This is a genomic window from Methylobacterium sp. GC_Met_3 (assembly GCF_026540775.1).
Lineage (GTDB): Bacteria > Pseudomonadota > Alphaproteobacteria > Rhizobiales > Beijerinckiaceae > Methylobacterium.
Genome location: NZ_JALNUL010000001.1, coordinates 499,364 through 554,736 on the forward strand (window position 1 = coordinate 499,364; position 55,373 = coordinate 554,736).

General features: G+C 69.0%; 54 protein-coding genes and 1 riboswitch (1 of these 55 cut by a window edge). Of the genes, 24 read left to right on the forward strand and 30 right to left on the reverse strand.

Features of this window, described 5'->3' with window-relative positions:
* From OXS27_RS02470 to OXS27_RS02490, 5 genes are all read right to left on the reverse strand, one after another.
* On the reverse strand, positions 1–615 hold the 5' portion of the coding sequence (locus OXS27_RS02470) for a helix-turn-helix transcriptional regulator (RefSeq protein WP_267354034.1). The gene continues 123 nt to the left of window position 1, outside the view; 615 of the gene's 738 nt are visible here — the first part of the coding sequence; it begins with the start codon at positions 613–615; its stop codon lies off the left edge, out of view.
* Positions 616–700: 85 nt separating this feature from the next.
* The gene (locus tag OXS27_RS02475) at positions 701–1,471 is read right to left on the reverse strand and encodes an anti-sigma factor (RefSeq protein ID WP_267354036.1); all 771 of its coding nucleotides are present in this window, start codon (positions 1,469–1,471) and stop codon (positions 701–703) included.
* The gene (locus tag OXS27_RS02480) at positions 1,468–2,010 is read right to left on the reverse strand and encodes a sigma-70 family RNA polymerase sigma factor (RefSeq protein ID WP_243916703.1); all 543 of its coding nucleotides are present in this window, start codon (positions 2,008–2,010) and stop codon (positions 1,468–1,470) included. Before OXS27_RS02480 ends, OXS27_RS02475 begins: the two co-directional genes overlap by 4 nt.
* A 207-nt stretch (positions 2,011–2,217) precedes the next feature.
* Positions 2,218–3,024, reverse strand: coding sequence for a hypothetical protein (locus OXS27_RS02485; RefSeq protein ID WP_267354038.1), 807 nt, complete (start codon positions 3,022–3,024; stop codon positions 2,218–2,220).
* 13 nt (positions 3,025–3,037) lie between these two features.
* Positions 3,038–3,244: a hypothetical protein gene (locus OXS27_RS02490; RefSeq protein WP_243916701.1), complete on the reverse strand. Its 207-nt coding sequence runs from the start codon at positions 3,242–3,244 to the stop codon at positions 3,038–3,040.
* Between the two features lie 430 nt (positions 3,245–3,674).
* On the opposite strand from OXS27_RS02490, the gene OXS27_RS02495 reads away from it, so the two are divergent.
* Both OXS27_RS02495 and gshB read left to right on the forward strand, forming a co-directional pair.
* Entirely contained in the window at positions 3,675–3,962 is a 288-nt protein-coding gene (locus OXS27_RS02495; RefSeq protein ID WP_243916700.1) for a hypothetical protein, read from the forward strand.
* A 46-nt stretch (positions 3,963–4,008) separates the two neighbouring features.
* Positions 4,009–4,965 (forward strand): glutathione synthase, encoded by a 957-nt coding sequence (gshB, locus tag OXS27_RS02500; protein ID WP_267354040.1) that lies wholly within the window; start codon positions 4,009–4,011, stop codon positions 4,963–4,965.
* 191 nt (positions 4,966–5,156) lie between these two features.
* Here gshB and OXS27_RS02505 read toward each other — a convergent pair whose 3' ends face one another.
* Positions 5,157–6,692: a sodium:proton antiporter gene (locus OXS27_RS02505; protein ID WP_267354041.1), complete on the reverse strand. Its 1,536-nt coding sequence runs from the start codon at positions 6,690–6,692 to the stop codon at positions 5,157–5,159.
* Between the two features lie 57 nt (positions 6,693–6,749).
* Complete coding sequence (locus OXS27_RS02510; protein WP_267354043.1) at positions 6,750–8,201, reverse strand: carbohydrate porin; 1,452 nt, start codon at positions 8,199–8,201, stop codon at positions 6,750–6,752.
* 120 nt (positions 8,202–8,321) lie between these two features.
* Here OXS27_RS02510 and OXS27_RS02515 point away from each other — a divergent pair, with 120 nt between their 5' ends.
* The gene (locus OXS27_RS02515) at positions 8,322–9,920 is read left to right on the forward strand and encodes a gamma-glutamyltransferase family protein (protein ID WP_267354045.1); all 1,599 of its coding nucleotides are present in this window, start codon (positions 8,322–8,324) and stop codon (positions 9,918–9,920) included.
* Positions 9,921–10,122: 202 nt separating this feature from the next.
* Here OXS27_RS02515 and OXS27_RS02520 read toward each other — a convergent pair whose 3' ends face one another.
* The 3 genes from OXS27_RS02520 to OXS27_RS02530 form a co-directional block, all read right to left on the reverse strand.
* Positions 10,123–10,968: a methyltransferase domain-containing protein gene (locus OXS27_RS02520; RefSeq protein ID WP_267354047.1), complete on the reverse strand. Its 846-nt coding sequence runs from the start codon at positions 10,966–10,968 to the stop codon at positions 10,123–10,125.
* A 14-nt stretch (positions 10,969–10,982) separates the two neighbouring features.
* Positions 10,983–11,492 (reverse strand): OsmC family protein, encoded by a 510-nt coding sequence (locus tag OXS27_RS02525; RefSeq protein ID WP_243916694.1) that lies wholly within the window; start codon positions 11,490–11,492, stop codon positions 10,983–10,985.
* Between the two features lie 119 nt (positions 11,493–11,611).
* Entirely contained in the window at positions 11,612–12,730 is a 1,119-nt protein-coding gene (locus OXS27_RS02530; protein ID WP_267354049.1) for an 8-amino-7-oxononanoate synthase, read from the reverse strand.
* Between the two features lie 86 nt (positions 12,731–12,816).
* On the opposite strand from OXS27_RS02530, the gene OXS27_RS02535 reads away from it, so the two are divergent.
* The 4 genes from OXS27_RS02535 to OXS27_RS02550 all read left to right on the forward strand — a co-directional run bounded on the left by OXS27_RS02535 (position 12,817) and on the right by OXS27_RS02550 (position 17,847).
* Positions 12,817–14,064: an adenosylmethionine--8-amino-7-oxononanoate transaminase gene (locus OXS27_RS02535; RefSeq protein ID WP_267354051.1), complete on the forward strand. Its 1,248-nt coding sequence runs from the start codon at positions 12,817–12,819 to the stop codon at positions 14,062–14,064.
* Positions 14,065–14,213: 149 nt separating this feature from the next.
* Positions 14,214–14,603: a response regulator gene (locus tag OXS27_RS02540; protein WP_243916691.1), complete on the forward strand. Its 390-nt coding sequence runs from the start codon at positions 14,214–14,216 to the stop codon at positions 14,601–14,603.
* A gap of 82 nt (positions 14,604–14,685) precedes the next feature.
* Complete coding sequence (locus OXS27_RS02545) at positions 14,686–15,333, forward strand: MarR family transcriptional regulator (protein ID WP_243916690.1); 648 nt, start codon at positions 14,686–14,688, stop codon at positions 15,331–15,333.
* A gap of 369 nt (positions 15,334–15,702) precedes the next feature.
* On the forward strand, positions 15,703–17,847 hold the full coding sequence (locus tag OXS27_RS02550) for a TonB-dependent receptor (RefSeq protein WP_267354053.1): 2,145 nt from the start codon (positions 15,703–15,705) through the stop codon (positions 17,845–17,847).
* A 111-nt stretch (positions 17,848–17,958) separates the two neighbouring features.
* Here the strand turns inward: OXS27_RS02550 and OXS27_RS02555 are convergent, their stop codons facing one another.
* Together OXS27_RS02555 and OXS27_RS02560 are read right to left on the reverse strand one after the other, a co-directional pair.
* On the reverse strand, positions 17,959–18,462 hold the full coding sequence (locus tag OXS27_RS02555) for a DUF302 domain-containing protein (RefSeq protein WP_267354055.1): 504 nt from the start codon (positions 18,460–18,462) through the stop codon (positions 17,959–17,961).
* 83 nt (positions 18,463–18,545) lie between these two features.
* Positions 18,546–19,463, reverse strand: coding sequence for an alpha/beta hydrolase (locus OXS27_RS02560; protein WP_267354056.1), 918 nt, complete (start codon positions 19,461–19,463; stop codon positions 18,546–18,548).
* A gap of 132 nt (positions 19,464–19,595) precedes the next feature.
* Here OXS27_RS02560 and OXS27_RS02565 point away from each other — a divergent pair, with 132 nt between their 5' ends.
* Entirely contained in the window at positions 19,596–20,582 is a 987-nt protein-coding gene (locus OXS27_RS02565; RefSeq protein ID WP_267354057.1) for a GlxA family transcriptional regulator, read from the forward strand.
* Between the two features lie 69 nt (positions 20,583–20,651).
* Here the strand turns inward: OXS27_RS02565 and OXS27_RS02570 are convergent, their stop codons facing one another.
* Together OXS27_RS02570 and OXS27_RS02575 are read right to left on the reverse strand one after the other, a co-directional pair.
* Entirely contained in the window at positions 20,652–22,112 is a 1,461-nt protein-coding gene (locus OXS27_RS02570) for a PepSY domain-containing protein (RefSeq protein WP_267354058.1), read from the reverse strand.
* A complete protein-coding gene (locus OXS27_RS02575) occupies positions 22,106–24,292 on the reverse strand; it encodes a TonB-dependent receptor (protein ID WP_267354060.1) in 2,187 nt (728 codons plus the stop codon). The genes OXS27_RS02570 and OXS27_RS02575 overlap by 7 nt, the downstream gene beginning before the upstream one ends.
* Positions 24,293–24,432: 140 nt before the next feature.
* On the opposite strand from OXS27_RS02575, the gene OXS27_RS02580 reads away from it, so the two are divergent.
* The 4 genes from OXS27_RS02580 to OXS27_RS02595 all read left to right on the forward strand — a co-directional run bounded on the left by OXS27_RS02580 (position 24,433) and on the right by OXS27_RS02595 (position 28,117).
* Entirely contained in the window at positions 24,433–24,573 is a 141-nt protein-coding gene (locus OXS27_RS02580; protein ID WP_243916683.1) for a hypothetical protein, read from the forward strand.
* Positions 24,567–24,764, reverse strand: a riboswitch (cobalamin riboswitch). Its footprint overlaps the gene before it by 7 nt.
* A 534-nt stretch (positions 24,765–25,298) precedes the next feature.
* The gene (locus tag OXS27_RS02585; RefSeq protein WP_243916682.1) at positions 25,299–25,637 is read left to right on the forward strand and encodes a HigA family addiction module antitoxin; all 339 of its coding nucleotides are present in this window, start codon (positions 25,299–25,301) and stop codon (positions 25,635–25,637) included.
* Between the two features lie 543 nt (positions 25,638–26,180).
* Entirely contained in the window at positions 26,181–26,555 is a 375-nt protein-coding gene (locus tag OXS27_RS02590) for a HigA family addiction module antitoxin (protein ID WP_267354064.1), read from the forward strand.
* 170 nt (positions 26,556–26,725) lie between these two features.
* Positions 26,726–28,117 carry an RluA family pseudouridine synthase gene (locus tag OXS27_RS02595; protein WP_267354066.1) on the forward strand — a complete coding sequence of 464 codons (1,392 nt, stop codon included), beginning with the start codon at positions 26,726–26,728 and terminating at the stop codon, positions 28,115–28,117.
* On the opposite strand, the gene OXS27_RS02600 is transcribed toward OXS27_RS02595, so the two are convergent.
* Positions 28,084–28,722, reverse strand: coding sequence for an alpha/beta fold hydrolase (locus OXS27_RS02600; RefSeq protein ID WP_267354068.1), 639 nt, complete (start codon positions 28,720–28,722; stop codon positions 28,084–28,086). The two genes, OXS27_RS02595 and OXS27_RS02600, sit on opposite strands and share 34 nt — an antisense overlap.
* Positions 28,723–29,011: 289 nt before the next feature.
* A complete protein-coding gene (locus OXS27_RS02605; RefSeq protein ID WP_267354070.1) occupies positions 29,012–29,644 on the reverse strand; it encodes an NADPH-dependent F420 reductase in 633 nt (210 codons plus the stop codon).
* 125 nt (positions 29,645–29,769) lie between these two features.
* Here OXS27_RS02605 and OXS27_RS02610 point away from each other — a divergent pair, with 125 nt between their 5' ends.
* Positions 29,770–30,654 carry a LysR family transcriptional regulator gene (locus tag OXS27_RS02610; RefSeq protein WP_346732987.1) on the forward strand — a complete coding sequence of 295 codons (885 nt, stop codon included), beginning with the start codon at positions 29,770–29,772 and terminating at the stop codon, positions 30,652–30,654.
* Between the two features lie 412 nt (positions 30,655–31,066).
* On the opposite strand, the gene OXS27_RS02615 is transcribed toward OXS27_RS02610, so the two are convergent.
* Positions 31,067–31,537 (reverse strand): regulator, encoded by a 471-nt coding sequence (locus OXS27_RS02615; RefSeq protein ID WP_267354073.1) that lies wholly within the window; start codon positions 31,535–31,537, stop codon positions 31,067–31,069.
* A 493-nt stretch (positions 31,538–32,030) separates the two neighbouring features.
* Between OXS27_RS02615 and OXS27_RS02620 the strand changes: the two genes are divergently transcribed.
* On the forward strand, positions 32,031–33,023 hold the full coding sequence (locus tag OXS27_RS02620; RefSeq protein WP_267354075.1) for a mechanosensitive ion channel domain-containing protein: 993 nt from the start codon (positions 32,031–32,033) through the stop codon (positions 33,021–33,023).
* Between the two features lie 2 nt (positions 33,024–33,025).
* Positions 33,026–33,640, forward strand: a complete 615-nt coding sequence (locus OXS27_RS02625) for a hypothetical protein (RefSeq protein WP_267354077.1) — start codon at positions 33,026–33,028, stop codon at positions 33,638–33,640.
* Between the two features lie 123 nt (positions 33,641–33,763).
* Here the strand turns inward: OXS27_RS02625 and OXS27_RS02630 are convergent, their stop codons facing one another.
* A complete protein-coding gene (locus OXS27_RS02630) occupies positions 33,764–34,987 on the reverse strand; it encodes an MFS transporter (RefSeq protein WP_267354079.1) in 1,224 nt (407 codons plus the stop codon).
* Between the two features lie 172 nt (positions 34,988–35,159).
* Between OXS27_RS02630 and OXS27_RS02635 the strand changes: the two genes are divergently transcribed.
* From OXS27_RS02635 to OXS27_RS02655, 5 genes are all read left to right on the forward strand, one after another.
* Entirely contained in the window at positions 35,160–35,951 is a 792-nt protein-coding gene (locus OXS27_RS02635) for a helix-turn-helix transcriptional regulator (protein WP_267354081.1), read from the forward strand.
* A gap of 122 nt (positions 35,952–36,073) precedes the next feature.
* Positions 36,074–36,238 carry a hypothetical protein gene (locus tag OXS27_RS02640; protein WP_267354083.1) on the forward strand — a complete coding sequence of 55 codons (165 nt, stop codon included), beginning with the start codon at positions 36,074–36,076 and terminating at the stop codon, positions 36,236–36,238.
* 160 nt (positions 36,239–36,398) lie between these two features.
* Positions 36,399–37,268, forward strand: a complete 870-nt coding sequence (locus tag OXS27_RS02645) for an AraC family transcriptional regulator (RefSeq protein WP_267354085.1) — start codon at positions 36,399–36,401, stop codon at positions 37,266–37,268.
* A gap of 118 nt (positions 37,269–37,386) precedes the next feature.
* On the forward strand, positions 37,387–39,441 hold the full coding sequence (locus OXS27_RS02650) for an autotransporter domain-containing protein (RefSeq protein ID WP_267354086.1): 2,055 nt from the start codon (positions 37,387–37,389) through the stop codon (positions 39,439–39,441).
* A gap of 235 nt (positions 39,442–39,676) precedes the next feature.
* Positions 39,677–40,627: an SGNH/GDSL hydrolase family protein gene (locus OXS27_RS02655; RefSeq protein ID WP_267354088.1), complete on the forward strand. Its 951-nt coding sequence runs from the start codon at positions 39,677–39,679 to the stop codon at positions 40,625–40,627.
* 94 nt (positions 40,628–40,721) lie between these two features.
* On the opposite strand, the gene OXS27_RS02660 is transcribed toward OXS27_RS02655, so the two are convergent.
* The 11 genes from OXS27_RS02660 to OXS27_RS02710 all read right to left on the reverse strand — a co-directional run bounded on the left by OXS27_RS02660 (position 40,722) and on the right by OXS27_RS02710 (position 51,345).
* The gene (locus tag OXS27_RS02660) at positions 40,722–41,552 is read right to left on the reverse strand and encodes an SDR family oxidoreductase (protein WP_267354090.1); all 831 of its coding nucleotides are present in this window, start codon (positions 41,550–41,552) and stop codon (positions 40,722–40,724) included.
* Positions 41,553–41,595: 43 nt separating this feature from the next.
* The gene (locus OXS27_RS02665; protein ID WP_267354092.1) at positions 41,596–42,297 is read right to left on the reverse strand and encodes an NADPH-dependent F420 reductase; all 702 of its coding nucleotides are present in this window, start codon (positions 42,295–42,297) and stop codon (positions 41,596–41,598) included.
* Between the two features lie 56 nt (positions 42,298–42,353).
* Positions 42,354–43,073, reverse strand: coding sequence for a RibD family protein (locus OXS27_RS02670; RefSeq protein WP_267354094.1), 720 nt, complete (start codon positions 43,071–43,073; stop codon positions 42,354–42,356).
* 119 nt (positions 43,074–43,192) lie between these two features.
* The gene (gene paoC, locus OXS27_RS02675; RefSeq protein ID WP_267354096.1) at positions 43,193–45,412 is read right to left on the reverse strand and encodes an aldehyde oxidoreductase molybdenum-binding subunit PaoC; all 2,220 of its coding nucleotides are present in this window, start codon (positions 45,410–45,412) and stop codon (positions 43,193–43,195) included.
* Positions 45,413–45,415: 3 nt separating this feature from the next.
* The gene (locus tag OXS27_RS02680) at positions 45,416–46,366 is read right to left on the reverse strand and encodes a xanthine dehydrogenase family protein subunit M (RefSeq protein WP_267354098.1); all 951 of its coding nucleotides are present in this window, start codon (positions 46,364–46,366) and stop codon (positions 45,416–45,418) included.
* Positions 46,363–46,974 (reverse strand): aldehyde dehydrogenase iron-sulfur subunit PaoA, encoded by a 612-nt coding sequence (gene paoA, locus OXS27_RS02685; protein ID WP_267354100.1) that lies wholly within the window; start codon positions 46,972–46,974, stop codon positions 46,363–46,365. Before paoA ends, OXS27_RS02680 begins: the two co-directional genes overlap by 4 nt.
* A 206-nt stretch (positions 46,975–47,180) precedes the next feature.
* Entirely contained in the window at positions 47,181–48,485 is a 1,305-nt protein-coding gene (locus OXS27_RS02690) for a multidrug effflux MFS transporter (protein ID WP_267354102.1), read from the reverse strand.
* A gap of 59 nt (positions 48,486–48,544) precedes the next feature.
* The gene (locus tag OXS27_RS02695) at positions 48,545–49,528 is read right to left on the reverse strand and encodes an aldo/keto reductase (protein WP_267354104.1); all 984 of its coding nucleotides are present in this window, start codon (positions 49,526–49,528) and stop codon (positions 48,545–48,547) included.
* A 38-nt stretch (positions 49,529–49,566) separates the two neighbouring features.
* Positions 49,567–49,962 (reverse strand): cupin domain-containing protein, encoded by a 396-nt coding sequence (locus OXS27_RS02700; RefSeq protein WP_267354106.1) that lies wholly within the window; start codon positions 49,960–49,962, stop codon positions 49,567–49,569.
* Positions 49,963–50,120: 158 nt separating this feature from the next.
* A complete protein-coding gene (locus tag OXS27_RS02705) occupies positions 50,121–50,249 on the reverse strand; it encodes a hypothetical protein (RefSeq protein ID WP_267354108.1) in 129 nt (42 codons plus the stop codon).
* Between the two features lie 103 nt (positions 50,250–50,352).
* On the reverse strand, positions 50,353–51,345 hold the full coding sequence (locus OXS27_RS02710) for an aldo/keto reductase (RefSeq protein WP_267354110.1): 993 nt from the start codon (positions 51,343–51,345) through the stop codon (positions 50,353–50,355).
* A 157-nt stretch (positions 51,346–51,502) separates the two neighbouring features.
* Between OXS27_RS02710 and OXS27_RS02715 the strand changes: the two genes are divergently transcribed.
* A complete protein-coding gene (locus tag OXS27_RS02715) occupies positions 51,503–52,396 on the forward strand; it encodes a LysR family transcriptional regulator (protein ID WP_267354112.1) in 894 nt (297 codons plus the stop codon).
* Between the two features lie 194 nt (positions 52,397–52,590).
* Here OXS27_RS02715 and OXS27_RS02720 read toward each other — a convergent pair whose 3' ends face one another.
* Positions 52,591–52,782: a hypothetical protein gene (locus OXS27_RS02720; protein ID WP_267354113.1), complete on the reverse strand. Its 192-nt coding sequence runs from the start codon at positions 52,780–52,782 to the stop codon at positions 52,591–52,593.
* A 275-nt stretch (positions 52,783–53,057) separates the two neighbouring features.
* On the opposite strand from OXS27_RS02720, the gene OXS27_RS02725 reads away from it, so the two are divergent.
* From OXS27_RS02725 to OXS27_RS02735, 3 genes are all read left to right on the forward strand, one after another.
* The gene (locus OXS27_RS02725; protein ID WP_267354115.1) at positions 53,058–53,615 is read left to right on the forward strand and encodes a metallophosphoesterase; all 558 of its coding nucleotides are present in this window, start codon (positions 53,058–53,060) and stop codon (positions 53,613–53,615) included.
* 180 nt (positions 53,616–53,795) lie between these two features.
* Positions 53,796–54,404, forward strand: a complete 609-nt coding sequence (locus OXS27_RS02730; protein WP_267354117.1) for a hypothetical protein — start codon at positions 53,796–53,798, stop codon at positions 54,402–54,404.
* Positions 54,401–55,321, forward strand: coding sequence for a Kiwa anti-phage protein KwaB-like domain-containing protein (locus tag OXS27_RS02735; protein ID WP_267354119.1), 921 nt, complete (start codon positions 54,401–54,403; stop codon positions 55,319–55,321). Before OXS27_RS02730 ends, OXS27_RS02735 begins: the two co-directional genes overlap by 4 nt.
* Positions 55,322–55,373: the final 52 nt, after the last annotated feature.

Here is a 55,373-nt window from a genome sequence, read left to right on the forward strand (position 1 = left end):
CGTGTTCGGTTTAATGCCCCGGCGCACCGCGCTCGCGGCCAGGTCGTGCCCGGCCAGGACATCGGCAGCCAGAGCTGCCTCGGCGGGCGTCAAGCCGAACTGGCTCTGCAGGACAGACGTGTCCGGCGGCCGAACCGATGCCGGATCGGTGAAGCGCAGGAGCACGGTCGACGTGGCGATCGAGCCGACCGGCGCGGGGATCGCGCACGCGGCGACGAGGAGCACGCCGTGCTCGCTCACGAGGCGGGCCGATCTCCCGCCGTCGGCAGCACACCCCGCGATGACGCTGCGAAGGGTGACGCCTGCGCTGGGTGACGGGCCGCGCAGATGGCCGCCTTCGAGACGCAGAAGCCCGGCGCGGACCAGGGCGTGCCCGGCGCGATTCAGGAAATGGACCCGCGCGGACGGGTCGGTCACCGCCACCCCCTGTTCGAAATTGTTGACCAGGATGCCGAGCGCCATGTCCACGAGTGTCGGGCCGGCGCAGGCGTGTTCGGCTTTGGCGACGCCCCGACTGCGAAACGCCGCGCCGTTGCCCGGTTCGTGCACTGTATCGGACCCGCCCGCCCAACTTCTGTCCGTCCCCTGCGGGAAGCGATCTGCGATGGCGATCACGCGCGGCCCCTCGATGTCTGCATAGAACGACATCATCGGAAACCCGGCGAGCCGCGGACTTATTCCCAGGCGCGCGCAGGATCGCTCATCCCTGCCGCGTGGTCCGCGACTGGAACAGGTCGATAAAGCTGCGCAGGGCGCGTGCGTTGAGATCGGACACCACCCAGTAGGTCAGGTCGCCGGCGTTCCACCTCAGGATCGTGGACCCGTCCCGGCGCTCCTCACCCTCCGGCGGGCCGGCGGTGGCCGGGACGACGGTGACGCTGATGACGTGGCGGTCGTGGCGATAGACGAGGGTCGGGACGGGTTTGCCTGCGACGATGTCGATCCGCCCGCCGATGAGCGGAAAACCCTGGTCCGCCAGATCGGGTGCATCCGGCGCGAGGAGTGTGCGCCCGTTGAACCAGGGTTTGACGACGTGCCCATCGGAGGAGGCGATGTCGAACGGCTGCGGCGCGGCGAGCCCTCTCAGGTGGCTGGCGAGCACGGCCTCGCTCGTCGTCGGCGCGGCTCCCTGTTGGTCGCGGTAGACGGCGCCCCCGCCGATCGCCGCGCCGACGGCGATGCCGAACACCAGCGTCGCGGCAAGCGCGCGCCAGGACCCGGACCCGTTGCGGCCAGGGGCGGCGTCGACGAAGCCGATTGTCTGCACCACGCGTCCACGCAGCGATTCCGGCGCTGGCGCGCCCGGCAGCGTTCCGCGCAGGCTGGCCGAGAGGTCACGGAGCCGGTCGGCCGTCGCCCGCAATTCAGGCTCCGCCGCGAGCCGGCGCTCCATGGCGAGCACCTCGCCGGGCGACAGCTCGCCGTCGCAATAGGCGCTGAGGAGGAGGAGCGTCTCGTCGTCGCCGGTCATCGTTGGTCTCGCGGGAACTGTTCGAGCAGCCTCTGCCGGGCGCGTCCGAGGCGGGACATCACGGTTCCGACCGGCACCCCCGTCACCTCGGCGATCTCCCGGTAGCCGAGGCCGTGGTACTCGCGCAGCACCAGCGCCTCTCGGAAAGGGACCGGCAGCGTTGCGATCGCCCGGGTGAGATGCCGCGCGTCGTCGTGCGCGATGAGGGCCGCCTCGGGCGTCTCCGGGGCCTGAATCGAGGGGCCGCCCGCGTCCAGCTCGGCGCGGGCGACCGGATCCAGGTCGTCGGCAAAGATCACCGTGCGGGGGCGGTGCCGCTGCAGCCAGGAATATCCGGTGTTGCGGACGATGGTCAGGAACCACGCGCGCGCGTTGCCCTCGGCGAAGGTCTCGATCGCCCGGTAGGCCCGGAGACACGCCTCCTGCATCACGTCCTCGGCGTCTGTCGCGTCGCCGGTCAGCCAGCGCGCGAGCCGGTAGCCTTCGTCGAGCCGCGGGAGGATGAGCTGGCTGAAGCGTGCACGGGCGAGCGGCGTCATCCGGCACGCCCCGAAGCACCCGCCCCGACGATGTCCTGCGCTGCCATGGATGCGTTGCCCTGCCGTCGTGCGCCCTGATCCCCGGACTCGGCAAGCCGATCGTCTATTCCCGTAACCGGGGTCGAGCGCTGCAAGGTCGTGCGCTGCCGCGGATCCGGATGTCCGTCGTCGTTGGCCGTCCCCGACCGTGCCGGCTCCGGCCGGCCCTCAATACTTGACGACGAGTGGCGCGGCCTGCGCCACCGGCAGCGGCACGGCCTCGAGCCCGCATCGTGCGGCGGCATCCGCCGGCAGGAGCGGGTCCAGGAGGTTGCGTCTGGCCGCCAGCATCATGATGGACCGTTCGGCCGGGACCGATTCGGGCGCCGGGGCCGCGGCGAACAGGTGTTCCAGGGCGAAGCGGTAGCGGGCCAGCCGCAGGCCGGCCTCGATCCGCACCCAGGCGATCACGCAGCGATTCTCGGCGACGCGCCGGGCCGCGTCCTGCACGTCGGCGACCTCGAGGGTCTTGGCGAAGGGCAGGCTGCGCAGGCGCGCGGCATCCGCGTCGATCACCCGGGCGGCCAGCGCCGTGAAGAGCGGAATCAGCCGGGCATCCGCAGTCGCGTCGTCGCCGAGCTGCCGATAGCGGGAGACCGGCGAGCGCGAGGGCTCGGCGGTCAGGGCGTCGTAGTAGGCGCCGATCTCGTCGTACCGCCAGGTCGGCGGCATCGCGTGGGCGCTGGCGAGGCCCAGGAGCAGATCCTGGAAGGCCGCGAAGGTGCTGGCGGGCTGCACGAACCGCCATGCGCGATCACGCAGGGCCTGCTCGTCGTCGGTCAGCCCCGAATCGAGCAGGAGCCGCCCGCGGTCGTGGGTGCTGAAGCTGCCGGTGGTATCGATCAGCCCGTTCCAGACGCCCGTTCGCGGCCGGCCGAAATCACCGCTCTGCGTGCAGGCGGCGAGCAGCGCCAGCGCCACGCAGGCGGGCAAGAGGCGGGTTGGCGCGGGCACGTCGCGGCGCGGCTCTGGCATCCCCCGGATACCGTCAGGACGCGAGGCGCTCGTAGCGCACGCCGAGGAACAGCAGGATCTCGCCCCGGGGCTCACCCGAGCGCGGGATCCGGCGGGCCCGTCGTGCCTCGGGCCCGGGGAAGGGAATCACGAGGGTGTGCGCGGCCGGGGTGGGTTCGCTTATCGCGCCGAACCGGATGCTCGGGCGGTCGGCGGTCTCCAGCGGTTTGAAAGGCGTCATGGTCTCCGGCTCCTGTCGGCGGTCCGAGCGTCCGGCCCGGGCCCTCTGAGGGCGTCGGCAAGGGCTACGACGGCAATCCATCACGGGGTGGTTAACGGACTCTTTCCGCCGGATTGACCGGTAACGAAATCCTTAGACCGGTTGGCCCGCGACTTGCGATGGGTCATCTGCCCATGGCGGGCGTTTCCTCCCTTCGACTTGCGGCCCTGCCCGAACCCGGGTGGGGCCCTTTCTTATGTGCGCCTTCGCGGAGGCGCCGACCCGGCGCTGCGGCCGTGAGGCCACACTCCGGCGGGCCGGCGCCGCGTGGCACTCCGTCGAACCGCGGGCGCTTGCCTAGCGCCCGGCGCGACCGATATGCCGGATGCGGGTGGAGGGGGGACCGCCGCGTCGGTTCTCCGCCCGATCGAGATTTTGAGGACACCGCTGAATGCGACTGGTTCCGGAACGATCCCTGCGCGCCGTCCGCCGCCGTGGGCTGTCTGCGCTGGCACTGCTCGTGCTCGCCGCCGGCCCCGCCTACGCCCAGCGCGAGGACCAGGGTCTGCAGCTCGGCTGTGCCAACGACTATTTCCGACTCTGCGCCGGCGTCGACCCGAACAGCCCGGACGCGGAGAAGTGCATGACGCGCAACCGCAAGCGCCTGTCGCCCGAGTGCCGGGCGGCGATCGGCGATTACGACAAGCGCACGGGCGGCAAGTCGCTGTCCGACGAGTGAGACGAACGGCGATCATGATGCGCGGCGTTGGCAAGGGACGTTTCGGATGGGCCTGACCGTCGCCGTCCAGATGGACCCGATCCAGAATATCCGGATCGCGGGGGACACGACCTTCGCCCTGCTGCTGGAAGCCCAGCGGCGGGGGCATTCCCTGCTGTACTACACGCCGGACCGGCTCTCGATGCAGGGCCGCCGGGTGACGGCTCGGGTCGAGCGGCTGACCGTGCAGGATGTCGAGGGTGCGCATTTCACCCTGACGCCGCCGGAGCGGATCGACCTCGCCGAGGCGGACGTGGTGCTGATGCGCCAGGACCCGCCGTTCGACATGGCCTACATCACGGCCACCCACATGCTGGAGCGGATCCACCCGGAGACGCTCGTTGTGAACAACCCCTTCGAGGTGCGCAACGCCCCGGAGAAGCTGTTCGTCCTCGACTTCCCCGAGCTGATGCCGCCGACCCTGATCAGCCGCGACAAGGCGGAGATCGAGGCCTTTCGGCTGGAGCACGGCACGGTGGCGATGAAGCCGCTGCACGGCCACGGCGGCGCGGCGGTGTTCAAGGTGACCGAGAAGGACCCGAACTTCGGCTCGATGTTCGACCTGTTCGCCACGACCTTCCGGGAGGCCTGGGTGGTCCAGCGCTATCTCGACCGGGTCACCGAGGGCGACAAGCGCATCATCCTTGTGGACGGCGTCGCCATGGGCGCGGTGAACCGGGTGCCGGCGGCGAACGACATCCGCTCCAACATGGTCCGGGGCGGCGCGGCCTCGGCCTCCGAGCTGACCGAGCGCGAGCGTGAGATCTGCGCCACGATCGGCCCGGAACTGGCGCGGCGGGGTCTGATCCTCGTGGGGATCGACGTGATCGACGGCCATCTGACCGAGATCAACGTCACCTCCCCCACCGGCATCCGGGCGATCCAGCGGCTCGGCGGGCCCGATCTGTCGGTCGTGGTCTGGGACGCGATCGAGGCAAGGATCGCCGTGCGTAAGGTCGTGTGACCGATGCGCTCTCCTCCCCCCTCGCGGGGAGGAGTTGGAGGTGGGGGTGGTTGAGGATCGAGCGATCCGGTGTCTTCTGCACCACCCCCGGCCCCTCCCCGCAAGGGGAGGGAACGGCGCTTTGTACTTAAAGCGTCGGTGTCGGACCTAAGGGGTATGCGTCCCGTAACCTTTGCAAAGGAGGGATTCGTTCAGGTCTCCGCCTTCGGCGTGGCGCTAAGCTCAGCCCAGTCGAACTCCTCCTCCAGCAGGTAATAGGCGTCGTCACCGATCCGGCCGCGGTGGCGCAGGGTCATGACCGCGTCACGGGCCGCCTCGACGGCCCGGCGCCGGGCGGCATCGGCCGGCAGGCTTTCCGGGGCGCGGCCCTCCTCGTGCTCCTCGGCCTCCGCGAGCGCCGCGCGGAATTCGGCGCGCGGGGCGTCGGTGCTCGGCTCGTCCTCGGCCTCCGCGAGCGAGTCGAGGGCCGCCTTGTACGCAGCGGCGCGGGCACGGCCCGTCTCGCGCCCCACGGGGTCGTCGTCCTCCAGTTTCAGGTGCGCCAGCAGCGGGCGCAGGGTCAGGCCCTGCACGACCAGTGTGCCCAGCACGGTGACGAAGGCCGCGACCACCACGAGATCCCGGCGCGGGAAATCGGCGGGCAGCGCCAGGGCAGCCGCCACCGTCACGATGCCCCGCATCCCCGCCCACGAAAGCGCCAGCCCCGGGCCGAGCCGAGCCTGCGCCCCCGCCTGCCGCAGGCCGAAGCCGCGCAGGCCGGTGGTCGGCATCACCCAGGCGAGCCGGGTCACCACGACGGTCGCGAAGGTCGCGGCGGCGAGGATCAGCGCCTGCTGCGCATCCGCGCCGGATAACCGCTCCTGGATCGGGCCGATCTGGATGCCGATCAGCACGAAGGCCAGGACGTTGAGCACGAACACCGCCGTGTCCCAGACCGCGTAGGAGATCACCCGGGCCCGGGGCGCCGTGATCCCCGGCGCCCGGCGGGCGACCGTGACCGCGAAGGTCACGATCGTCAGCACCCCCGACAGTTCCAGCCGCTCGGCCGCCAGCCAGATCCCGAAGGCGGTGACGAACTGCATCACGATGGCGCTCGCCGGATCGGTGACCCGCCGGGTCAGGGCGACGAACAGCAGGCCGAGACCGGGCCCGACGATGAGGCTCGCCACGACGCCGAGCAGAAAAGCCGGCGCCACCTCGGCCGGGTGGAAACTGCCCGCGGTCGCGGCGGCGACCGCGAGCCGGTAGATCAGCAACGAGGCGGCGTCGTTGAGCAGGCTCTCGCCGCGCAGGATCGTGGCGAGCCGATGGGGCATCGGCGCGTGCTTGAGCACCGCCAGAGCCGCCACCGCGTCCGGGGGCGCCACCACCGCGCCAAGCACGATGCAGGCGGCGATCGGCATGTCGGGCACGATCAGGTGCGCCACGATCGCCACGGCGAGCGTCGTCACCACCACGGCGCCGACCGCCAGCCCGAGGATCGGGCGCCAGTTCACCTTCATGTCCCGCACGGAGGCGTCGAAGCCCGCATCCAGCAGGACGGGGGCCAGGAACAGCGCGAGGGCGAGTTCGGGATCGAGCCGCAGGTTCGGCACGCCGGGCACGAAGGCGAGGCCGATGCCCCCCAGAGCCAGGAAGGCCGGATACGGGGCTCCGAGGCGACGTGCCAGACCAGCCAGGAGGACGGCGCCGAACAGAACGCCGACAACCCATTCGAAGATCAACATGATTCGAAAAGAGGCGGGGCGCCGGGACCGTTCCCGGCGGCGCCGTCGCAGGGCTGGTCAGTACTGCACGGTGGCGCGCAGCCCGAGTACCGCCGCGTTGCGCAGCCGGCGGCCGTCCGGACCGGCGATGCCCGCGCCCGGGCGGATGATGTACTGCGCGTCCGGCTGCACCGTGAAGCCCGGTACGACCACGGCCTGATAGGTCGCCTCCAGCACCCTCTCGGCCCGGCGCCGGGGAATCGGCAGGCCGGTGTAGACAATCGTGTCCCGGTCGGCGCGCTGGGCCTCGTCGCTGATCCGAGCATAGGCGAAGCCGATGCCGAGCGTGTCGTCGTCGCGGCCCTCGAACAGGCCCTTATAGGCGAGGCCGGTATCCACGTAGGCGTCGATCAGGCTGGACCGGGTCGGCGACCACGCGGCGCGCAGGAAGAAGCCGAGACCCTCGTCGTCCTTGCCCGATTCCCGGTACAGGGTCTGATCGTAGATCGCGTAGAGCCCGGCATTGCCGCGCACCGGCCGGCCGATGCCGGTGGCGTTCGGGTCGGCCAGCGGCACGCCGGTGATGTCGAAGCGCAGGCTGTCGAACCGGCCGAAATGCTGCCAGCCGCCGAGGGTGATGTCGCCGGGCAGGCCCTTGGATCCGGGCGCGATATTGTAGGCGTAGGTCGCCTCCGCGATGAACAGGGCCGGGTCATGCAAGCGGAAATTCGTGCCGGTCCGGTCGAGGCGCTGCGCCTCCGGGTCCTGGCCCGGCCGGTTCGCCCCGGCCGGATCGCCGTCGTAAAGCCCGACCTGCAGGGAGAAGCCGTTGCCCGGCACGTACTTGGCCCGGATCGCCGGGGCCGCCAGCGGGTAGGCCGGGCCGCCGCTCGGCAGGTCGAGCCCGGTGATCGCCGGCCAGCCGAAGGTGGAATTCACGAACAGGGTCGCGGTCTGGCTGACGAAGAACTCGGTATCGGCGGCCTGTTGGCCGATGCGGATGCCGAGCTGGCCGTCCATCAGGCTCTGGTCGAACCAGAGCACGTAGAGCCGCGACGCGGGCAGCGCCTCGATGACGCTCGTGGTCAGCAGGTTGCCGACATAGTAGCGCGACAGGCCGGTGCCGTGGATGAAGTAGGCGTTGGCGTGGACCGTGGCCCCCTGCCAGCCCGCCAGCCGGTCGAGGTCGAGGTTGAGCCGCAGGTTCAGGCGGTCCTCGACGATCGCGCCCTGGTGGAGCCCTCCGATCGGGTTGCCGAGGACGTCGACGATATAGGTCAGGCTGTATTCGATGCCGCGTTCCTTCAGCACCGGTCGGATCCCGAGGGGATCGCCGAGCGGGCCGAGATAGGGCTCGACCGAGCGGACGAAGCCCCCCGACGCCTGGCTGGTGGTCTCCGGCTGCGAGACCGAGATGCGCGGATCGCCGCCGGCGCCCTCGAAGACGCGCGGCACCTGCTGCTGCGCCGCGGCTGGCGTGGCGGCAAGGCCGAGGCCGATGGCGAGACGAGGCAAACGTTTCCGGGACATCGGCCGCTTCTGCGGGACAGGATCGGCGCAGCATAGCATGGCGAAGATCTTGTACCCGCCGCCCTTTGCAGGATCCGCGCGCTCGCCTAACCCTGCGGCCCGGACACCACAGGACCCGCGATGCCCGAGACCCCCGTCTTCACCGCCGCCGCCGTCGCAGCGCCCCATCATCTCGCCGCGCAGGCCGGCCAGACCGTGCTGGCCCAGGGCGGCAATGCGATCGAGGCGATGGTGGCGATGGCCGCCTCCATCGCGGTGGTCTACCCGCACATGAACGGGATCGGCGGCGATGGTTTCTGGCTGGTGCGCGAGCGCGGCGGCCGGGTGCGCGGCATCGAGGCCTGCGGTCCGGCCGGGCGTCTCGCCACGATCCAGCGCTACCGCGAGAAGGAGTTCGACGCGATTCCCGCGCGCGGCCCCGACGCCATGGTGACGGTGGCCGGCGCCGTCGGCGGCTGGCGCCTCGCCCTGGAATTGGCGCGGGCGCTCGGCGGCCGCCTGCCCCTGGAGACGCTGCTGGCGGATGCGATCAAGCAGGCGCGGGAGGGTGTGCCGGTCTCGCCCTCGGAAGCGCGCTACGTGCCCCAGGAACTCGACACGCTCCACGACGCCCCGAATTTTTCCAAGACATTCCAGAAGGATGGCAAGCCCTACCCGGCCGGCGAGACCCGCGCCCTGCCCCGGCTCGCCGCCACGCTGGAGCAGCTCGCCCATGCGGGGCTCGGCGACTTCTACCGCGGCGATATCGGCCGCGAGATCGCCGCCGACCTGGAGCGCCTGGGTGCGCCGGTGACCCGGGCGGATCTCGAAGCCTTTGCGGCGGTGGAGCGGGTGCCCCTGTCGATCCGCCGCCGCGACGCGACGCTCTACAACTTCCCGCCGCCGACCCAGGGGCTCGCGGCGCTGCTGATCCTGGGGATCTTCGACCGGCTGAACATCGCTGAGGCCGAGACCACCGCGCATTACCATGGGCTGATCGAGGCGACGAAGCGCGCCTTCGCGATCCGCGACCGGGTGGTCACCGACTTCCACCACCTCCAGCACGACCCCGCCGCCTTCCTGACGCCCGAGCGCCTCGCCCGGGAAGCCGCGCAGGTGGACATGCGCCGCGCCGCCCAAGTGCCCCTGCCCGATCCCGGCCATGGCGACACGGTCTGGATGGGGGCGATCGACGGGGACGGGCTCGCGGTCTCCTACATCCAGTCGGTCTACTGGGAATACGGCTCCGGCACGGTGCTGCCGGCGACCGGGATCTGCTGGCAGAACCGCGGCATGTCGTTCTCCCTCGACCCGCAGGCCGTGAACCCGCTGGAGCCGGGCCGGCGCCCGTTCCACACCCTGATCCCGGCGCTGGCCGCCTTCGACGATGGAAGGGTGATGAGCTACGGCAGCATGGGCGGCGACGGGCAGCCGCAATTCCAGGCCCAGATCTTCAGCCGCTACGCCGATTACGGGTTCTCGGTGTCCGACGCCGTCGATGCCCCGCGCCTCCTCTACGGGCGGACCTGGGGCGCGCCCTCGCTCAGCGTCAAGGTGGAGGACCGGTTCGATCCGGCCTGCATCAGGGCGCTCGGCCGCCTCGGCCACGAGATCGAGGAACTGGGCGGGCCCTACATCGACTCGCTGGGCCATGCGGGGATGCTGGTGCGCCACCCCCGCAACGGGCGGATCGAGGCCACGCACGATCCGCGCTCGGATGGCGGGGCGCTGGGCCTCTGAGGAAGGGACAGGAGCCGCTTCGGGGCGAGTCCTGTGCTGGCTCCCGGATCAGGTTCCGCCTCGCTGTACCCGTCCGGGGAAGGGGCGGTTCAAGGTGAACCGCTGCCTTTTCCGGGGCGCATGCAGCGCCAGCGGAATGCGTCCCGGGACCGAGCTCACGAATGGTCGCGAAGCGGCTCGAAACCGAAGCGGACGTCGGCCCTCAACCCGCCTGAACCAGCCAGCACGCCGCGCGCAGCCGTACCGCGCCGCCCGACGCGTGCCGGATCAGGGCCTCCGTCACCGCCGCCTCGGCCCGCGCCCGGAGATCCGGTTCGGCCTCGCGGACGAGGTGCGAGGTCGGGCCGAGGTTCAGCGCCACATGGGCCGCCGCCGCGGCGGCCTCCGCGTCGGTGTCGCCCCGGCCGAGGATGACGTCCCGGTCGAGCGCTGCGCAGGAAACGGTCCCGAACCCGGCGTTCCGCAGCAAGGCCCCGAGCCCGTCCGCATCCGCGAAGCGAAACGGACCCGGCGTATCGGGCGCCGGCGGTGGGGGCACTTCCGGCAGGAGCGGCAGCACGGCCTCGCGCGGCACCTGCACCCACAGGTTCTCGGAAAGCGTGCGCCAGCACAGGAAGGTCAGCTGCCCGGCAGGCCGCAGCATCCGGCGGATATTGGCGAAGGCGCGCAGCGAATCCGGGAAGAACATCACGCCGAACCGGGACAGGGCGGCGTCGAACGTGCCGAGATCCGCCTGCTCCACGTCGGCCTCGACGAAGGAGACCGGGGCTTCGCCGCCGACCCGGGCCCGGGCGACCGCGAGGAGCGGCGCCGAGATATCCGCCCCCGTGACGCGGCCGGCGGCCCCGACACGGCGCGCGGCCTCGACCGTCGTCGCCCCCGAGCCGCAGCCGATATCGAGCGCCGTGGCGCCGGGATTCAGCCCCGCCCGCTCGAACAGCGCCTCGGTCAACGGTTCGAACATCGCATCGAGCACCGCCTGATTGCGCGCCCAGCGGGTGCCGACCTCGCCGTTCCAGTACTCGACCTGGGTGATGCCGCCCGCCATCGTGCGATCCTCCTTCAGGCCGTGGTGACGGCCACCGACAGCGCAGGCTTGTGGTTGAGCGTCTGGAACACCACGCAGTAGCGCTCGGTGAGCTTCAGGAGCTGCGCGAGTTTCTCTTCCGACGCATCCGTATCGAGCTGGAAGAACAGCCGGATGTTGCGGAAGCCGACCGGCGCCTCCTTGTCGACGCCGAGCGTGCCGCGGAAATCGAGATCGCCCTCGGCGCTGACCGTGCCGGCCCGCAGCGGGATCTCCAGGGCGGTGGCCACCGCCTTCAGGGTCACGCCCGCGCAGGCGACCAGCGCCTCCAGCAGCATGTCGCCCGAGCACAATTCCATGCCCGAGCCGCCGGTCGCCGGATGCAGGCCGGCCTCTGCGATCGCCCGGCCGGTCTCCACCTTGCAGGCAATCTTCGTGTCGTCGAGCGTGCCCTTGGCCTTCAGGGTGACCACCGCCGCATCCGGGGCCGCGCGGTACTTGTCCTTGATCGGAGCCTGGAGGGCTCGCAGCGCGGTGGCGTCCATGGCGTCGTCCTCTCGATGATCCCGTCCCGATCTCGGGCGGCCGGATCGGGTTCTTGATGCGTGAAACGCGTCGGATCAGCGGTATAGGTGCAGGCTCGGCGAACGGAAAGCGCGCCGCTTCAGCCGATCAGGGTCGCCAAAGCCTCCGCGAGGCCATCGACCTGCGCCGCGTCATGCGCCGCCGAGAAGGCGACCCGCAGCCGCGCCGTCCCGTCCGGCACGGTCGGCGGGCGGATCGCCACCACGAGATAGCCCAGCGCCTCCAGGGCCGCCGAGATGTCGAGGGCGCGTTGCGCCTCGCCGATCAGCACCGGCACCACGGCACTCTCGGCCTCGGGCAGGCCGAGCCGGGCGGTGAAGCTCCGGGCGAGATCGAGGGGCCGGGCGCGCCGCTCCGGCTCGTCTTCCAGGATCGCCAGCGCTTCCAAAGCGGCGGCGGCCGAGGCCGGCGGCAGGCCGGTCGTATAGACGAAGCTGCGGGCCCGGCTCACCATCAGGTCGATCACCGGCCGCGAGGCGCAGAGATAGCCGCCATAGGAGCCCAGCGCCTTCGACAGGGTGCCCATCTCCAGCGGCGCCCGCGGCCCGTCCTCCACGACGCCGATCCCGTGGGCATCGTCCACCAGCGTCCAGGCATCGTGGTCCTGCGCGACGGCCAGGATGTCGGCCAGCGGGGCTCGGTCGCCGTCCATGCTGAACACCCGCTCGGTCAGCACCAGCGCGCGGCCGTGCCCGGCGCGGTTCGCCGCCAGGATTGCCGCGAGGTCGGCGGAATCGTTGTGGCGGAAGGTAAGCACCCGCGCGCCGGACAGCCGCGCCCCGGCCCACATGCAGGCATGGGAGAGTTCGTCCAGCACGATCAGGTCGTCGCGTCCCGCCAACGCTGGCGTGATGCCGAGATTGGCGAGATAGCCGCTGCCGAAGATGAGCGCGGCCTCTGTGCCCTTGTGGCGTGCGAGCCGCTCCTCCAGCGCTCCAAGATAAGGATGGTCGCCGGTCACGAGGCGGGAGCCGCCCGCCCCCGCGCCGTAGCGTGCCGCCGCGTCCTGTGCGGCCGCGATCACGCGGGGATGATGCGAGAGGCCGAGATAATCGTTGCAGGAGAACGAGACCAGCGCCCTGCCCCGCCGGGTCGCCGCCGCGCCGGTTCCGCGCTCGGTCGGCACGAGGCGGCGGCGCAAGCTGCCGGCCTCAAGGGCGTCGAGTTTGGTGCGGGCGAAGGCGTCGAGGCTGTCCATTCGGCGGGATGGGGCCGCGGGCGGAGCGGATGTCAAGGCGGACGCGCGCCCTTGACCCGATGCACGGGGCTGACCATGCCCGACGCATGTCCTCCGACGAACCTTCGCGACATCTCTGGCGCCCCTACACCCAGATGCGCGGCGCTGCCCCGCCCCTAGAGGCGGTGACGACCCACGGCAGCCGCATCGTCCTCGCCGACGGGCGCGAACTCGTGGACGGCATCGCCTCCTGGTGGACGGCGGTTCACGGCTACAACCACCCGCACATAGCCCGGGCCGTGGCCGACCAGCTCGCACGGATGCCCCACGTGATGTTCGGCGGCCTCACCCATGCCCCGGCCGAGCGGCTGGCGGCTCGGCTCGCCGCCCTGCTGCCGGGCGACCTCGACCATGTCTTCCTGAGCGATTCGGGCTCGGTCGCCGTCGAGGTCGCGCTCAAGATGGCCGCGCAGATGTGGCTCAACCGCGGGGTGAACGGCCGCACGAAGGTGCTCGGCTTCCGCGGCGGCTACCACGGCGACACGATGGGGGCGATGTCGGTCTGCGATTCCGAGGAGGGCATGCATCGCCGCTTCGGCGCCTACCTGCCGACGCAGGTTTTTTGTGATTTGCCACGCACCCAAGCCGAGACCGAGGCGCTCGACCGCATGCTCGCGGCCCACCGGGAAACCCTGGCGGCGGTGATCGTCGAGCCGTTGGTCCAGGGGGCGGGCGGCATGCGCATGCACCCGCCCGAGGTGTTGGCGACCGTCGCCGCCCTCGCCCGCCGCCACGGCCTGCCGCTGATCGCCGACGAGATCTTCACCGGCTTCGGGCGCACCGGCACCCTGTTCGCCTGCGCGCAGGCCGGGATCGTGCCCGATATCCTGTGCCTGTCGAAGGCGCTGACCGGCGGCACGATGGCGCTCGCCGCCACCATCGCCCGCACGGAGGTGTTCGAGGCGTTCTGGTCCGAGGATCCCGCTTCCGCGCTGATGCATGGCCCGACCTTCATGGCCAATCCGCTCGCCTGCGCGGCCGCCAATGCCAGCCTCGACCTGTTCGAGACGGAGCCGCGCCTCGCCCAGGCCAATGCCATCGCGGCGCGGCTCGCGGACGGGCTCGAGCCCCTGCGGCGCGCCCCCGGCGTGGCCGATGTCCGGGTGCTCGGCGCGATCGGAGCGGTCCAGTTCGCCAAGGCCCCCGATCTCGCCGGCCTCAAGGCGCGGCTGCTCGACCTGGGCGTCTGGGTCCGGCCGTTCGGCGACATCGTCTACCTGACGCCGGCGCTGACGATCGGAGCGGCGGATCTCGATCGCCTGATCGAGGCGATCACCGCGGTCGTGACCGAGTAGGCATCCGTGACAGTCTGAGCACAGGAACCGGCCGCCTGTCAGCGGCGACCGCGTCAAGCTGCAACCCGGAACCGTTTCTGGTGTTGGACCTCAGGCTGATGACGCGTGCGGCGGCCCTCGCAGTCGCACGTTGCCGGAGGGAGTACACAGTGGCGAGTGAGCAGACGGGTTCGGGTGGCGATCGGCCGGTGATCCTCCTCGTCGAGGACGAGGCGCTGACGATCATGGACCTCGGCGACGTGCTGGAGGAAGGCGGCTTCGAGACCGTTCAATGTGCGTCCGCCGAGCGGGCGCTCAGCATACTTCAGGCGCGCCCGGACATCTGTGGGCTCGTCACCGACGTCCAGCTCTCGGGCAAGACGGACGGATTCGACCTCGCCAGCTCGGTCGCGGAGGCGCGGCCGACACTGCCGATTCTGATAGTCTCCGGTCGGGCGGCCCCCGACCCGGCCCGCATGCCCAGGCATGCCGACTTCATCGCGCGGCCCTGCACCGGCCAGGATATCCTCGATCGCCTGCAACGCCTCATGCACTGCTGAGCGATCGTCAGTGTGAACTCGTCATCTCAGCGTCACCGGCCAGCGCCACAGGGTCCTGGGCGGCCGGTGACGGAGATGGATCGTGCAGACTCTGGATCTTCCGGCGGCCGCCGGCACAGACGCGGGCGCTCCGGTGGGCGACAAGCAGAAACGTGATCGACACGACAGCGAGACGGCGGCTCGAGAGCTGTCGTCCAAGGAGCTGTCATCCAAGAAGATGCGGCCGCCCGGCGTGCGGAGCGTCGGTTGGGCGCTCGTGCAGGCAGCGCGCCTGCATCGCGCCCGCACGGGCGACCGTCTGGCCAAGCTGGGCCTGTTCGCCGGGCAGGAGCAGGTGGTGCAGGCGCTCGCCGGCGCCGGGACCATGACGATGGGCGATCTCGCCGCCCTCCTTCGGGTCCGGCCGCCCACGGCGTCGAAGACCGTGACCCGGCTCGCGGCCCTCGGGATCGTCGAGCGCCGTGCCGAATCGGGTGATGGGCGCGTTGTGCGGGTCCAGCTGACCCCGGCGGGTCTCGCCAAGGCCGAGGCCATCGAGCAGATTCAGGAGGAGGTCGAGGCCGAGTTGCTCGACCATCTCGACAAGACCGACCGTCGTCGGCTCCGCAAGCTCCTGCGCAAGGCCGCGCGCGGCCTCGCCGAGGCGGCGGGCGCCGCCGGCGAATCCACCGACGTCGATGCCGAGATCGAGGCCGAGGTGGACGACGAGGTCGAGGGTTTACCGACCTGACTTGCCCGACACGAGCCGCGCCTTCCATATCCCGGCTTCGATCGATGGGCGGCGTGGCTCCCCCGAAACGATGGAACGCGCTGGCTTTTCAGGCGGTCTCCGCCAGATCTCGTGCCTTGTAGGAATGTCCCAAAGCCGAGTTGGCAGGCGATAAAGACTTGCGGCCCGATGCCGACCCGTAGCGCGGCTCATCCGCTTATCGCTGCCGTCCCATCGCGCTGGTGAAATCCATGGTGCCGGCACTTCGGGCTGTCACGATGTTGCAATGATGTAACGTTGCCGGACTGCGTGTCGGATGCCGATGATCTTTCAATTGCCTTCCCGCCATCAAGCTCCAAGATGCAATGATATAACAATCCGCGAGTCTCGATGTCTGCCCTGCGTCGTCCGAGCCTGCCCGTCGGCAGCATCCTGTCGTGCCTCCTCGGCGCGAATGTGTTGAGCGTTGCAGCGGCGCAGGCCCAGCAGGCCGTCGCCCTCGACGAGATCAGCGTCACCAGCCCGAGCCCGATCCAGGCGCCGCGGGCGGCGGTCGCGGCGGATGCCGTGGTGCCGATGGGCGTCCTGCCGGTGGCGACCAACACGTTCTCACCGGTGACCGTGATCACGCAGGACCAGATCGCCCGCGACCAGCCCCGGACGCTGGGCGACGCCCTGTTCGACCGGCCCGGCATCTCCGGCACGAGCTACGCGCCGGGCGCGGCGTCCCGGCCGATCATCCGCGGCCTCGACAACGCCCGGGTGCGGATCCAGGAGAACGGCATCGTCAACGGCGGCGTGTCGGATCTCGGCGAGGACCACGCGGTGCCGGTCAACCCGCTGGTCGCCGACCGGATCGAGGTGATCCGCGGCCCCGCGACCCTGCGCTACGGCTCGGGGGCCATCGGTGGCGTGGTTTCGGCCGACAACAACCGGGTGCCGACCTTCATTCCGGCCAACGGCATCCAGGGTCAGGTGACCAGCGGATTCTCCAGCGTGGATAACGGCCGGCTCGGTGCCGCCACTCTCGATGCCGGCGGCGACGGCATCGCGGTCCACGCCGACGGCTTCAAGACCGCCAACGACAGCTACGCGATCCCGGGCGGGATCCAGCGCAACTCCTATAACGAATCGCAGGGCGGCGCGGTCGGCATCTCGGCGATCGGCGACCGCGGTTTCGTCGGCATCTCGTTCAGCCACTACGACGCGGTCTACGCGATCCCGGGCGGCGTCGCCGAGCAGGACCGCACCCGTCTGACCCCCAATCAGGACCGGGTCCTGTCCCGGGGCGAGTATCGTCCGCTCGACGGCCCGTTCGAGGTGATCCGCTACTGGGCGGGCTACTCGGTTTACCGCCACAACGAGGTCGGGATCGGCGACGACGGGATCGAGGGCGTCCAGGCGATCTTCAAGAACCGTGAGGCGGAAGGACGGCTTGAGCTGCAGCACGTCCCGGTCTTCACGGAACTCGGAAAACTCACCGGCGCGCTGGGCTTCCAGTCGGACCGGCGGGTGATCAACACGCAGCTCGAGTCGTTCCTGCCCAAGACCGAGTCCCGCGCCAACGCGGTCTACCTGTTCGAGGAGCTGGAACTGCGCCCCGGCACGCGGCTGCAGGCGGCCGGGCGCTACGAGGTCGATCGGCTGTCGAGTACGGCGGCCCAATTCCCCGCCGACTACGTGCCGGTGGATGGCCAGGAGCCGTTCCAGTACGCCCGGACCCGGCGCTTCGCCCCGAAGAGCGCCAGCATCGGCGCCCTGCAGGACCTGCCCTACGGCTTCGTGGCGAGCCTGACCGGCTCCTACGTCGAGCGCGGCCCGACCGGCTACGAATTGTTCTCGCAGGGGCCGCACGACGCCACCGCGACCTTCGAGATCGGCAACCCGGACCTCAGGAAGGAGCGCGCCCGCACGGTCGAGGCCAGCATCCGGCGGGCCGAGGGACCGTTCCGTCTCGACGCCACCGGCTACTTCACGCGCTATACCGGCTTCATCTACCGCAACTATACCGGCCTGACCTGCGACGACGATTTCGCGTCCTGCGGCGTCGGGACCGACAACCGGCAGATCGTCTACCAGCAACAGAACGCCACCTTCTACGGCGCCGAGATCATCGGCCAATACGACCTCGTGCCGGTGGGGAACGGCTTTGCCGGCGTCGAGGCGCAGTTCGACTTCGTCCGCGCCCAGTTCGACAACGGCACCAACGTGCCGCGCATCCCGCCCTACCGGGTCGGCGGCGGCGTCTACCTGCGGGCCGATGGTTGGTTCGCGCGGGTGAACCTGCTCCACGCCTTCAGCCACGACGCGACCGCATTGTTCGAGACGCCGACCCCCGGCTACGACGATCTGCGCGCCGAGCTGAGCTACACCAAGGCCGTCGATCCGGCGGTCTACGGAGCGAGCGCGATCACCCTCGGGGTGCAGGGCCGGAACCTGCTGAACGACGACATCCGCAACTCGACCTCGTTCAAGAAGGACGAGATCCTGCTGCCGGGACGGAACGTGCGGCTGTTCCTGACCGCGCGGTTCTGACCGGCTTGGACAGGCCCGGCCGTGCGGTCGCTCGACAGGGGTGACGCCGCGCCCGTCCGCCGTGGCGCGATCCGGCCCGCCGGGCGAACGTCGCGGGAGGGCCGGTTCGGCTCAACCCGCGGCGTCCGCGAGAACGGTCCGGAGCTGAGCGTCGAGCTCCTGAGCGACGCTGTCGACCTCGTGCTTGCCGAACTGCCCGAAAGTGGTGGCCGGGCGGTCGTACTCGAACGCGACGCCCCCTTCGGCATCCTCGCGCAGGAGCACCCGGATCGGCGCGTAGAGGGCGGCCGAGAGGACGTGCCGGGTCATCCGCGCGGCCGTCAGCGGATTGCCGATGTCGTACTGGATGGCCTTACGGGTCAGGCCGGCGGTGAGGAGCAGGCCGCCGTGGTCCCGGGCCCCGAAAATCGACAGGGGCGCCTGCCGTTCGAGGAGATCGCGTGCCGCGTCCACCTGCCCGTCCTGCAGAAGCTTGGCGTAGGCGTGGTCGAGGGGCGGCACCGAGGCCTCCAGGGCAGCCCGCACCGCCTCGAAGGACTTGGGCGAGCGGAGCGTGACGTGCTCGACCGCGATCTGGACCGAAGTGATCTGGGGCGCGGTGATCTGCTCGCTCATGGGGGCGGCTCCTGGGTTGGGTTTGGCTGGGATGCAGGTCACGGCCGGTCGTCGCGTGTTCGGATGCGGACGACGGCGCGTCGTCAGCGGATCGCCCTGGCCTGCGTCGTCGCCGTTGCCGCCAGGATGATGTCGGCCCAGGCCTGGGGGCGTTCCAGGGCGCTGAAGTGTCCCGTCCGCTCCAGGGTGATGACGTCCGCCGCGGGAACGGCGCCCTCGACGCCGGCACGGTCGCGGAGCGTCGACCAGTCCTTGTCCCCCCAGACGAGCGTGACCGGCGCGGTGATCGCACGATAGCGGGCGCGGGCGGCGACGAAGCTCGGAAGCGCCTTGAGCAGCGTCCGTGCGGCCTTGCTGTAGCCGGCGCGACCGCCGACCCGCGCGTATTCGTCCAGCAGGTCGGAGGGCAGGCTGCGCGGATCGTGGAAGCCGCCGTTCATGATGCCGCCGGTGATGGTCCGGTTCTCCAGCGCCGCGAAGATGGGGCCGACGACCGGCGCCCGCACGCTCTTGATGATGATCGAGGCCAGAAGGTTCGATCGCTCCAGCCCGGGCAGATAGTCGTAGGTGTTGAAGGCGAAGACCCGCTCGACTGCGTCACCGAGCTCCGCGGCGAGCGACAGCGACAGCGTCGCTCCGATGGACTCGCCCGCGAGGATCGGACGCTCGATGCCGAGCATGGCGATGAAGTCCTTGAGGGCTGCCCGGAGCGTGGGCTCGTCCTTCGGAGCGCCCGGCTTCAAGTCCGACCAGCCGAAGCCCGGCAGGTCGAGGGCGTAGACCGTGAAATGCGGCGACAGCAGCGGAATCACGCGCTGGAACAGGTCGAGTTGAGTGCGCACCGTGTGGGTCAGGACGAGGTTCGGGCCTTTGCCCACCCGGACGTACCGGATTCGGGTCCCATCGCGCAGGGTCGCGGCAGCGATCTCACCGCACTTGAGCCAGCGGCGGGTGTAATTCTGAGCTTCCAGGCCGAGGGCAAGGGCGACGTGCGCGGTCATGGCGGTCCGGATCCTTCGGCAGGTCTGCGCGGGGTGATGCCCACGCGTGCTGCGATGAAACCTAGACGCCCGCTGGCATGTCCCATATGCCGAAGATCCACCTTTTTCAGACATTCCGCTGAGGGGTCTTCCATGCCGTCCATCGGCGTTGTGGTGTTTCCCGGATTCCAGGTCATGAACCTGGCCCCCCTGTCGGCGTTCGAGTTCGCCAACCTGGAACTCGGTCGCGATTTCTACGACGTGACGTTCCTGTCCGAGGGGGGCGGGCCGATCAGGACCTCCATGGGGATGGTCATCGAGACCGAGCCCTTCGCGGGCCGGCGCTTCGATACGGTCCTCGTCGTGGGCGCGATCAAGGTCGACCCGGCGGCCCCCGGCCTGATCGCGCGGTTGCGCGAGACGGCCTCCACCGCGCGCCGGATTGCCGCGACCTGTACGGGCGCGTTCCTCCTCGCCGAAGCGGGCCTGCTCGAAGGCCGGAAGGCAGCGACCCATTGGGCCCATGCCCGCGAGCTGCAACGGCTCTACCCGTCGATCAGGGTCGATGACGACCGCATCTTCGTCTCGGACGGCAACGTCTGGACCTCGGCGGGCATGACGGCGGGGATCGACCTCACGCTGGCCTTGGTCGAGGACGACCTCGGGCCCGAGATCTCGAAGGGGATCGCCCGAAAGCTCGTCGTCTATCACCGCAGGACGGGCGGCCAATCGCAGTTCTCCGCCCTGCTTGAGCTTCAGCCACGGTCCGATCGGGTCCAGAAGGTCCTGGCCTACGCGCGGAGCAAGCTCGGGAATGCGCTCTCGGTCGAGGAGCTGGCGGAGGCGGCCCATCTGAGCCCGCGCCAGTTCAGCCGCATCTTCCGGGAGGAAACCGGCCAATCACCCGCGAAGGCCGTCGAGAACCTTCGCCTGGAGGCCGCCCGGACGATGCTGGAGGACGGTCGGCATTCGCTGGACACGGTGGCCCAGGAGACGGGCTTTGCCGACCGGGAACGGATGCGGCGGGCCTTCCTGCGGGCGTTCGGCCAGCCGCCCCAGGTCATCAAACGCCAAGCCCGCCATCTCCCAGCACCGCGAGCGCTCTCCGTCGAAGTGGCGGCCACCGGTTCGGCGCAGTAAAGCGCGTCACGAAACGGGTTGAGAGCCGCGCGTCATGGCAACCGCCCCGCGAAGCGTGTGGGATCATCCTCACGCCGAGCGGGTCCGGCGCAGCCTGCGCCAGCCTGCCACGATCCCCGTCACCGCGATCCCCGCGGCCAGCAAGTTCAGCACCCACTGGGCCGCGTCGTGCAGGGGCCGGTCGCCGGTGAGCCCCGGCAGGTCGAGCCGGTGCGCGGCGTTGAACAGCCAGCGGTTGATCCGGCCCGAGCGGTCCAGGCGCTGGAGGATCGTGCCGTCCCGGGGATCGACGTGGAGCCATGTGGCGGCCGGATCGCCGAAGCGCAGGCGCAACACCGGAAGCGGCCGCGGATCGGTCCCGTGGGGATACCAGTAGGCGTCGTAGGCCGTCAGCGAGCGGATCGACCGGAGGGGGCCGTCCGCAAATTCGCCCGCTGCGGCCAACGCGATGGTGCGCACGTCCAGCACGGTCGCGCCGTCCGCCCCGACCGTTCGGGGTCCGTCCGGCGCCTCGGCGACGATCCACCAGCGTCCGCCGATCGCCGCGAAGCGCAGGGCGCGGGTGTTTGGCACGGCGCAATCGCGCAGGCGTTGCGGGTCGAGCGCGAGGGCCGGCGGGGATCCGGCATAGGCGGTTCGCAACGCAGCGGGCGGACTGGTCGACGCGAACCAGCGGTTCGGGTTCATCGAGATCCAGCCGCTGACGATGAACACGCTCAGTCCGAAACCGCCCGCGAGGCCGAGCAGATGATGCCAGCGCGCGAGCCCGCGATAGGGCGTCACGGCCCCGCCCGCGTAGCGGCGCCGGAGGCGCAGGCGCCAGATCCCGATCGCGCCTCCGCTCAGCGCGCCGAGGGCCGCGAAGCCGGAGAGCCACAACAGCACCGTCCGCCACAGCTCCGCGCGGGCGCGCAGCGGCGTGAGGTAGATCCAGTGCGTCACCGCGCCGACCAAGTTCCAGCCCCGTTCGAACCGGGTCGTATCGAGGGCGACTGCGCCGGTTCTTTGCGAAAGGTAGAGTTCGGTCCCCGCCGGGTCGCCGAGGGCGACTTTCAGGAAGGGGCGGAGCGGATCGTACCGGGCCGTGACCGTCCACTGGTCGCGATCGACCAACTCGACCCGCGCGTCCGGAGCCCCCTCGGCCGCGAGATGCCGCGCATCTTCGGGCGTCAGCGGGCCGAGCCGTGCACCGGTCCGCGCCGAGACCGTTGCGCGGGCGCTATCCTGACCTTCGATCCGGTAGACCGGCTCGGTGCCCTGCATCTCCAGGGTGACGGCAGCGGGTACGCCGCCGAGGCCACTGACGCGGAGCGCCTCGTCCGGTGAGACCGTGACTCGATCCCAGGCGATTGGAGTCAGCCGCCGCAGGCGCTCGGCCTCGGTGAGCATCGGGAACGGCACGTAGAGCATCACCAGCCCGGAACCGATCCACAGGGCGAAGAACAGCCCCGCGGCGATGCCGGCCCAGCGGTGGAACAGCAGCAGCCAGCGGCGGCCCGCCTTACCGAGCCGCCGCGACAGCCTCACCACGTCACCGTGTAGGCGACCTCGACCGAGCGCGGGCGCCCGAGCAGCCAATTGGTCCCGACCCCGTTCACGGCGTTGCCCGAGATCGCGTAGACCTTGTCGAACAGGTTGTAGACCCGCAGCGACAGGCGCGACGCCTCCGTGACCTGATGGTCGAGCACGAGGTTGACGAGGTTGTAGGCCGGCCGCCGCGCCGTGTTGCCGAAATCGCTGTAGACCTGGCCGACGTTCTGAAGCCAGACCCGTGCGGTCCAGTCGCGTGCGACATCCCAGGTCAGCCAGAGATTGGCGACGCGCTCGGGCACGTCGATCGGCTGGTTCCCGGCATACGAGACGGTGGCGCCGCCCACTGACTGGTCGAACCGGTCGTATTGCGCGTGCAGGAGCGCGAGGTTGCCGTCGAGCCGCCAGCCTGGGGCGAAGAGCCAGCCGAGCGCCAGCTCGAACCCTTGCGAGGACTGGCTTCCGACCTGCGTGGACAGCGTCGGCTGCCCCGGGATCGCCGAGATCAGGTTGTCCTTGACGATCCGGTAGCCGGCGATCGTCCATTCCAGGGCGCCGCCGAAGGCGAGACCCTTGGCGCCGATCTCGACCTGATCGCCCGTGGCGAGCTTGAAGCCGGCCAGCGACTGGTTCAGCGTGATCAGGCTGTTCACCGGATCGGTCGCCACGCTGTACTGGGCGTAGAGCGCGCTGTCCGGCGTCGGATTGTAGACGAGGCCGAACCGGTAGCCGAGGGCCCGGTAGGTCTTCTCGAAGCGCGAACCGGTCTGCAGATCCTCCCTGTTCAGCGTCGGCACGTCGAGGCGCACGCCCGTGAGGAACGAGAGTTTTTCCGACAGGATCACGCGGTCCTCGGCAAAGACCGAGGCTTGGTTCGTCTGCGTGGCATAGGCCGGACGGGCCCGACCGTTCTGCGGGAAGAAACCCGGATCGTAGCCGGTGAGCGGCACGCTGGTGCTCTGGTCGAAAGTGAAGTTGTTGGTGTGGCGGAAATCGATGTGGTTCACGTCGAACCCGGTCACGAACTGGTTCGGCAAGCCGAACAGGCTGCCCCTGACCGTCGCGTCGAGCCGATCCCCGACCTGCTCCTGACTGTGGTAGATCTCGAGGTAGTCGCCCCGGTCCACCAGGCCGGTGCCGCGGTTGTAGGAATACTGCTCGACATCGAGCCAATGGCGCCGGCTGGTGAGCCGGTAGGCGGTGTTGCGGATCGTGATGTCGGCCGAGGGCGACCACTCGGTCTTGAACTGGGTCCAGTTGTCGGCCCAGGTGATCTTCGCGTCGCGGACATTGTAGTTGTTGAACCGGATCAGGTCCGGGATCCGACCTTCGACCAGCGGTGTGCCCCAGTAGCGGGCCGGCTCCTGGTAGCCGAGATCGTGGCTCAGCGTGAAGGCGAGGTCGGCGCTCGGCCGGAACAGCAGGGCTGCCGAGACCGCGAGGTTGCGGAAATCGCCCTCGGGCCGGATCCAACCATCGGCGCGGTTGCCGCTGACGTTGAGGCGGTACGCGAAGGTGTCGCCGAACTCCGCCTGCCCGATCCCGCCGCCGGAATCGAAGGCGAGCCGCGCCACACCGTCCGTGCCCACCACGGCGCGAGCGGCGTTGATCGGCACGAAGACCGGCTTCTTGGGCACCACGTTGATGACGCCGCCGATGGCGCCGTCGCCGTATAGCACCGAGGACGGCCCCCGCAGCACCTCGATCCGCTCGACATTCCACGTGTCGAACGGGAAGGTCACGGTGTTGGCGCCGACATAGAAGCGCGTGCCGTCGTAGAGCTGCTGGATCGAGTTTGGGCCGGCGAAACCGCGGGCGGTGAACGCGCCGTTGCCGTTGCCGGGCGCAGCGATCGTGGTGATGCCGGTGGCGTCCTGCGTCACGGCCTCGGCGATCGTGTCCTGGCCGCGCAGCCGCGCAGTCTCGCCCGACACGATGTCGAGGCTGGCGGGCGTCTCCAGCGGGGTCAGGCCGAGGCGGCTCGCGGTCCTGTCGCGGGTGCGCAGGTTGAGGCCGGTCGGGCTGGCGCGGTTCGGGTCTCCGCCCTCACCTTCCACGGAAAGCTGGTCGAGCGTGACGATCTCCTGCGCGGCACCCGGACTCGCGAGGAGTGCGAGGAGGAGGCCACCGTACAGCGGAGCAGGCCGGCCGGAACGGGTACGAAGCGTCGATGGAGACATGGGGAACGGGATCCTGGCGCGGCCCGCGCTGCCCATGTCCCATATTCGCAATGTAATAACATTACAAATACGGCGCCATTCCCAAGCTCCGGCCCCATAGGTGCGCGCAGGCCTCCCGGACGGGCAAAAGCAAGGTGGTGATGGCGTGGACGGACATCGAAGTGGCGTCGCGGGCGCGCTTGCTGTGGCACGTCACCGCGAACGAGGCCGTGTCGACCGTGCTTGCGCACGGGCGGCTCGACACCCGTCAGGACACCCCGCCCGACGCGTTTCGCGTGTGACCACGGCTGACGGCAGGTCTCCTGGCTCACGGGTCGCCGCCCTGACACCGTCTTCCCGGGCCTCGCGACCCAGTGACATGGTAGTGAAGGGCTCGCCGCTTACAGTTGCGGGGGCAGCCGCGGCCTCGGGGCGAGCCCCACACCGCGTTCCCTTTTGATCCCCGAAGGGAACCGTCACGGCCGAGCTTGATTGCTTCCACCCGCAAGGTCAAGCTTGTGGATATCTCAGATAACCGTCGCGGAGTCGCCGATCGGGCCACCAACGGCTGCGTGATGCCGGCGACGTGGAGTCTCGTTCTTCCGGAAATGAATTTCTTCCGGAGGCTATGGATCTGGCCAAGATCTTTCATTCGCCAGCTTTGCAAAAATAAGATCACATCAAAGAAATGATAGAGAACGGTGGATCGTTTCAGCTCCTGATTGCTTGACTGGTGGCGGTATGATCGCTAAATCAGTTCTCTCTTGATGATCTTAACGATTAAATCTGTATTAAAGTTTGAGACAAACGAGGTCGTAAGCAGAGATTGATCCGCTGAAACTCATATCTGTAATGAGTTCGCTGCCAATCGAAACGCGCGATCTTCGGCGGGCACGCGGGCAGCTAAAGTTTTTCTCCTTCACGCGCAAGTAACGTGCGGCACTCTGGAAGTGCTGGTCCGCACCGCGAAACGGCAAGCACGTTGGTATGACTTGGGTATCGCTCGATATAATCTGGGGATTAAACGATGAATACGGGTTACACGTTGGCAAAGCCATTTCACCCCGGCGGCTTCGTCCGTCGCAAGATTCTCGAGCCACGCAATCTAACGATCATGGGGGCCGCTGCCACATTGGGGGTGACGCGCCAGGGGTTGTCGGATTTCCTCGCCGAGCGGGCCAGTCTGACGGTCGAGATCGCTTTCGAGATCGAGAAAGCCTTCGGCTTCAATGCAGAGGCGCTGATGGAGATGCAGACGCGCTTCGACCTCACCCTCCTGCGCCAACGCCAGCGCGCCGCCCAGATGCAGATGGTTGCCAAGCAGAACGCGCAACCGAGCAAGTCGGGCCGTCGATCGGCCGCCTGACGGTCGCGGCATGGCCCCTTCCCGCTGGCATCCCCGTCGCGGATGACGCGGAGCCGTTCCTCACCGTCATGGAACAGGAACGGCTCCGCGTCTCGCCGCGGCGCGCGTGCATTTCAGGGCTCTGCGGCGGCAGATCTCATCCAGCCTGTGCGTCGGCGGGAATTGCAGCGGGGGCGGTTCTGCGGGCATGGGGACTGCGACACGGCGCGGCCCATGTGCCTGTTTGCGGCAACGCCTTCGATATCGAGATCGCGGCATCCATATCGCGGCGCGCGAAACGCCCGCGCGTTCAAGATGCGCAAATTATTCGAGATACAAAGCAAGTAAAGATATTGCAACGGAGGGGAAAATCGACTCCCTGGATGCATCTTGCGGTGACCGACAAGGATCAGCCTCTGTCGTGGAACCTTGCGCCACGTTCTGCGTAGTCAAGCTATCTGCTTCAGATCTCGGTCAGGTCGGAAGCTTTCTGGGTACTAATCTCGGTCTATAGTCAAAAGGATAAATAGACCAAAAGTATATCTTGCGAAAGGCGTGCCGATTATGGTCTATCGACTGCAAAATACCGGCCATCCTGGCGGCTACGTTCTTCGAAACGTGATCGAGCCGCGCGACCTCACCGTCATGGACGCCGCGAGCCTGCTCGACGTGCCGCGTCACGACCTGTTCGACTTCATCAACGAGAAGGCACCTCTGACCGCGGAACTGGCGTTCCGTATCGAGACGGTGTTCGGCATCGAGATGGAGACGCTGATGGAGATGCAAAGCCAATTCGATATCGCCGAAGCACGCAAGCAATTCCACGCGCTCCGGACCGAGCTCGCCGCCAAGGCGAGGGACCCGATGGCCGGATCCGCGCACCCGGCGGCCGAGCTTCCGCAGCCGACGATCATCCGGCGGGGCTTCGCCGGGGCGTAACCCCGGCTGGCCTCGGGCCGGCTGGGTTGTTTGGGAACGCGGCCGCCTGCCTTTGCCGCGGCATGTCCGCGATGCTAGACCGTCCCCTTCCTCGGTGCGCACAATCCCGCGAAGCGGAGGTCGCTGCGCCCGGTTGGTCCGTCCGCAACGGGGCGGGTTCTGGCAGATTCATGACGACACGACCCCCCTCACGCGGCGGCCCCAAGGGGCGCAGATCCCCGCCCGGTGCGCCTTGGGCGGACGGGCGCGCCCGCACGGGCCCCCGCACCAGCGCCCGCGACGCCGCAGAACGCGCGGCTCGCAACCGGGGCGACGATGCCGGTGCCCGCGACCCCTGGACCGCCGGGGCCGCCGACCGCGCGACCCCCGCGGCGCAGAAGCCGGCACCCCGCGCTGCGGACGGCGAAGCAAAGGTCGAGGCAAAAGCTCAGGCCGCCCCACGGAAAAGCCCGCCGCGGTCCGCGATCAAGCCCGCCGCCCGGCCGAGCCCGACGGAGCGGGCCCCTGCCCCGCAGGTCGGCCCGACCCGCCGCGAGCAGCGCGCCGCCGCATCCGCGACCCTCGCCTCCGGGGTGCAGACCCTGACGGTCGAGGCGGACGAGGCCGGCATGCGCATCGACCGGTTCCTGACCGCTCGTTTCCCGCTGCTGCCGTTTACCCGCGTGCAAAGCATCGTCCGCAAGGGCGAATTGCGGGTCGACGGCAAGCGCGCCAAGCCCAACGACCGGCTGGAGCCGGGCATGAACGTGCGCGTGCCGCCGCTGCGCCTCGACCAGCCCTCCGAACGGCCGCGCAACCCCGCGCGCGAACAGGACGACGCCGAGTTCATCCGGTCGCTGATCCTCTACGAGGATGCCGACATGATGATCCTCAACAAGCCGTTCGGCCTCGCGGTCCAGGGCGGATCCGGGACGGTCCGGCACGTCGACGGCCTGCTCGCCGCGTTGACCGGCCCGGACGGCCAGAAGCCCCGTCTCGTCCACCGACTCGACAAGGACACCGCCGGCTGCCTGATCATTGCCAAGACCCGGCTCGCCGCCGCGACGCTCGCCAAGAGCTTTCGCTCGCGGGCTGCGCGCAAGATCTATTGGGCGCTCTCCGCCGGCGTGCCGCGGGTCCGCCAGGGGCGGGTCTCGACCTACCTCGCCAAGGACGAGCCGACCGACGCCGATGCGCGGATGCGCGTCGCCAAGCACGGTGACGAGGGCGCGAGCCACGCGCTGACCTACTACGCGATGGTCGATCAGGCGGCCCAGAAGCTGTCCTGGCTGTCGTTCAAGCCGGTGACGGGCCGCACCCACCAGTTGCGCGCCCACGCGGCCCATATCGGCCATCCGATCGTCGGCGACCCGAAATACTTCTCGATCGAGAACTGGGAGCTGCCGGGCGGGATCCAGAACCGCCTGCACCTGCTCGCTCGCCGGATCGTGATCCCGCACCCGCGCACCGGCAAACCCATCGACGTCAGCGCCCCGCTGCCGCCCCACATGGCCCAGAGCTGGAACCTGCTCGGCTTCGACGCCGCCCGCTACGATCCGATCGTCGAGGCGCCGGAGGCCTGAGACCGCAGCCAGGGCACGATCGCCGCCGCCAAGGCGTCGGGGGCTTCGAGGGGCAGCATGTGCCCCGAGCCGTCGATCACCGTCAGGGTCGCGCCGGGAATGCCATCCCGCAGCTCCTGCGCCTCGTCACGGCTGCGCAGGGCGTCCTGCGCGGCCGCGACCACCAGGGTTGGGCAGGCAATCTGCCCGAGCTGCGCGTGGTCGGACTCGCGGATCTGCCCGGCCTGATGCAGGAAGACCGCGCCGCCGAGCCGGTCGCCCATCGCCCGGATGCGCGCGATCAGGGCCGCATCACCCGCGCGCGCCGGATGCACCGCTTGCAGGATCGCGCCTCGGCTGAGGCCGGCGAAGCCCTGCCGGCGCACATGGGCGATTGCGGCGGCCTTCCTCTGTGCCTGGGCCGGCGTGTCGCCCCGGGCCGAGGTTGCGATCAGCACGAGGGCGCGCACCCGGTCCGGCACGCTACGGGCGATCGCGCGGGCCACGTAGCCGCCCATGGAGAAGCCTATCACCGCGAAACGGTCCGGCGCCACCGCGATGGCCCGGTCGGCGAGATCGCCAATCGTGGCGTCCTGGCTCGGATCGCCGTACGTGATCGGACCCACCCGCGCGAGGTCGTCGGCTGATAGCCGACCCAATGATCTGCGCTCGGACACCAAAGTTCCGCATCGGATAAACCTAGAGTAAATCAGGGTAGCCGTTTCATGACGGCAACCCTGATTGTCTAAGGGGCGATCGAATCAGTTGGCCGAAACAGTCTTTGCTCACGCCTACGCACACCGGGAAGCGGCCAGCCTGCGCGAAGGGGCGAAGGGCAGGCCGGCCGCCTTTGCCGCGCGGCCAGGGGCTCCGTGATCTGATCACCGCTATCGGGCAACCCAGAGAGGGCGCGGCTCAGGCCCGGACCCAGTTGGGGGCCGTCAGCTGGCCCTGGCCGAGGAAGTAGCCGAACCAGATGTTCATCTCTCCGACAGGCTCCAGGAAGCGGGCATTCGTGAGCGGGCCGCTTTCCACCGGCTCGAACCCCCCGGCCGCGACGAGATCTGACACGGCCTTCTTGGCCGCCTCGTCGTCGCCCGCGACGTAGACCTGCACGGGCGCCGCCCGGTTCGCGCGCGCCTCGGCCGGCAGCAGCTCGGCGAAGATGGTGTTGAACGCCTTCACGACCTTGGCTCCGGGAGCCAGCGCCTGGATCTCCTCGGCCACCGACGTGGTGTGGCCGATGCGCAGGGCCTTGTAGTCCTCGGTGACCGGGTTCGAGATGTCCACGAGCACCTTGCCGGTCAGGTCGCCCGCCGCCCGGATCGTCTCGGCGAGCTGCGGGTACCAGACGGCGAGGATCACCACGTCGGCGAGCTTCACCGCCGCCTCGATGCCGACGCCCTGCGCCTTGTACCCGATCTCCTCGGCGAGCCCGGCGGCCTTGGCCGGGTCCCGCGCGCCGAGGACGACGGGGATGCCCTTGGTAGCCAGGAGGCGGGCGATGCCCCCACCCATGTTGCCGGTTCCGATGATGGCGACGGTCATGATCGTTCCTCCTCCAGGCGCCGCGGCGCTTGAGGGTGTTTGATCTTCAGCTGTCCGAGGATAAATCCCTGGTCCGTTCCATCACCTGAGCCAGGGCGTTTCAAATCATGGATCGGCTCACCAGCATGGCGGTGTTCGCAAAGGCCGTCGAAGCGGGCTCGTTCTCCGCCGCGGGAGTCGAGCTCGCGATGTCCTCGCAGCTCGTGGGCAAGCACGTCCGGACGCTGGAGGAGCACCTGGGCGTCCAGCTCCTCAACCGGACCACGCGGCGTCAGAGCCTGACCGACGCCGGCCGCGACTTCCACGAGCGCGTCCAGCACATCCTGGCGGAGGTCGAGGCCGCCGAGGCCTTCGCCGAGCACAGCCGGGCGATCCCGCGCGGCCTGCTACGGGTGAACGCCCCGGTGACCTTCGGCGTCAACGAGCTGACGCCCGCCCTTCCGGATTACCTCGCACGCTTCCCGCAGGTCTCCGTGGACTTGGTGCTGAGCGACCGGATGGTGGACCTCATCGACGAGGGCTTCGACACGGTGCTGCGCGTCGGACCGCTGTCCGACAGCGGCCTGATCGCCCAGCCCCTGCGCTCGTTCGAACTCATGCTCTGCGCCGCGCCCGCCTATCTTGAACGGCACGGTGCGCCGGAGACGGTCGCGGACCTGCAGCACCATTCCTGCCTCGGCTTCGGGGTGGGCCGACTGGCCCGGGAGTGGAGCTTCCTCGGGCCGGACGGCCCCGTCACCGTCCCGATCAAGAGCCGGTTCGTCGTCAACAGCGGCGAGGCCTTGCTGAAGGCGGCGGTGGCGGGTCTCGGCCTGATCTTCCAGTGGACGCCGCTGCTGCGGGACGAGGTCGCGGCCGGCAGGTTGGTCCGCGTCCTGCCGGACCTCGTCCAGCCGGCGCGTCCGATGCACGCCCTCCACGCGCCGGACCGGCGGACCACCCCAAAGCTGCGTTCCTTCCTGGACTTCCTCGTCGAACGGTTCGGACGGGATACCCTGGCCGTTCGGTGACAGCGGCCGCCTCAGTTCCTAACATCGCCTGACGCGGTCGCGCGTGCGCCACGGCGGCGTTTCCAGGGACGCCTTGGGCATCCCTTCATTGCAATGCCACCCGAACGGGGTGAGTTGCTAGTGGTAGAAATCTGACGTTTGGTACCCATCAGCGAACGTCTGAAAAGGGTGCAGGCTGTGTGAAAACGCAGGAGCCTTTCGAATTTGTAGAACAATTTTCTACGGAGCAGACATGCATGCATGCGGGATGGTCGTTCTAACGTCCTCAAAATGACCGTTCCGGCGTCGCTCAGGCATCGGCGGGGAAATCCTTCTACAGGTCCGACGTTTTCACACAGCTTCGGTGGGGAGCGGAAGCTAGCCGCTCGCCTCAAAGCGGACGTTCCGCCTTCCATCCAAGTTGGCCATGCCCTTAAGCTGCGCGTGCAGCGACCTTCGACATCACCCCATCGGCAACTTGCTGATCGAACAGGGCTCTGAAATCGGACAAGCCAAGGACCATCTCCTGACGTCCCTCCGCATCGACGAACTCGTACATTGCGTCGCCGACATCGTGATGACCGAAGAAGACAATGGTCTCCTCGTCGCCGGCACCTTCGAAATGCGGCTCGCCGTTGACTACGCCGTTTACGTAACTGCCGACCGGGCGGACTTCTTTCAGCGCACCGTCCTGGCGATAGAACCGCAGCTCGCCTTGAAGAACCAATGTGAAATAAGGGCACTTATGACGGTGCAGGGGCTGCTTCATGTTGGGCGCAAACTTGTAGATAACGTCCACAATGCGGCTTTCCGGGTCGGCTTTGTAAATGAAGAAGCCTACGCCGTCGAAACCCTTTAGATTTTGCCAGGGAATGTTGCTGTCGTCGAACTTCTCTTGCGACATGGTTGTCCTCCCGGTGATGCGAACGAGTTCGCGTCTCCCCCTTCCATACGGATGTATCTGCTTCGGTCGAACCGCGGAAGCGGACCTTCCCAAGGCCCGCTTCGGGTTAGGGGCGGACGGTACCAACCGTCAGATTTCCACCACTAGGCGATCAGGCAACCAGCTCCATTGCGCCGGCCGCGTGCGAATACATAAGCTGGGTGCGCACGCGGCCGGGACTTCGCGTAGAGGTTGAGAAATCCCACGGGAAAAGCTCGGCTTCGAGCTTCCGAACCCGTGGTCTCAGGTATCCGGCCGGGCGGATTCTCTGCGGCTGGGCGAGAACCGAACCCACCATGGACCTCACGGAGGCGTGGCGGCGTCTCGCGGATCAACCGCCGGCCACGGCCGTTCACCCTTACCCATCATGGCTGCCGGTGCCACCCACAGCCCACAAGGCTGACTGAGGTGGCCGAGGCGTGACCTCGTCCAAGCTCGCTTCCAGGATCAGTACGTGCATTTCCTCGGCATCGATTGGGTTGGCGTGAACGCCGAGAACGGGCGCAAGCTCGTCCTATCCCTCGTGTTCCTCCTCGTCGTCGTCGGCGTCGGGACCGGCCTACGGGCGCTCGTCGGACTGGTCCTGACACGGACGGACCATTCCACGCTCCAAACCAAGTTCTGGACCCGCCAGGGCATCAGCCTGCTGACGGCGGTGGTGCTCGTCCTCGGCCTGCTCTCGATCTGGTTTAACGACCCGGCGCGATTGGCGACTGCCTTCGGCCTGTTCTCCGCCGGCCTCGCCTTCGCGCTGCAGCAGGTGGTGACGTCTCTCGCCGGCTACTTCGTCATCCTGCGCGGCGCGACGTTCACGGTGGGCGACCGCATCACCATGGGCGGGGTGCGCGGGGACGTGTTGAGGCTCGGCTTCATCCAGACCACCATCATGGAGATGGGGCAGCCGCCTTCCGTCCAGGGCGCGTCGCCGGCGATGTGGGTGAGGAGCCGCCAGTTCACCGGCCGTATCGTCACCGTCAGCAACGCGCAGATCTTCTCGGAGCCGGTCTTCAACTACACCCGCGACTTCCCGTTCATCTGGGAGGAGATGGCCATCCCCATCACCTACCAAGCCGACAGGGCGAAGGTCGAGGCGATCATGCTCGCCGCCGCCCGCCGGCACGCCCTCGATGCCACCGCGATGGCCGAGGATGCCAAGGCACGCCTGCAGGACCGCTTCGGGGTCGAGCCCATCGACCTGGAGCCCCGGGTGTTCTTCCGCATCACGGACAACTGGCTGGAGCTGACGGTCCGCTTCATCCTGGGCACGCACCAGATCCGTGGCGCCAAGGACGCGATGAGCCGCGAGATCCTCACCGGATTGGACGGAGCCGGTATCGGAATCGCCTCGGCGACCTACGATATCGTCGGCCTACCGCCGGTCGAGTGGGCCGGGAGGCGGCACGCCGGACACACCGATGGCGGTCCTTCCGGCGCCGTCGCCGGATGACCGTGACCGGACCGCTCCTCCCGGCCCTCGCCGCGGTCGCCCTTGCGCTGGTCCACGTCGCCACGCCGTCCCTGCGCTTCATCGACGGTTCGCCCCGCAGCGTCTGGCTCTCCGCGGCCGGAGACGTGGCGGTGGCCTACGTCTTCGTCCATTTCCTGCCCGAACCCGCCAGCGGCGCAGCCGGCGTCGGTCGCATGGCCGGCGGGACCTTCGAGGGATTCTCCGAGCGTCACGTCTACCTGATCGCACTGTCGGGCCTGATGGCTTTCGACGGCCAAGACAGGCTGGCCAAGGCCGACCGGACCCGACGCGCCGGCAGGCCGGTGAGCGACGCCCGGGCGTCCTCGACCCAGGCCGATGTCGGGACCGGCGTCGGGGTCTTCCGGGTCCACATGGGATCGTTCGGGCTGTACAACGGGCTCGTCGGCTATCTCCTGCTCCACCCGGAAGTGAGGAGCCTCCCGTCGCTGGCGTTCTTCACCGTGGCGATGGCCCTCCACTTCGTCTTGACCGACTATGGGCTCAACGAGGACCATAAGGCGGCCTACCGCCGGCTTGGACGCTGGATATTGGGCGCGGCGGTCATCGCCGGCTTCTGCCTAGTGGTGGAAATCTGACGATTGGTACCGTCCTCTCACAACCCATTGCAGAAGATCGAAAGGTTCCCTTTCGGTTCCGAGGCTGGGAGAGCGGACGCGCAAGAGGTGGCTTGATCCGACCGCGAGCAGCCTTCAGGAACGTCAGGTCGGGTGGCGGACCCGGCGTTCTGCCGTAAGCGTAAGTGCCATCGCTGCAAGCGCCAAGGGGGCGAATGAAACCCACAGGACCGTGTTCCAGCCATAGCCCGTCAATAGGCCGCCGGACGAGAATGAGCCGACAGCGACTATCCCGAAGACGATGAAGTCGTTGATCGACTGCACGCGCGTCCGTTCCTCCGGGCTATGGAATTCCAGCACGATAGCCGAGGCGCCCACGAAGCCAAAGTTCCAGCCGACGCCGAGCACGATCAGCGACAGCCAGAAATGCGCCACGTCCATCCCTAACAATCCGACGATCACGGCCACGCCGATCAGAACTAAACCCACCGCCACAACCCGGTCGGCGCCGAAACGCGTGATCAGCCGCCCGGTGAAGAAGCTCGGGCCGTACATGGCGATGACATGCCATTGGAGGCCGAGGTTGGCGTCCTCCTGCGCGTGCCCGCATAGGCGCATCGCCAGCGGGGCAGCCGTCATGACAAAGTTCATCAGCAGGTAGGACACCGCCCCGCAAATCACCGCGATGATGAAGCGCGGCTGCTTCAGGATCAGGGCCAGCGGTCGTCCGCCCGCGAGATCCTGCGCGGTCGGCCGTGGCAATCGAACGCCGGACAGGACAAGGGCCGCCAGAGCGGCGACCGCTGCCTGCGCCAGGAAGGTCGCTGCGAACAGGTAAGGAGGCCACAGGTTCATGGTGTGAGTGACGAGTTGTGGACCGATCACCCCGGCGAAGACACCGCCCGCCATGACCGCAGACAGCGCCCGTGGACGCCGTTGGGCGGAGACACAGTCCGCGGCAGCGAAGCGGAACGAGAAGACCACTGCAGCGTATGCACCGCCGAAGAACATCGCGGCGCAGAACAGCCAGAAGCTCGCCGCCACGATGGCCCAGGCCGAGAGCAAGCCGACGAGCACGCCACATCCCGTTCCAACCATGAAGGCGGTCCGGCGTCCGTAGCGCCGGGCGACGCTGCCAGCCGGTAGGGCACAAGCGGCCATCCCAACGACGAAGATGGAGATCGGCAGGGTGGCTAGGACCTTGCTGGGCGCGAGCATGTTGCCCACGACCGCGCCGGTCGCAAACACGACCGTCGAGTTCGCCCCGGCGAGCGCCTGGGCAATTGCCAGCCTCACCACGTTTGCGGTCCCGGATCGGACGGCATCAACGGGTGCAAGCTCGGCTGCCGAAGCGGAGGTGTGAGACATCCAGATACTCAGACTTCGACCGAGCGCCCTGTGCACGGATGGCTTCGGGCTGTGCGGATGGCCGGGACACATCGGGGCGGTGAGCGGCTGGGTATAGCGGTACCTCGCTTGTCCGTATCTCGATGAGATGACAGAGCGTGTAGAACACCTGACAACATGAGGGCGTTGGGCGATGTGGGAGCCGCTTGAGGCACCACCCGGATTGGCGCCTCCCCGGCCGATCACCGTGCGGGCGCAGCCCATCCCAGCCCGGCGCTACTTCGCCGAGCATGCGCATCCTTGGCACCAGATCGTCTACGCCACCTCCGGGGTGCTGACGGTGGCGATTGAGGGACGCTCCTTCGTGATCTCACCGGAGCAGGCTGTGTGGCTGCCGACCGGCGTTCGACATCGGGTCGGGTCGCTCTTGGGCGCCCAATTCCGCAGCTTGTGGATTGCGGACGAAGCAGGGCGTGGTGTCGCGGAACTTCCGACAGTGTTCGCCGTCCAGCCGTTGCTGCGGGCGTTGATCCTTGAGGCCGTGGCGATTGAGGGACAGGAGAGCCACGATGGCTACGCTGGCCGTGTCAGCGTCCTGATCCTTGATCAGCTACGTCGCGCGCAACCCCTCCCGGGGGCACTGCCCTGGCCGCGCGAAGGCCCGTTGGTCGGCCTCTGCGAAGCCCTTTACGCCGACCCGGCAGACCTGCGCGGGCCGGACGTCTGGGGCCGCGAACTCGGGATGTCCGGCCGTACCCTGGCGAGGCGCTTCGAGACCGAACTTGGCATGAGTCTGCGTTCGTGGCGGCGACGCCTACGCCTGTTCAAGGCGGTCGAGTTGATGGGTAATGGACTGAACGTCACCCAGACCGCGATGCAGCTCGGCTACGGCTCGACATCCGCGTTCGTCTTCGCATTCCGCACCGGCATGGGTTGCAGTCCGCAGACCTACATGCGCGAGCGGTCGGCTCACATCGAATGCTGATCCACGATCGAATTGGCGCAGAGCCAAAGTCTGCTTCTGGCTATCGTGCCAACAGTCATTTCCCACCCTTCTCGGACGTTCAGGGATGGGTACCAAACGTCAGATTTTGACAACTAGGTGCCGTGACGCAAGTGTCCGACGCGGCCATCGCCGCGCTGACGGCGTTCCTGGGCGGTGGGGTCATCCTCAACGTCCTGAAGGAGGAGGTCCCGAGTGAGCGGCAAAGTCGGTTCTGGGCCTTCGCTGCCGGGGGGGCCGGCTATTCCGTGCTTTTATTGGCGCTCTGATGGGGCTCTCAACGGGCCGCTCATCGACCGACGAAGCCCCTGATCGACGTTTGGCCTGGATCGCCCGCCAGCGAAGAACTTTCAGTTTCGCATCGGCACGGATACGGTGGACCTTCAAGGCAAGCCTGCCCTGTCCGTCCGCCGAGCGCGAGGGCGACCCATGTCTGAGCTCGGACGAATGGTCGGCAGGGTGGGGCTCACGGCTTCCACACCCGTAACGTACCTTCACACGAGCGCCCACTCGGGTTGGTCGGGAGCCGCGCTCACCCATGTCGCCGCGTCCCGGCAGGGCGTCTTCGAGGGCTCCTGGAGGACGCTGGTCCTGAGCTACCGGACCAGTCCCGAGGCCGTCCTGTGCGTCCCCGGCGCCCGTGGTCGAATGCGGCGGTCCGAGACGAGGGTCCAGGTCTGGCAACCCCACGAGACGGTCCGGGGCTGTTGGGACGGGGACGGCGAGGCCATCAACCTTTTCATCGAGCCCCGTCTCTTCGAGGAGGCGCTCGGCCGGCCGGTCACCTTCGGCGCGCTCAAGGGCGTGGCGGCGTTCCAACGGGACGGTGCCCTCGTCGGTGCGTTGATGAGATCGCTCCTGGCCGACAGCCTGGGCGGCAGCCGCTCCGGTCCCATGCTCGGCGAGAGCATCCTCGGCGCCCTCGTCCAGCACGTCTCGGAGGCCGCGGGCATGCAGCCCGAGGAGGTCCTTCTCCGGAACGCGGAGACCCGCAAGGTCCGGCGCGCCAGGGACTTTATCGAGGCCAACCTGGCCGCACGCGTCGGGTTGACGGAGATCTCGCGAGAAGTCTCCATGAGCGTCCGCCATCTCCGCCGCGCCTTCCACCTGGAGACCGGGATGTCGCCGCACCAGTATCTCATCCACCGGCGCGTCGAGCTTGCGAAGCGGCTCATGGCGGATGGCAGGCTCACGCTTGAGCAGGTCGCCCTGAGGACCGGCTTCGTCGGCAGCTCCCATTTCTCGACCACGTTCCGCAAGGTGGTCGGCGTTGCACCGTCTCAATTCCGCAACATGTAACGGCATTGCACTATATGCCCGGCTCCTGGCCGTATCGCGAATGTTTTGGCCGTTTTCTGAATTCTGATTAGAGCGACCGTCCATATCCTTCCGAAACAAGAAACTTTCGGAGGAATCGATGAAGGCCCCCCTCATCCGTGCGCTGCTGACGTCCACCATGTTCGTGGCCGTCACGTCCGTGGCCCAGGCGCAAAGCCTTTACGTCGCGGCGCCCACGCCGGACCAGCCGACGGCGCCGACCTACCCGTCGTCGGCCCCGAACAACGGCCAGCCCATCGCGTCGGTCCGTGCGATCACGGGGTTCGGCACCGTCTACGGTTTCGGCTCAAGCTCCACGAACACGCGGCTCCTTCCCACGCTGCCCTACGCCACCGAATACTACTCCAACGGCCATGCCATCTATACCGAGATCCTCTCGCCCCTGATCGGCGCGCGGTACGTCCCGGGCAACACCTTCCCCGGGGCGACGGGACTCGCGAACGGCGGCTCGACAAGCACCAGCCTGCTGTTCGGCAGCCCGGTCGGATGCACCATCAACGTCAACTGCACCCTCACGCCCCAGATCGCCCAGTTCCAGCAGGCCTACGGGCGCTTCGCTCCGAACGACGTCGTCGTACACTGGGGCGCGACGAACGACTTCAACAACACGGTCATCAGCAGCCTGGCGGTCGAGGCCCAGGTCCGCGACCGGGCCATCGCCCAGCAGACGACGGCCATCCAGCAGCTGATCGGTTTGGGCGCGCGCAACATCGTCTTCGTGAGCCAGTCCGACCTCGGAGCGCTGCAGCTCTACAACGTCATCAGCCCGAACGCCTCGGCACTGTTGACGGCCGCCGCTCGCGAGACGAATGCCGGGTCCTACGCGAACCTCGTCGCGCTTCACCGGCAGACCGGCGTCAACATCCACTACTTCGACCAGGATCTCCTCGTCAGCCAGATCCGCGCGAACCCGACCGCCTACGGCTTCTCGGCCGAGGGCGTGCGCCCGAACGCGACCTGCGTGACCCTGTTCCCGACGCTCAACGCGAACACGACCTGCGGCAAGGCCAGCTTCGCCGAGCAGAACAAGTACCTCAGCTTCGACGGCATCCACTGGACCTATCGTTTCCACGACATCCAGGGCCAGGCCATCGCCAACCAGTTGATCGCGCCCTACACCATCGCGCCCCAGGTCGAGATCGCCGATGCCGGCGCCCGGGCGTTCGCCAACAGCCTGCTGCTACGCCTCGACGCGTATCGGGCACAGAACACCCCCACCGTGGTGGGCGCCAACTTCGCCGCCGACCTCCCCGGTAGGGCCGCCGCACCGGTTCCGACCGCCATCCTCCTGGGCAACCCGGTCTCGTTGTTCGCCGAAGGCGGCTTCGCCGCCGGGGGGCGTGACAGCCGGCAAGGTGCGCCGGGCTTCGACTACGACGCCGCATCCGTGACCGTCGGCGCGGAGTACCGCGCACGGCCCGACCTGCTTCTCGGGGCCGCCTTCAACTACAGCAACCCTTACGTGAACCTCACCAGCCTCGGCTCAGTCGGGGCGACGCAGATCGACGTGAACAGCTACCAGTTCGCGGGCTTCGCCTCGCTGAACCGGCCGGATTGGTTCGCAGATCTCGTGGTGGGCTACGGGTTCACCGACTTCGACGTGACGCGCGCCGGCGTGATCGATCAGATCCAATCCAACCCGCACGGCCAGACCGTGCTCGCCGCCGCGAAGGCGGCCTACCTCTTCGACCTCGGCCCCTTCCGCGTCGGCCCGGTCGGTACCCTGACCTATGCGCACACCTGGATCGACGCCTACTCGGAACGTGGCGACCCGCTCCTGACGCAGGCCGTGCGCCAGCAGAGCACGGACGGCCTGACCGGCGGCGCCGGGGTACAGGTCCGCTTGCCGTTCACCCTGGGAGACCGATTGGTCAGCCCCTTCGTGAACGTCACCGCCGAGCACGATTTCCTCGGCCACCTCCGCACCATCACCACGGCGCAGACCAACACCCTGGCCCTTCCCATCAACACCTCGATCTCGGGCTACGACGGGCGAACCTACGGCAAGGTCGCGGCCGGCCTCAGCGTGGACCTCGGGGGTGGCCTCAGCGCGATGGTGAACGGTTCGGCCACCTTCGAGCGCGCGGCCGGCAACGACTACGGCGTCAACGGCGGCGTCAGGTATCGCTTCTGAAACAAGAGACGGCCGACCCGACCAGCCCCGTCGCGGACCCCGCGGCGGGGTTTCGTGTGTTGCGGGGCCAACCTACATCAACGATGCGGCGCCGCGCACGACGACCGCGAAGGGGTTCGGTGACCGGATGCATGCGGAGCCTCCACCGGCTCGGCTACGAGAAGGCGCGCTCGGGCACCGCATGGCAGGGGATGGTTCCGCTCCCGCCGCCCAACGCAAGGACACTTACCTCAAGATGATGACATCGAACCATGACGCCCGGCTCATCCCCGGTAACGAAGTGTCCGGCGACGGAGGGGTGAACGGTCGCCATCGCGTGCGCACCGACCCCAGCGTCGGTTGGCTCGCCGTCGGCGCCCTCGGTGCGGCGGCCGCCGCCGTCCTGATCCGCCGCCGGCGGCCTCCGGCGACCAACGCCTACTATGTGGCCCTCGGCAGCTCCTTCGCCGCCGGCCTGGGCCTGGGACAGCGCGCGCCCGGCAGCCCGCTCGTCTCGCAACGGGGCGTCGACGGCTACCCACAGCAACTCGCCCGCCTCCTGCGGGTACCGTCCTTCACCGACATGACCTCGTCCGGCTCGACCGTCCGGCAGGTTCTGCGCGGCGGGCAGATGCTGCTCGGCCCCCAGATCGACGCCCTCGGGCCGGACACCCGCCTGGTGACCCTGACGGCGGGGGGCAACGACGTCGGGTACGTCGGCGACCTGACGTTCATGGCACTCCGCAACGAGGGAGGCTTGGTGGGCACGATCCTCAAGGGCGTGTGGCAGGGGCCGAAACGCACCCGGGAACGGGAGTTCCGTGAACTCGACGCGAACCTGCGTGCGACCTTGCGCGAGATCCGACGCCGCTCGCCGCTCGCCCGCATCGTGGTGGCGACCTATCCCGCGATCCTGCCGGATGCGCTCGGATGCCGAACGCTGGGCATCACGGAAGGCCAGGCGGCGGCGATGCGCGCCGTGGCCGACGAGCTCGCGAGGGTGACACGGGTCGCCGCCGGGAGCACGGGAGCAGCCGTCGTCGATATGGCCGTCACGTCCAAGGGACACGACGCCTGCAGTAAGGATCCCTGGGTCAACGGCTTTCGGCCCGAGCATGGCGCCAGCTTCCATCCGAACCGTGAAGGCGCGGAAGCGACGGCCAAGGCGATTGTCATCGAGGTCGAGAGACTTGGCGTAGCTCGATAGGTCCCTGCCTCGGAGCGCATTTGAAGGCGCATCGGGTCGACCTTCCAGTAGGCACGGAGGCCGCGACGTCAACCGAGATGATCCGGTCCCCAGTCTATTGATTCGGGGCCAACTCGCCGTACCAGTAGGCTGCGGTGACGCCGCCATCCATGAGGAAGTCGCTGCCCGTGATGAAGGCACCCTCCGACCCCATGAGGAGGGCTCCCACCGTTCCGACCTCGTCGGGGGTACCGGCACGCCCGGCAGCCGACATCTCCAGCATGCGCCGGTAGCCGGGTCCGCGCGGTCCCTTCAGCTCGTCGTTGGCGAGCGGGGTGATAATGATCCCCGGGCTGATCGTGTTGACCCGCGCGCCGCGCTTTCCCCAACGGACGGCCTCGGCCATGACCCTCAGGGAGTTGCCGCGCTTGGACACCTGGTAGGCGTGCAGCGGGTCCGTCACCTGGTCCGGTTGAAGCATCGGGAGCGCCAGCAACTCCCCGACCGGCGTGGTGGCCAGGGCCGCGTTCTGCTCCACCGTGAGGGGCGGCAGGCGATGCCCGGACTGGGACGCGATCACGACGCCCGCGCCGCCGCGGGCCATGACGGCGCCGAACGCCTCCAGGACCAGGGCGGTGCCGTACAGGTCGACCTTGAGGATCGTCTCCGGAGAGGCCTGGGTCGGAGACACCCCTGCGGCATGGATGAGGCCGGTCACGTCCCCGATGGCCGTGGCCTTTGCCACCAGGGCCTCGACCGAGTCGCGGGACGACACGTCGACGGTTGCGGTGCTGACGTCGAAACCGGCGTCGGCCAGGGTCTGGGCGGCCGCCTCGGCGTTCTCCGGTCGGATATCGGCCAGCAGCACGTGCTTGCCGGCGGAGACCCGGCGCGCGATGGCCTGCCCGATGGACCCCGCCCCGATCAGGACGATGACGTTCTTCATGGTGGTGTCCTCGAAGTTCAAGTGTTCCCGCGGACCGGGTCGATCACCCGGCCTCGGGCAAGCCAAGGCGGCGGCGCAGGTCAGGGGCCGCCGTGTTCGCCCGGAAACCGGGACCGCCCCGCTGGAAGCTGCGGGCGGCCGCGAGATCCCCGACGACGACCGGCTCGCACCCGGCATCCCGGACCAACTGCGCCGCGGTCCGCACGGCCTCGGGGTCATCCCCGGCGAGCGGGACGCCGAGCTTGCGGCTTTGCCCACCGAACGAGGCCTCGACGGCGGTGGCGTCCACGGCGCTGAACGCCCGCACCAGGCGCGTACCCGGCAGGTGACCGGCGGACATGGCGCCGACGCCTTTGGTCTCGGCTTCCGCGTTGCCGGGCGGTGGGTTGCAGGCGTCGAGAACGACCTTGCCGCGCAGCGCCTCGCCGAGTTCCCGCCCGACGCCCGCCAAGGCGTCGTAGGGGACCGCGACGAGGACCACCGGACCGAACTCCGCCGCCTGGCGCGGGGTGCCGACGGAGGCGCGCGGGCCAAGCTCGCGAGCCATGGCGGCGAGCCTATCGGGATGGCGGGTGGAGAACAGCACCTCGTGGCCGGCCTGCACCCAGGCCATGCCCACGGTGCCGCCGAGCCATCCCGCGCCGATGACGCCTATGCGCATGGGTTCGGCCGCGGCCTTCACGGACGTGACGGCCCATGCCGACGCAGCGAGGCCGGTGATGGCTGCGCGACGGGAAAGCGGCATGCGAACGAGCCTTTCATGGGCGGGACCACGATCTGGTTTCCTGGAGGCATAGGCGGCTACGGCCGCGGGGCATCCTCGACCCGGTAGCGGAGCCAGACGGTCCCGCCCTCCAGGGTCTCGGTATGGAGGTGCCGCAGCGCCAGGCCGGCGGCCGGGCGCTCGTCCGGCTCGCCGCGGTGGTCGAAGATACTCGCCACCCCGGCGAGGCCGTCGACGGCGGGCTGGATGAGCAGGCTGATCTCGTCGATCAGGCCGGCCTTGAGAAAGGCCCCGTTGATGGCGCCGCCTCCCTCAAGGAGCAGCGTCCGGACCCCGAAGGTCTCGCCCAGCGTGTCCATGGCGCGGCGTAGGTCGTGCCCGTCCGGGCCGGCGAACAGGTAGGAGACGCCGTCCTCTCGCAGCTCGGCGAGGTAGGCGTCCGAGACCCCTTCGCCGAGCACCGCCACGAGGTGGTCGCCGCCTGCGTCGTCCCGCCCGTAGTGAACCTTGCCCTGCGGGTCGACGGCGACGGCAAGGTCCCGCCCCTTCCGGTCGGCCATGTGGGTCTCGCGCAAGTCACCCGGAACCATGGCCGGGGTCCTGGGCTGTCCCTTGGCGATCTCGGCCATGGTCGTGCGGCCCACGATCCATCCCTCCCCGTCGAGCCGGCCAGCGACCTCCTCGTAGTGCCGGCGCAGGATGCCGCCATCGACCCCGGCGGCCGGCCCGGAGAACCGGCTGGGATGGAGCCGACCGTCGATGGACGTCACCATGTGGCAGATGATTTTCGGGCGCATGGGATTCCTCGCAACGTTCGCGTGGCTTGTTCGAGAGCCTCGTCCGACCACGGAGCGAGCGGCTAGAGCGTCGAGTGGCGGACCGGGGCGGCGCCGATCAGGCGCACGCCCCGGTCCGATCAAGCCGCGTCCGGCATGCGGTCGAGGAGCTTGTCGAGGGTGATGGGATAGTCCCGCACCCGCACGCCGGTCGCGTTGTAGACCGCGTTGGCCACCGCTGCGCCGACCCCGCAGATGCCGAGCTCGCCGACGCCCTTGGCCTTCATCGGCGAGGATTGCGGATCGACCTCGTCGAGGAAGATCACCTCCTGGTGCGGGATGTCGGCGTGGACCGGCACCTCGTAGCCGGCGAGGTCGTGGTTGGCGAAGAAGCCACGCTTGGTGTCGACCGCCATCTCCTCCATCAGGGCCGCGCCGACCCCCATCGTCATGCCGCCGATGACCTGGTTGCGGGCCGACTTCGGGTTGAGGATGCGCCCGGCCGCGCAGACCGCCAGCATGCGCCGGACCCGCACCTCCGCCGTGTCGACGTCGACGCCGACCTCGACGAAGTGGCCCGCGAAGGTCGATTGCTGCTGCTTCTTGGAGAGGTCGCCGTACTCGATGCTATCCTCGGCGCTGAGCTCGGCCCCGCGGGCGGCCTCGCCGAGCGGCACGGCGCGGTTGCCGGCACGCACCTGTCCGTCGGCGAACACGGCGTCGTCGGAGTTGATGCCGAGCCGCTGCGCCACCGCCTCCCGGAGCTTCACGCAGGCCGCGTAGACGCCGGCCGTGGAGTTGTTGGCGCCGAACTGCCCGCCCGAGCCCGCCGAGGCCGGGAAATCGGAATCCCCGAGGCGCACCACGACCTTGTCGAGGGGCAGCCCCATCATCTCCGCGGCGGTCTGGGCGATGATGGTGTAGCTGCCGGTGCCGACGTCGGTCATGTCAGTCTCCACCGTCACCACGCCGTCGCCGCCGAGCCTGACGCGGGCGCCGGACTTCATCTGCTGGTTGTTGCGGAAGCCCGCCGCCATGCCGAGGCCGACGAGCCAGTGCCCGTCCCGGACCTGGCCGGGCGTCGGGTTGCGTTTCGCCCAGCCGAACCTCTCGGCCCCGAGCTTCAGGCAGCCGACGAGGTCGCGGTGCGAGAACGGACGTTCCGGATGGCCCGGATCGGCCTGGGTGTCGTTGCGGACGCGGAACGCGACCGGGTCGAGCCCGAGCTTCTCCGCCATCTCGTCCATGGCCATCTCCAGCGCCATCAGGCCCGGCGCCTCACCCGGCGCCCGCATGGCGTTGCCCTCCGGCAGGTCGAGATGGGCGAGCTTCATGGAGGTCAACCGGTTGGCCCCGGCGTAGAGGAGCTTGGTCTGGTCGACCGCCGTCTCGGGCTTGCCGTCCTCCAGGTTGCCCGAGGTGCTCACGTGGGCGATGGCGGTGATGTGCCCGTCCCCGGTCGCACCGATGCGGATGTGCTGGATCGTCGCCGGTCGGTGCGTGGTGTTGTTCATCATCAGCGGGCGCGTCAGCGCCACCTTCACCGGTCGCCCGACAGCCTTCGCCGCGAGGGCGGCGAGCACCGCGTCGGCACGCACGAAGAGCTTCCCGCCGAAGCCGCCGCCGATGTACGGCGAGTCGACCCGGACGTTCTCCTTCGGGATGCCGAGGATCTTGGGGATGCTGCCCTTGGTCCACGCGATCATCTGGTTCGAGGTCCAGACCGTGAGCTTGTCGCCCTGCCACGCCGCGATGGTCGCGTGCGGCTCCATCATCGCGTGGCTCTCGTCGGGCGTGGTGTAGGTCTGGTCGAGCCTGACGGCGGCCTGCGCGAAGGCGCCCTCGAAGTCGCCGTGCCTGTCCTCGGCACCGCCGCCGCTGCCCTCGCCGCTGCCCCCCTCGACGGGCTTGGCGGCCTTCGCCTCGGCCGCGAGGTCGAACTTGCCGGCCTCGGGGGCATAGTCGACCTTCACCAGGAAGGAAGCGGCCCGGGCCTGCTCGAAGGTCTCGGCCACCACCACGGCGATGGCCTGGTGGTAGTGCTGGATCCGGTCGCCGCCGAACAGGTTGGCGACGTTCATCATGCCGAGCCCGAGCTTGGGCGTCTCAAGGGTGGTGACGATGGCCAGGACGCCGGGGGACCGCTTGGCGGCCGTGGTGTCGATGCGGCGCACGCGGCCCTTGGCGATGGCGGAGCCGACCACGTAGCCGTAGGCCTGGTTTTCCGCCACGTCGTGACGCTCGTAGGCGTAGGGCGCCGTGCCGGTGGTCTTGTACTTGCCGTCGATGCGGTCGGTGGCCTTGCCCACCACCTTGAGCTGGTCGATGGGGTTCTGGCCGGCTGGCTGATCGAACTTCATGGCTCAGGCCCTCGCTTGGTTGAGCGCCGCCGTGAGCGTGCGCTCGGCGAGCTTCAGCTTGTAGGCGTTCTCGTTGGTCGGCTCGGCGCCGGCGAAGACCTTGTCGGTCACGGCCTTGGCGCCGCGCGGCAGGTCGGCCTCGGCCGCCTCCACCCGCCAGGGCTTGTGCGCCACCCCGCCGAACGCGACGTGCCCGGCGCCGTCCTTGCCGAGGATCGCCGCCACCGAGACCAGGGCGTAGGCGTAGGAGGCGCGGTCGCGGACCTTGCGGTAGATGTGCGTGCCCGCCACCGGCTTCGGCAACGTCACCGCGGTGATCAGCTCGCCGGAGCGCAGCGTCGTGTCGCGTTCTGGCTCGTCGCCGGGCAGGCGGTGGAACTCAGCGATCGGAATCTGGCGCTCGGAGCCCTTCGCGTCGACCGTCTCGACGGTGGCGTCGAGGACGCGCATCGCCACCGCCATGTCGCCGGGATGCGTGGCGATGCAGGCCTTGCTCCCGCCGATGACCGCGAGCTGCCGGCTCACCCCATCGAGGGCCGAGCAGCCCGAGCCGGGCTGGCGTTTGTTGCAGGCCTGGGCCGTGTCGTAGAAGTACGGGCAGCGGGTGCGCTGCAACAGGTTGCCGGCGGTGGTCGCCTTGTTGCGCAACTGGCCGGATGCGCCGGCGAGCAGGGCGCGAGAAAGCACGCCGTAATCCTTGCGGACGCGGGCATCGGCCGCGAGGTCGGTGTTGCGCACCAGCGCGCCGATGCGCAGGCCGCCCTCCGGCGTCGCCTCGATCCGGGCGAGCCCGAGCCCGTTCACGTCGACGAGGTGGGTCGGCGTCTCGATCTGCAGCTTCATCAGGTCGAGGAGGTTGGTGCCCCCGGCGATGAACTTGGCGTTCGGCGTGGCGGCGACGGCCGCGGCCGCTGCGGCCGGCGTGTCAGGGCGCTCGTAGGTGAAGGATTTCATGCGGGCCTCCCGGACACTTCGGTCATCGCCTCGACGATGTTGGAATAGGCGCCGCAGCGGCAGATGTTGCCGCTCATGCGCTCGCGGATCTCGGCGTCCGTGACCTGCATCGGTGCATTCAGATCGGCCGTGACGTGGCTTGGGATGCCGGCCTTGATCTCCGCGAGGACCGCGACGCCCGAGCAGATCTGGCCGGGGGTGCAGTAACCGCACTGGTAGCCGTCATGCTTGATGAAGGCCGCCTGCATCGGGTGGAGGTTGTCGGGCTGGCCCAGTCCCTCGATGGTGGTGATCTCCGAGCCCTGGTGCATCACGGCCAGGGTCAGGCACGAATTGATGCGCCGGCCGTCGACGATCATCGTGCAGGCGCCGCACTGACCGTGGTCGCAGCCCTTCTTCGAGCCGGTGAGGTGCAGGTGCTCGCGAGCCGCGTCGAGCAGGCTGGTGCGGGTGTCGAGTTCGAGTTCGCGGCCCTGGCCGTTCACGGTCAGGGCCACCTTCGCCAGGACCGGCGCGTCGCTCGGCTCGCGTCCCGCGTGGGCGCCCGACGGCAGCGTCGTCAGGGCAGCGGTCGCCGTGGCTCCGGCGACCAGATCACGTCGGCTCATGTCGTAATCTCCGGGTGGTGCCATCTTGATTTCCGAGCATGTCGTGGGGAGCGGCCCGTACAGGTCGTCCATCGGGGAACGAACGCGCGTGGCCAGCTTGGATACGATCCAAGGTATCGCGCAGGGTCCCGGGGATTAGTGTGCCGAGACGGCATGGGGCTATGAGCGTGCCTCATGAATGATCTCCCCGCGGCCGCCTGCCTGTGTCAGCGGTCGACGGGGATCCGGCGCCCGACCGCGCATGCGCTGGCCACGCTGCCAAGCCCGGCGAGCGCGATCACCCAGCCCATCGGCCAGGGCGTTCCGTCGGCGAACGTGCCGACCAGTCCGGCGCCGAGGATGCCGCTGCCGTAGTGGATCGCCCCGATGAGGGCCGAGACCGCGCCGGCGCGCTCGGGATAGCCGGCGAGCGCGCCGGAGACGGAGTTCGCGACCACGAAGCCCGTCGCCGAGATGAAGACGAAGAGGGGCGCGACCAGCCCCGCGAGGCCGCCCCACCCGGTGCCGGCCGCCACGGCCAGGGCGAGGCCCGCGCAGGCCCCCGTTGCCGTCCCGAGGAGCAGGAGCCGGTCCCCACCGTAGCGCATCACCAGCCGTGCGTTCAGCAGGTTGGTCGCCATGATCCCGAGGATGCCGACCCCGAAGAGCAGGCCGTAGGACCGGGGGGCGACGTGGTAGACCGTGATGTAGGCGGAGGGCGAGCCGGCGATGTAGGCGTACATGCCCCCGTAGAAGAACCCGCCGGCCCCCGCATAGGCGAGGATGCGGCGTTGGCGCAGCAACCGGCCGTAGCGCACGAACGCATGGCCCAGGGGCTCCCGATTGCGTCTCTCCGGCGGCAGGGTGTCGGGCAGCGTGAACAGGGCCGCCAGCGTGAGCAGGCCGACGCCGACCAGCGCCCAGAAGATCGCCCGCCACCCGGCGACGGCGAGGATCTGGCCGCCGAGCAGCGGCCCGAGCAGGGGTGCGATGGCCATCACCGTCATCAACGTCGACAGCATCTGGGCGGCGCGGTCGCCCGCATAGAGGTCGCGCACCATGGCACGGGCGAGGACGACGCCGGCACAGGCGCCGATGGCCTGGACGATGCGCCAGCCGATCATGCCCCAGGCCGTCATGGAGAGCGCGCATCCCGCCGAGCCGACGACGAACAGGATCAGGCCGACCGCAATCGGACCGCGCCGCCCGTGGCGGTCGCCCAGCGGCCCCCACAGGAGCTGGCCGAGGCTGAAGCCGATCAGGTATCCGGCGACGGTGAGCTCCATCGTGCCCGTGTCCGACCCGAGGCTCGCGGCCATGGTCGGCAGTGCCGGCAGGTACAGGTCGGTCGAGATCGAGGCGAAGCCCATCAGCGCGCTGAGGACGGCGAGGACCCGCCAGCCGTGACCGGCAGCCTCGATCCGGGCCGGTGCGCCGGCACCCCGGGCGTCGGAGGCTTCCGCCGCGTCCCCCGGGAAGATGTCCGCCGTGATCGCCATCGGCGTCCGATCCGCTTCGGCACGCGCGAGCATGCGCAGATTCCCTCTTCCGCAGGACGGTGCGCGCCGTATCGCGCGCACCGGGTCCGTTCTCAGCGCCCGACGCGCTGCTGCAGTTGGGCGGGGTAGCGGTCGCCCACCACCTCGACCTTCGCCAGCGCGGCCTCGATGGCGCCGAGGTCGTCGACGGTCAGGGTGACGTCGGCCGCGGCGACGTTCTCCTCCAGGCGGTGCAGCTTGGTCGTGCCGGGGATCGGCACGATCCAGGGCTTCTGCGCGAGGAGCCAGGCCAGCGCGACCTGCGCGTTGGTCGCCTTGTGCCCGGCCGCGATCTCGCCGATCAGCGTGACGAGCGCCTGGTTGGCCTTGCGGTTCTCCTCGGAGAAGCGGGGCACGATGTTGCGGAAGTCGGTCTTGTCGAAGGTCGTGCTCTCCGTGATCGCGCCGGTCAGGAACCCCTTGCCGAGCGGGCTGAACGGCACGAAGCCGATGCCGAGCTCCTCGCAGACCGGCAGGACCGAGGTCTCCGGCTCGCGCCACCAAAGCGAATACTCGCTCTGCAGGGCGGCCACCGGCTGCACGGCGTGAGCCTTGCGGATGCTCTCGGCGCCCGCCTCGGACATGCCGAAGTGCCCGACCTTGCCCTCGCGGATCAGGTCGCGGACCGTGCCGGCGACATCCTCCATCGGCACGGCCGGATCGACGCGGTGCTGGTAGAGCAGGTCGACGTGGTCGACGCGCAGGTTCCTGAGCGAGGCCTCGGTCACCGCCCGGATATTCTCCGGCCGGCTGTTCACGCCCTTCATGGCGTCGCCGTCGAGGAAACCGAACTTGGTCGCGATCACGACCTGGTCGCGGAACGGCGCCAGCGCCTCGCCGACCGCCTCCTCGTTGGCGCCCTGCGCGTAGGCTTCCGCGGTGTCGAAGAAGGTGACGCCGCGCTCGTAGGCGGCGCGGATCAGCGCGATGGCGGCCGACTTCTCGGTCGCTGGACCGTAGCCGAAGCTCAGGCCCATGCAGCCGAGGCCGAGGGCCGAGACCTCAAGGCCGCTCTTGCCGAGGGTGCGCTTGTTCATGGTGGTGTCTCCGGAGGCGGGGTTGGGCGTCCGGGCGCTCAGGCCCGGTACTGCGGGTCGGTGACGTGTTCCATCCAGTCGACGGACTTGCCGTCGAGCTTCTCCGCGATGGCGACGTGGCTCATGCCGGTGGTGGCCGCGGCCCCGTGCCAATGCTTCTCGCCGGGCTCGAACCAGACGATGTCGCCGGGCCGGATCTCCTCGACCGGACCGCCCTCGCGCTGGACCCAGCCGAGGCCTGCCACGACGATCAGGGTCTGCCCGAGCGGGTGCGTGTGCCAGGCGGTGCGGGCGCCGGGCTCGAAGGTCACGGTGGCGCCCGCGACCCGGGCGGGCTCGGTGCCCTGGAAGGGCGCGTCGATGCGGACCGAACCGGTGAAATACTCCGCCGGCCCCTTGGCCGACGCCTGCGAGCCGCTGCGCTTGATATCCATCCGCTCCAACTTCGCTGTCCGGACCGCCGAGGGAGGCGGGCCTGGAATGAGACGAACGTAGGCCGTGGCCGAGTTCGGGATTAGCCGATCAAAGCCGCATGTGGCTATGAAAGCTGCTCATCAATGATGGCGGAACCGGTCGGCCCGAGGCGGAGCGGTCAATGCGTGTCACGGATGATGAGGATGGCCTCGAACCGCTCACGCGAGGCGCCGTGGTCGTTGGTGAAGCTCATCGTGCCGTAGCCGATCTCGGAGACGGCAAGGGGGCCGAGCTTTCGGGTTTTCATGGTCGATTCCTGTGTGCCTTGGAGCGGCCGGGACCAAGGCCCCGGCCGCTGGCGCTCCCCTGCGCCGCGAGGGGGCGGAGCGGCGACGGGAAGCGCGTGGGGTTCAGCGCTCGATGGCGGCGTCGAGCGCTTCCGAGAGCGGGGCGCCCTGGATGTCGATGGCCGCGAAGGCGGCGTCGATCTCGGCGAGGTCCGCGTCCGTCAGGTCGAGGTTGGCGGCCGCCAGGTTGTCGTCGAGGTGCTCGACCTTGGTTCCGCCCGGGATGGGCACGATCCAGGGCTTGCGCGACAGCAGCCAGGCAAGCGCGATCCTGGCCGGGGTCGCCCCCTTGCGGGCGGCGAGGTCCTTCAGGAAGTCGACGACCTTGAAATTCGCCTCCAGCGCCTCGGGGGTGAACCGGGGAAAATCCTTGCGCAGGTCGTTCGGGTCGTCGAAGCGCATGCCGCGGGTGATGGCGCCGGTGAGGAAGCCCTGCCCGAGCGGGCCCCAGGCGACGAGGCCGATGCCGAGCTCCTCGCAGAGCGCGAACTTGGTCCCCTCGGGTTCGCGCATCCACAGCGAGTAGTGGTCCTGGATGGCCGCGACCGGCTGGACGGCGTGAGCCTTGCGGATGCTGGCGGCGCTCGCCTCGGACAGGCCGAGATGCCCGACCTTGCCCTCGCCGATCAGGTCCTTCACGGCGCCTGCGACGTCCTCCATCGGCACGGCGGGGTCGACCCGGTGCTGGTACAGGAGGTCGATGCGGTCGGTGCGCAGGCGCTTCAGCGACGCCTCGACCACGGTTCGGATGTGCTCGGGCCGGCTGTTGAGCCCGACCATCTCGCCGGCCTCGGTGATGTCGAAACCGAACTTCGTGCAGATCAGCACGCTGTCGCGCACCGGCTGCAGGGCCTCGCCGACGAGGTCCTCGTTGGCGAAGGGCCCGTAGGCCTCCGCCGTGTCGAACAGGGTCACGCCGCGGTCGGCGGCCGTCCGGATCACCCGGATGGCCTCGCTGCGGTCGGTGGCCGGCCCGAGGCCGAAGCTCAGGCCCATGCAGCCCAGGCCGATGGCCGAGACATCCAGGGCGCTGCGTCCGAGTTGGCGCGTCTTCATCGTGTCATCCTCGACGGAGCCTTCGCGTGACCCGTCCGTGCCGGTTTGCTGGGGATCCGGTAGGCGTCGCCGTCCGGGGATGGCGAGGAACCTATCCGGGACGCGGCAATCCGATTAGACGCTCAATGACGATTGAGGATATGAGCCGGGTTCATCAATGGCGCGCGAGAACCTGAACGACCTCGCGGCCTTCCTGGCGGTCGCGCGCGAGGGCAGCTTCACCCGGGCGGCGGCCAAGCTCGGGGTCTCGCAGTCGGCGCTCAGCCATTCGCTGAAGGGTTTGGAGGCCCGCCTCGGCGTGAGGCTCCTGACCCGGACGACCCGGAGCGTCTCGCCGACCGAGGCCGGCGAGCGCATGGTGCGGACCCTGGCGCCGCGCTTCGACGAGATCGACGCCGAGCTCGCGGCGCTGACCGAGTACCGTGAGAAGCCCGCCGGCAACGTCCGCATTGCGGCGGGCGAGCATTCCGCCGAGACCATCATCTGGCCGGCCTTGATGCGCGTGCTGCCGGACAACCCCGACGTCACCGCCGAGGTGGTCGTCGACAACGGCCTGACCAACATCGTGGCCGAGCGCCTCGACGCCGGCGTGCGGCTCGGCGAGCAGGTCGAGAAGGACATGGTCGCCGTGCGCATCGGGCCCGACCTGCGCATGGCCGCCGTGGCCGCACCCTCGTACTTCGAGCGCCACCGCAAGCCGCGCACGCCCGAGGACCTGACGGGACACGCCTGCATCAACCTGCGGCTGCCGACGCGAGGCGGCCTTTACGCCTGGGAGTTCGAGAAGGGGGCGCGCGTGCTGAACGTGCGGGTCGAGGGGCCGTTGGTGGTCAACACCGGGTCGATGGCGATGCGGGCTGCCTTGGGCGGCCTGGGCCTCGCCTACCTTCCCGAGGACCGCGTCCGTGCGGATCTCGACGAGGGCCGTCTGGTGCGGGTGCTGGCCGACTGGTGTCCGCCGTTCCCCGGTTACCACCTGTACTACCCGAGCCGTCGTCAGCCGACCTCCGCCTTCGCCTTGTTGGTCGAGACGCTGCGGCACCGCCCGTGAGTACCCCTCGAACGTCCGGTTACCGCTTCGACTGAGCGCGGGACGGGGGCCTTTTGCGAACGGGCGTCGCACTTGGTGGCTTCGCGTTCGGGACTGCCCGTGTCGAGACGACTTTCGGCCTTCCGGCCTTTGGCTCGGACGAGGCTGATTTGGGCTTGGATGCGGGCTTTTCCTTCGCGCGTCCGATGGGGTCTTCACTTCGCTGCCGGCTTCTCCTTGAGCGCGGTCGGCGTGGGGACGGCGGAAGCAGTGGCCATCTCCGCACGGACCGTCCTCGCCAGCTTGCCGATGCCCTGGGCGCCGTCGAGGAAGGACGACCACGGCTTCGAGTTGCTGCACAAGCCCCATTCCGCCGAACAGGTCGGACGTGCGCTCCGTCGTGCCATGGGGGTTTCCCGGGAGGGGGCGACGCCGGTTGCCTTGCGCCCGGCCCCCGATCCCGCGATGGCGGGCCGAGGTCTCGATCCGCCTCGTGTTCCCCGTACCGTCGGGACGGGACGGCCAGGGACAACCCCGCCGGCCCCTTGCGCCGGCCCGCCGTCCGGGCGATCGATGCGCCTCGATCAGGAGAGATCACCATGGAAGCCGTGGCCGTCCACCCGACCGATTGACCCCGGGGTGCCGCGCCGCGTGCCGAGCCTCCGAATTCCTGGAGGCCATCATGGCTACCTACATCACTGCCGACACCCATTTCGGGCACCCCTTGGTGGTCTCGGACAAGATCCAGGCCCGGCGTCCGTTCGCCTCGATCCAGGAGCACGACGAGACCCTGGTCGCGCTCTGGAACGCGGTCGTCCGCCCGGAGGACACCGTCTGGCACCTCGGCGACTTCGCGCACAAGTGCACCGAGGCCTACGCGCTCAAGGTGTTCCGCCGCCTCAACGGCAGGAAGCTGCTCGTCCGGGGCAACCACGATGGCGTGAGCGAGCGCCTGCCCTGGGCGGAGCCCGTCCGGGACGTCGCCCAGATCCATATCCCGAGCCGGGACGGTGCCCAGGGTGCGTTCCTATCGCACTACGCGCATCGCGTGTGGCCGAGGATGCATCGCGGCGACATCCACCTCTTCGGGCACTCCCACGGCAGCCTTCCTGGCACCGCAGCGAGCACCGACGTGGGCGTCGATTGCTGGGAATACGCCCCGACGACCCTGGAGCGGATCCGGGAACGTCTTGCCGAGAACTCCCTCGCGGAGGACGAGAGGGCGGGGGGCGCGTCCTAAGCGCTCCCCGGGCCCGGCAATCGCTGTCCTCGCCCGCTCGTTATGACCAATGGCGGGCGGGCAATCGGTGTTCGGCAGGTCGAAATTAGGCACGACCGCCACCATCTGAGATCATATCCGGCGCGCATCGGGCAGTCCTCTCCGGGGCGAGCGGACGCGGACCGTCGAGAGACAAAGGGAATGCAGCTCAGGGTTCTCGTCGCGGTCGCGATCTATCTCGGGTCGTACCTACCGCTCAGCGTGATCCTGCTCGCCCAGGACGTCGACGTCGGGGCCGTGAAACGGGGGATCTGCCCCGTGGCATCGATGGTCGCCCTGGAATGCGCGAGCCCCCTCAAGAACCCGATCTGGTCGTTGTCGGCGGTCGCGATCTGCGCGGCCGGCATGGTGGTCACCTTCCTCGCCATTCGCCTCGTGCGGACCCCGCATCGCGTGAGGGTGACGGAGAGCAAGCACATCCCCGCCGACCTCATCAACTACGTGATCCCCTACGTCGTCTCCTTCATCAGCCTCGAATACGACCAGCCCCTGAAGCTCATCGGGTTCGCCGTGTTCCTGATCTGGATCTTCTGGATCACCTACAGGTCGGGGCAGATCGTCCTCAATCCCGTCCTGGCCGCGTTCGGCTGGAAGTTATTCGAGGTCAAGTACATATACGAGGGCGGCGGCAACACCCACGTCGGGCGGATGCTATCGAAGGTCGTCGTCGAGCCCGAGCGGAGCTACCACCAAGGCGGCCTGCAGGACGTGATGGTCGTGAGAGACGACGGGGGGGACGGCCGGGGATGACCACGCTCGCGGACCTGAAGGCGTTCGACCTGGCCTCGGCGGGGGTCTCCGTCTGGTTGTTCAAGACGGCCCCCGGCGGGGACGGACGTCCCAGGTACTCGGGACGATGGGTCGGCATCACCGACGAACTGGCGACCAGGTTGCGGGGCGCCGTCGTCACGTGCCTCGAACCGATCGCCGAGACCATCGAGTACGACATCCTCGCCCAGAACAACGAGGCCAGCGCCCTGACGGTCCAGGCCGACGAGACACATGCGCACCTGATCTCCGAGGCAGTCGCCGAGCCCACGCCGGCACGCAAGGTCCGAGGAATACGGGATCTCGCGAACAGCGTCTTCTGCGTGGCCAAGTTCGTCCACGATGGCAGGACGCTGCTGGCCGTGCGCAAGACCGACGCCTCGTGGTCGACGCGCAGGACGACGGGCGTCATCAGGATGTTCTTCAACGACGAGGAACTGGACCTCGAAGAGAAACCAGGCTTCTCGATCCGTCCCGACTTCGACTTCTTCGTGCTCGAAGACCGGGTCTTCGTCAGGAGCAAGCCTCACTTCGAGTCGGTGCTGTCTTACAAGGTGGGCCACGAGACGGCGTTCTCGACGTTGAAGGCGGAGCCCGCCTTCGCCGGCATCTTCACCGACCTCGGTCCCTTGAACGACTACGTCGGCACGAACAGGATCCATCTGAGGCGGGCCGTCGCGATCCAGCAGAAGGGCCTCTACAAGGATGCGGCCTTCATGGGACGACTGCTCGCCGAGCATGCGCGAATGAACCTGGCCATCGCCTTCGACGACGCGGGTCGGATCGTGCCCACGGTGGAGAGCGGGCGGGACATCTTCCAGGCGCTCTTGGACCACCGCCTGGAATCGCGTCTGACGCTCGGGATGTTCGACGTGCCCAGCACCGAACGGGTCGGATAAGGCAAAGGGGCATGTTTTCGGTAAGAGCCTCTGCGACGCCGGCCTTGAGTCG

What these genes read in the sequence shown, in the direction of transcription:
- OXS27_RS02705 (WP_267354108.1), bottom strand. Translation starts at nt 50,249, where the DNA reads ATGAAAACCCGAAAGCTCGGCCCCCTTGCCGTCTCCGAGATCGGCTAC.
- OXS27_RS02610 (WP_346732987.1), top strand. Translation starts at nt 29,770, where the DNA reads ATGGCGGTGTTCGCAAAGGCCGTCGAAGCGGGCTCGTTCTCCGCCGCG.
- OXS27_RS02555 (WP_267354055.1), bottom strand. Translation starts at nt 18,462, where the DNA reads ATGAGCGAGCAGATCACCGCGCCCCAGATCACTTCGGTCCAGATCGCG.
- OXS27_RS02550 (WP_267354053.1), top strand. Translation starts at nt 15,703, where the DNA reads ATGTCTGCCCTGCGTCGTCCGAGCCTGCCCGTCGGCAGCATCCTGTCG.
- OXS27_RS02725 (WP_267354115.1), top strand. Translation starts at nt 53,058, where the DNA reads ATGGCTACCTACATCACTGCCGACACCCATTTCGGGCACCCCTTGGTG.
- paoA (WP_267354100.1), bottom strand. Translation starts at nt 46,974, where the DNA reads ATGAGCCGACGTGATCTGGTCGCCGGAGCCACGGCGACCGCTGCCCTG.
- OXS27_RS02650 (WP_267354086.1), top strand. Translation starts at nt 37,387, where the DNA reads ATGAAGGCCCCCCTCATCCGTGCGCTGCTGACGTCCACCATGTTCGTG.
- OXS27_RS02670 (WP_267354094.1), bottom strand. Translation starts at nt 43,073, where the DNA reads ATGCGCCCGAAAATCATCTGCCACATGGTGACGTCCATCGACGGTCGG.
- OXS27_RS02495 (WP_243916700.1), top strand. Translation starts at nt 3,675, where the DNA reads ATGCGACTGGTTCCGGAACGATCCCTGCGCGCCGTCCGCCGCCGTGGG.
- OXS27_RS02510 (WP_267354043.1), bottom strand. Translation starts at nt 8,201, where the DNA reads ATGTCCCGGAAACGTTTGCCTCGTCTCGCCATCGGCCTCGGCCTTGCC.
- OXS27_RS02700 (WP_267354106.1), bottom strand. Translation starts at nt 49,962, where the DNA reads ATGGATATCAAGCGCAGCGGCTCGCAGGCGTCGGCCAAGGGGCCGGCG.
- OXS27_RS02690 (WP_267354102.1), bottom strand. Translation starts at nt 48,485, where the DNA reads ATGCTCGCGCGTGCCGAAGCGGATCGGACGCCGATGGCGATCACGGCG.
- OXS27_RS02735 (WP_267354119.1), top strand. Translation starts at nt 54,401, where the DNA reads ATGACCACGCTCGCGGACCTGAAGGCGTTCGACCTGGCCTCGGCGGGG.
- OXS27_RS02575 (WP_267354060.1), bottom strand. Translation starts at nt 24,292, where the DNA reads ATGTCTCCATCGACGCTTCGTACCCGTTCCGGCCGGCCTGCTCCGCTG.
- OXS27_RS02515 (WP_267354045.1), top strand. Translation starts at nt 8,322, where the DNA reads ATGCCCGAGACCCCCGTCTTCACCGCCGCCGCCGTCGCAGCGCCCCAT.
- OXS27_RS02630 (WP_267354079.1), bottom strand. Translation starts at nt 34,987, where the DNA reads ATGTCTCACACCTCCGCTTCGGCAGCCGAGCTTGCACCCGTTGATGCC.
- OXS27_RS02635 (WP_267354081.1), top strand. Translation starts at nt 35,160, where the DNA reads ATGTGGGAGCCGCTTGAGGCACCACCCGGATTGGCGCCTCCCCGGCCG.
- OXS27_RS02535 (WP_267354051.1), top strand. Translation starts at nt 12,817, where the DNA reads ATGTCCTCCGACGAACCTTCGCGACATCTCTGGCGCCCCTACACCCAG.
- OXS27_RS02715 (WP_267354112.1), top strand. Translation starts at nt 51,503, where the DNA reads ATGGCGCGCGAGAACCTGAACGACCTCGCGGCCTTCCTGGCGGTCGCG.
- OXS27_RS02560 (WP_267354056.1), bottom strand. Translation starts at nt 19,463, where the DNA reads ATGACCGCGCACGTCGCCCTTGCCCTCGGCCTGGAAGCTCAGAATTAC.
- OXS27_RS02490 (WP_243916701.1), bottom strand. Translation starts at nt 3,244, where the DNA reads ATGACGCCTTTCAAACCGCTGGAGACCGCCGACCGCCCGAGCATCCGG.
- OXS27_RS02660 (WP_267354090.1), bottom strand. Translation starts at nt 41,552, where the DNA reads ATGAAGAACGTCATCGTCCTGATCGGGGCGGGGTCCATCGGGCAGGCC.
- OXS27_RS02720 (WP_267354113.1), bottom strand. Translation starts at nt 52,782, where the DNA reads ATGGCACGACGGAGCGCACGTCCGACCTGTTCGGCGGAATGGGGCTTG.
- OXS27_RS02580 (WP_243916683.1), top strand. Translation starts at nt 24,433, where the DNA reads ATGGCGTGGACGGACATCGAAGTGGCGTCGCGGGCGCGCTTGCTGTGG.
- OXS27_RS02665 (WP_267354092.1), bottom strand. Translation starts at nt 42,297, where the DNA reads ATGCCGCTTTCCCGTCGCGCAGCCATCACCGGCCTCGCTGCGTCGGCA.
- gshB (WP_267354040.1), top strand. Translation starts at nt 4,009, where the DNA reads ATGGGCCTGACCGTCGCCGTCCAGATGGACCCGATCCAGAATATCCGG.
- OXS27_RS02485 (WP_267354038.1), bottom strand. Translation starts at nt 3,024, where the DNA reads ATGCCAGAGCCGCGCCGCGACGTGCCCGCGCCAACCCGCCTCTTGCCC.
- OXS27_RS02615 (WP_267354073.1), bottom strand. Translation starts at nt 31,537, where the DNA reads ATGTCGCAAGAGAAGTTCGACGACAGCAACATTCCCTGGCAAAATCTA.
- OXS27_RS02475 (WP_267354036.1), bottom strand. Translation starts at nt 1,471, where the DNA reads ATGACCGGCGACGACGAGACGCTCCTCCTCCTCAGCGCCTATTGCGAC.
- OXS27_RS02585 (WP_243916682.1), top strand. Translation starts at nt 25,299, where the DNA reads ATGAATACGGGTTACACGTTGGCAAAGCCATTTCACCCCGGCGGCTTC.
- OXS27_RS02605 (WP_267354070.1), bottom strand. Translation starts at nt 29,644, where the DNA reads ATGACCGTCGCCATCATCGGAACCGGCAACATGGGTGGGGGCATCGCC.
- OXS27_RS02655 (WP_267354088.1), top strand. Translation starts at nt 39,677, where the DNA reads ATGATGACATCGAACCATGACGCCCGGCTCATCCCCGGTAACGAAGTG.
- OXS27_RS02730 (WP_267354117.1), top strand. Translation starts at nt 53,796, where the DNA reads ATGCAGCTCAGGGTTCTCGTCGCGGTCGCGATCTATCTCGGGTCGTAC.
- OXS27_RS02695 (WP_267354104.1), bottom strand. Translation starts at nt 49,528, where the DNA reads ATGAACAAGCGCACCCTCGGCAAGAGCGGCCTTGAGGTCTCGGCCCTC.
- OXS27_RS02680 (WP_267354098.1), bottom strand. Translation starts at nt 46,366, where the DNA reads ATGAAATCCTTCACCTACGAGCGCCCTGACACGCCGGCCGCAGCGGCC.
- OXS27_RS02480 (WP_243916703.1), bottom strand. Translation starts at nt 2,010, where the DNA reads ATGACGCCGCTCGCCCGTGCACGCTTCAGCCAGCTCATCCTCCCGCGG.
- paoC (WP_267354096.1), bottom strand. Translation starts at nt 45,412, where the DNA reads ATGAAGTTCGATCAGCCAGCCGGCCAGAACCCCATCGACCAGCTCAAG.
- OXS27_RS02710 (WP_267354110.1), bottom strand. Translation starts at nt 51,345, where the DNA reads ATGAAGACGCGCCAACTCGGACGCAGCGCCCTGGATGTCTCGGCCATC.
- OXS27_RS02645 (WP_267354085.1), top strand. Translation starts at nt 36,399, where the DNA reads ATGTCTGAGCTCGGACGAATGGTCGGCAGGGTGGGGCTCACGGCTTCC.
- OXS27_RS02595 (WP_267354066.1), top strand. Translation starts at nt 26,726, where the DNA reads ATGACGACACGACCCCCCTCACGCGGCGGCCCCAAGGGGCGCAGATCC.
- OXS27_RS02530 (WP_267354049.1), bottom strand. Translation starts at nt 12,730, where the DNA reads ATGGACAGCCTCGACGCCTTCGCCCGCACCAAACTCGACGCCCTTGAG.
- OXS27_RS02565 (WP_267354057.1), top strand. Translation starts at nt 19,596, where the DNA reads ATGCCGTCCATCGGCGTTGTGGTGTTTCCCGGATTCCAGGTCATGAAC.
- OXS27_RS02590 (WP_267354064.1), top strand. Translation starts at nt 26,181, where the DNA reads ATGGTCTATCGACTGCAAAATACCGGCCATCCTGGCGGCTACGTTCTT.
- OXS27_RS02505 (WP_267354041.1), bottom strand. Translation starts at nt 6,692, where the DNA reads ATGTTGATCTTCGAATGGGTTGTCGGCGTTCTGTTCGGCGCCGTCCTC.
- OXS27_RS02525 (WP_243916694.1), bottom strand. Translation starts at nt 11,492, where the DNA reads ATGGACGCCACCGCGCTGCGAGCCCTCCAGGCTCCGATCAAGGACAAG.
- OXS27_RS02520 (WP_267354047.1), bottom strand. Translation starts at nt 10,968, where the DNA reads ATGGCGGGCGGCATCACCCAGGTCGAGTACTGGAACGGCGAGGTCGGC.